Origin of the sequence: Streptomyces sp. NPDC014889 (assembly GCF_043081205.1) — a bacterium.
Classification (GTDB): Bacteria; Actinomycetota; Actinomycetes; order Streptomycetales; family Streptomycetaceae; genus Streptomyces.
On sequence record NZ_JBIBWH010000011.1, the window covers coordinates 154,037 to 211,286 of the forward strand.

Sequence of the window (57,250 nt, forward strand, 5' to 3'; positions counted from 1 at the left end):
GTTCCGTTCCGGGGCCGCCGGGCAGTTGTCCGAGCCGGCCTTCAGGCCGTGCAGAGGCCTTTCGGCTTCCGGGCGGGCGGGATCTGGGCGGCGGTGGGTTCGTAGGCTGCCGTCACGGCACGCGTGTGTGCGTGGCGTTGCGGGGCGGCCCGGGGTGGGCGCCGGTGGTCCAGCGTTCCGCTCCTTGGCCGTCGGTCAGTCGTCCGAGCCTTTCTCAAGGGCTCGGAGGAGCCTTTCGGCTTCCGGGCGCCGGGGTGACATCTCGTCGTCCTCGTAGGCCGCCAGTACGGCACGTGCGTGAGCCGTGGCCTCCGCGGTGTGGCCCAGGTCGGCTGCCAGCCGGCCCGCGGCGAGTTCCGCTCCGGTGCGGTCGTGCAGGGCGGCCGGACCCAGCTCGGCGAAGGAGGCGATCGCCTGCTCCAGCCGGGACAGGGCCTCCTCGGCCGCCGCGCCGTCCGCGAGAAGGTCGCCGAACTGCCGGTGGGTCTGCCCGAGTTCGGCGACGAGCCGCTGCCGCGCCGCCGCGTCGTCGTCCACCGCGGCCAGCGCCGCCTCGCACTCGGTGACCGCGGCCCCCATCAGCTCCCGCGCCGCGTCCAGGCCGCCGGCCTCGGTGCCCGACGCCAGCCACGCGCGTGCGCGCAGGGCGCGGACCAGGCCGTGCACGTCGCCCAGGGAGCGCCACAGGTCGCCCGCGCGCGTGTACGCACGGTCCGCCTCCTCGTGCAGCCCGGCCCGGCTCAGCGACTCGGCGGCCAGATGGGCGAGGGTCGCGTGGTCCTGCTGCTCGGGCCAGTGCCGGGCGATCTCGGCGGCCTGGAGCCGGCGTTCGGCCGCCGCACGGTGCTCCCCGAGCTCGCTCAGACAGTCGCCGAGCCACCACTGCGTCTGCACGACGGCCCCGTCTCCGTGCGTGTCCGCGGACAGGTCCGGCAGCGCGGACTCCAGCACCTCGGCGGCCTCCGCCCACCGCCCCAGCCGCAGCAGCAGACCGCCGAGCTGCTGCCGGGCCCAGGCCCCGAGCGCCGGTCCCCCGCCCGCCTCGTCGGCCCAGTGCGCCGCCTCCAGAGCGTGCTCCGCCGCCTCCTCGGCCCGGTCGAGACCGCCGAGCACCTCCGCGAGCTGAAGGTGCAGCTGTGCCCGCCCCGGCGCCTCCAGATACGCCCCGCCGTGCTCCAGGGCCGCCCGCAGCGCCCGCTCGGCGCCCTCCGGGTCGCCCAGATGGTGCGCGAGCGCCGCCAGCCGGGCCTCGTACTCCACCGCGAACCACGGCACACCCGCCTCGGCGTACTCGGCCGCGGCCCGCTCGAACAGCTCCGCGGCGCCCCGCAGGTCCCCGGCGCGCGCGGCGACCTCGGCGAGCATCGCCCGCGCCTCGGCCGCCCGGGCCGCGAGCCGCACATCGTCCCCGGTGTGCCCCTCCACGAGGGCCAGGACCTCCCGCACGGCCTCCCCGGCGGCGGACAGCGCCCCCGGGTCCACGGGCCCCTCGGCCTCGTACACCGGCCGTATCAGGATCCGTGCCCGGCCCATCACCACGGACGCCGTCTGCCGTACTCCGGTGCGCTTCTCCGCGTACAGCGCGCGGACCCGCTGGTAGGGCTCGGCGACCGCGGCGAGCGCCCCCTCCACGTCCCCGGTCAGCGCCCTCGTGTACGCGGCACGCGAGCGTGCGGCCAGCGCCTCGCCCGGATCGCCCGCACGCGCGTACAACTCGGCGGCCCGCTCGAACAGGGCGGCACCCTCCGGGCCCCGGCCCATCGCCTCGTGGTCGGCGATCTCGGCCCGGTCCCGGGCCGCCAGCCCGACGCCCTCCGCGGCCCGCGCGACCGCCGCCCACGCCTCCACGGCGTACGGGCGCAGGGTGTCCGACAGCCGCCGCGCCTCGGCGATCAGCTCGGGCAGGGCGGCCCCCTCGGGCGCGACCGCGGCCGGCGTCTCGACGGGGACCCGTGCGGCGGGAGCCGCAGCGGCACCGGCGGTCCGCCGAGCCGTGCGCACGCCCAGCGGCAGCCGGTCCAGCAGCGGGCGCTGCGCCATGCGCGCGCGTGCCCGCTCGCCGACCCGGTCCGTGCCGTTGCGCTCGTCGAAGCGTGCCGCCAGGGCGGACGCGTCCGCGCGCGCGTGCTCGGCGAGTTCGCCGGCCGTCCACGCGCGCCCCGCGGGACCCGGCACCGTCTGCCCGTCCCGTCCCAGCTCGGCCAGCCGGTCCATGAGCAGGGCCGTCACCGCCAGGAAGTCCAGCCTGCTGAGCGGGTTCCCGTCGTCCGTGAAGTACGCCGGCCGCTCGGCCAGCAGCTCCAGGGCCCGCGCCTCGTTGCCGGTCAGCGCGCAGAACTCCACGTGGGCGGCGTAGGCGCTCCGCATGCTCTCCATCGGCCGCACCAGCCTCAGGCCCCGCAGATGGTGGGCGCGCGCCTCGTCGAGGCGGCCGAGCCGCAGCAGCGGCAGCAGCGAGGAGGCGAGGACGCCGTGCGGCTCGTGGGCGCAGGAGAACTCGCCGTCCAGCACCGGCCGCCACAGCTCGACCGCCTCCGCGTCCCGGCCGCACTCGGCCTGCCACCGGCCCTGGCCGTGCAGTTCGCAGGCGTGGCAGTCGGCCATGCGGTCCCGGTCGGCGGCCAGCCACGCCGCGTACGCGCGCTCCGCCCGAGGGAGGTCCCCGATGTGCCGGGCGACACTGAACTCGGCGCTGCGCACGGCCCGTTCGGAGTGGCCAGCGAGCCGGTAGCGGTGCTCCATCTCGCCGAGCCACTTCTCGATCGAGGCCAGCGGGATGTGCGGCTGGCCCAGCATGCCCGCCGACATCCACTTGAAGACCCAGTGCAGCGAGTGGGTCTCGTACTCGTCGAAGTCCTCGGGGCGTTCGTCCCACATGCGCAGCAGCCGCGCGAACGGGACGAACATCCTGTCCTTCTCGGAGCTGTAGTTGTAGACCTTGAGCTGGTGTCCGAGCGCCTCGATCACGGCGAGCGGGATGTTCAGCCGCTCGGCCTCGGCGAGCAGCAGCTCCGCGCGCGCGTTGCGGGCCGGGCCCTCCGGCCGCTCGCCGTTGGCCGCCAACTCCCGGCGCAGCGAGTCGAAGTCGCTGATCCCACTCATCGGTGGCCGTCCCCCGTCGTGCCGGTGCCGCTGTGCGTGGCCCACTCCAGCAGGCCGATGAACGCCCGGTTCAGCAGCGCCGAATCCGCCGGCCGCAGCGGGCGCCGCGCCATCAGCAGCGCCTGCCCGTACAGCGACTCGGTCGCGGTGCCGATCAGCTCCGGGTCGCCGAGCGAACCGATGCGGCGGATCAGCGGGTTGAGGTGGTTGAGCACCAGACGCGCGCGCGGGGCGCCGCCCCGCAGCGAGCCGAGGATGCCCGCCCACAGGTCGTCCGCCTGCTCCTCGGCCTCGGCGCGCGCCTGCTCGTGCCGGGCCGCCCGGTCGTCCAGGTGCAGCGCGGGCACGGACAGCGGGTGGAAGGCGCGCAGCACGACGTCGCAGCCCAGCGGGTCGAGCCGGTCCCGCGCGGCGGCCAGGAATCCCGACAGGGCCAGCTCCTCGGCCGGGTCGACGGAGTCCAGGTGCGCGGTCACGGTGTCCGCGTCCAGCTCGGCGACCACCGTCCCCGGGCGCACCGACGGCAGCGCCTCGACCAGCTCGCTGTCGTAGGTGTAGCCGCCGTTGACGACGCCGACGCCCTGCGCGGACGCGATCGGCGCGACCTGCCGGTACTCCTCGACCGTGCGGGTGAAGTGGACGACGGGGTGCCGCTGCGCGAACTCCTCCAGGGACAGCCGCCCGTCGGTCGTCTCGAAGGGCAGCCACGGCAGCATCGTGCGCAGCATCTCCGCGTCGTGCCGGGCCAGCGACTTCACGCCCAGGAAGTGCACCGACAGGAACGCCTCCAGGCGTTCCGGATCGCCGGCCGCGAGAGAGGTCAGCCAGGACCGTATCCGCTCCCCGAGCGCCTCACGCACGGCGGCCAGCGTCTCGTCCTCGTAGAGCGACTCCCGCGAGGCGGTGGGCCGCAGACTGTCCGTGTCGAGGACGCAGCGCACGAAGAACGCCCAGTCGGGCAGCAGCTGTTCGGCCCGCTCGGTCAGCAGCATGCCCTTCAGGTGCACGCGGTGACCCGCCCGCTGCGCCGGGCTGACCGCCGACGGCAGCACGTACGCCACCCCGCGGATCCCGGCCAGCGGCACGTCCAGCCCGATGGTGTCCAGGGGAGTGAACCCGAACGCCTCGTGGCAGTGCCGGGCCAGCGCGACCCGGCGGGCCGCGGGGGAGGGGTACGCCCGGTCCCAGGGTGCCGGCAGGTCGGTGACCGCCTCCTCGCCCACCCGGACGTCGTACGGCAGCAGCGACCCGAAGTCCCGTGCCAGCGCGAGGACTCGCCGCTCGGTGAGCCATTCGCCCGCCCCGGCGCGTGCCTGGAGGTGGACGGTCGTGCCGGGTTCGGGGCGGGCGGAGTCCGGCAGGGTCCGCACGGTGTACGAGCCGTCGTCGCGCGCCGTCCACTCCACGGGAGGCGCCTCGGGCGTCCGGGCGCTGCGGCTGACCACCCGGATCCGCTCGGCCACCACGAAGCAGGCCAGCAGGCCGATGCCGAACTGGCCGAGGAAGTCCGAGCGCGCCTCTCCCAGGCCCTCGGCCCGCTTGGAGCTGCGCCCGATGGTGGCCAGCAGTTCGTGCACGTCGGACTCGGTGAGGCCGACGCCGGTGTCCTCCATGCGGAGGGTGCCGCCGTCCGCGTACAGCCGTACGCGCGCCGGGGCGCCCGGCTCCTCCGCGCGCCGGGCGGTGATGGCGTCCACGGCGTTCTGGAGCAGTTCGCGCAGGTAGACCTTGGGGCTGGAGTACAGGTGATGGGAGAGCAGGTCCACCAGTCCCCGCAGATCGACCTGGAACATATGGGCCGGGCGGGGCTCTGGGGACGATTGTGCTGACTGGGATGCCTGTGCTGACTGTGAGGTCTGGAAGTCCATCGTCGCAGCGCCGGTGGGGGGACTTCGGGTCGGCGCGGGGTAGGGCGGCACCTGTGAGGCGGCTGCCGCGTGGATGGCCGGAGCGCGTCATCCTAGAGCCCGGACGGCCCGGCTGACCAGGGGTTTCGCGCCAGGTTTACGGCATTGTCGGTGCCGTGGTGTGCAATGGATCCCGTGCCCGCACTGCAAGAACCACTGAAACAGCCACTGAAGTCAGTGCTCGGCCCCGCCACCGCGAAGGTGATGGCCGAGCACCTCGGCCTGCACACGGTCGGCGACCTCCTGCACCACTACCCGCGCAGGTACGAGGAGCGCGGCCAGCTCACCCACCTCGCCGACCTGCCCATGGACGAGCACGTCACCGTGGTCGCCCAGGTCGCCGACGCCCGCCTGCACACCTTCGCCTCCGCCCGCGCGCCGCGCGGCAAGGGCCAGCGCCTGGAGGTGACGATCACGGACGGCAGCGGCCGGCTCCAACTGGTCTTCTTCGGCAACGGCGTGCACAAGCCCCACAAGGAACTCCTGCCGGGCACACGCGCGATGTTCGCGGGCAAGGTCTCGGTCTTCAACCGGCGGCTGCAACTGGCCCACCCGGCGTACGAGTTGCTGAAGGGCGAGGACGGAGAGGCGGTCGAGAGCTGGGCCGGCGCCCTCATCCCGCTGTACCCGGCCACCGCCAAGCTGGAGTCCTGGAAGATCGGCAAGGCCGTCCAGACCGTCCTGCCCAGCGCCCAGGAGGCGCTCGACCCGCTGCCCGAGTCGCTGCGCGCGGGCCGCGGGCTGGTCACCCTCCCCGAGGCCCTGCTCAAGGTCCACCGCCCGCACAGCAAGGCGGACATCGCCGACGCGCACGCCCGCCTGAAGTGGGACGAGGCCTTCGTCCTCCAGGTCGCCCTCGCCCGCCGCCGCCACGCGGACGGCCAACTTCCCGCCGTCGCCCGCGTGCCCGCCCCGGACGGACTCCTCGCGGCCTTCGACGACCGCCTCCCCTTCACCCTCACCGAGGGGCAGCGGAAGGTCTCCCGCGAGATCTTCGCCGACCTCGCCACCGAGCACCCGATGCACCGCCTGCTCCAGGGAGAGGTCGGCAGCGGCAAGACGCTCGTCGCCCTGCGCGCCATGCTCGCCGTCGTCGACGCCGGCGGGCAGGCCGCGATGCTCGCGCCCACCGAGGTGCTGGCCCAGCAGCACCACCGGTCGATCACCGAGATGATGGGGGAACTGGCGGAGGGAGGCATGCTGGGCGGCGCCGAGCAGGCCACCAAGGTGGTGCTGCTCACCGGCTCCATGGGCGCCGCGGCCCGCCGGCGGGCCCTGCTCGACCTGGCCACCGGCGAGGCGGGCATCGTCATCGGCACGCACGCGCTGATCGAGGACAAGGTCCGGTTCGACGACCTGGGGCTCGTCGTGGTGGACGAGCAGCACCGTTTCGGCGTCGAGCAGCGCGACGCCCTGCGCGGCAAGGGGCACTCCCAGGGGGAGAAGCGGACCCCGCACCTGCTGGTCATGACCGCCACGCCCATTCCGCGCACGGTCGCGATGACCGTCTTCGGCGATCTGGAGACCTCCGTCCTCGACCAGCTCCCCGCGGGCCGCTCGCCCATCGCCAGCCATGTCGTACCGGCCGCCGACAAACCGCACTTCCTGGCGAGGGCCTGGGAGCGGGTGCGCGAGGAGGTGGCGAAGGGCCACCAGGCGTACGTGGTCTGCCCGCGCATCGGGGACGAGGAGGAGGGTCCGCAGAAGGCCGCCGCGAAGAAGTCCGCCGAGGACGAGGCGGAGAAGCGCCCGCCGCTCGCCGTGCTGGACATCGCCGGCCGGCTCGCCGAGGGCCCGCTGCACGGCCTGCGGGTCGAGGTGCTGCACGGCCGTATGCAGCCCGACGACAAGGACGCGGTCATGCGCCGCTTCGCCGCCGGCGAGACCGACGTCCTGGTCGCCACCACGGTCATCGAGGTCGGTGTGAACGTGCCGAACGCCACGGCGATGGTGATCATGGACGCCGACCGCTTCGGCGTCTCCCAACTGCACCAGTTGCGCGGTCGCGTCGGCCGTGGCGCGGCGCCCGGCCTGTGCCTGCTGGTCACCGAGATGCCGGAGGCGAGCGCCGCCCGGCAGCGGCTGAACGCGGTGGCCTCCACCCTGGACGGCTTCGAGCTCTCCCGCATCGACCTCGAACAGCGCCGCGAGGGCGACGTCCTCGGCCAGGCCCAGTCCGGCGCCCGCTCCAGCCTGCGGGTGCTCGCCGTCATCGACGACGAGGAGATCATCGCCGAGGCCCGCGAGGAGGCCGCCGCGGTGGTGGCCGCCGATCCCGAGCTGGAGCGCCTGCCCGGGCTGCGCACGGCGCTGGACGCCTTGCTGGACGAGGAGCGGGAGCAGTACCTGGAGAAGGGCTGACAGACTGGGACCGGCCGCATCCGAGCCGCCACCGCCACGGCCGCCACCGACCAGGCCGTCACCGACAAGCAAGGACCCAGACATGACCCGCGTGATCGCCGGCCGGGCCGGCGGACGCCGTCTCGCCGTACCGCCGGGCAGCGGAACCCGCCCCACCTCGGACCGGGCGCGCGAAGGACTGTTCTCCACCTGGCAGTCGTTGCTCGGCGGCCCGCTGGACGGCGAGCGCGTCCTGGACCTGTACGCCGGCTCGGGCGCCGTCGGCCTGGAGGCGCTGTCCCGGGGCGCCGGGCACATCCTGCTCGTGGAGGCCGACCAGCGAGCGGTCCGCACCGTCCGGGAGAACGTGAAGGCGCTCGGCCTCCCCGGCGCCGAGGTACGGGCGGGCAAAGCGGAACAGATCGTCCACACCCCGCCCCCCGCGGAGCCCTACGACATCGTCTTCCTCGACCCGCCGTACGCGGTCTCCGACGACGATCTTCGCGAGATCCTGCTCACACTCCGCACCCAGGGCTGGCTCACGGCGGACGCCCTCGTCACCGTGGAGCGCAGCACCAGGGGCGGGGAATTCACGTGGCCGCGAGGGTTCGACGCGATCCGGGCCCGTCGCTACGGCGAGGGGACGTTTTGGTACGGTCGCGCCGCCTCTACGTGCGAAGACGCACGATGACCGGACCGGAGAGCGAGGGATCTCAAGTGCGCCGCGCCGTCTGCCCCGGGTCGTTCGACCCCATCACCAACGGACACCTGGACATTATCGCCCGCGCCTCCCGTCTCTACGACGAGGTCTACGTCGCGGTGATGATCAACCAGTCGAAGAAGGGCCTGTTCGAGATCGACGAGCGGATCGACCTCATCCGGCAGGTCACCGCCGAGTATGGCAACGTCCGCGTCGAGGCCTTCCACGGTCTCCTCGTCGACTTCTGCAAGCAGCGCGACATCCCGGCCATCGTCAAGGGCCTGCGCGCGGTCAGCGACTTCGACTACGAACTGCAGATGGCCCAGATGAACAACGGCCTCTCCGGGGTCGAGACGCTGTTCGTGCCGACCAACCCCACCTACAGCTTCCTGTCGTCCTCCCTGGTCAAGGAGGTCGCTGCCTGGGGCGGCGACGTCTCCCACCTGGTGCCGCCACAGGTCCTCGAAGCGCTCACCGGGCGGCTGAAGAAGGACTGAGGCGGCTGACGGTCCGTCACCCGGTGTCCGGCGATCACCTCATGGACGTACAGTCGTCCCGTCCGTCTCCGACACATCGGTAGTCCAACACACCTGTAGAGAGTGGCGAGCACACGGTGGACGTGCAGAAGAAGCTCGACGAGATCGTGTCCACGGTCTCCGGCGCCCGGTCCATGCCCATGTCGGCCTCGTGCGTGGTCAACCGCGCCGATCTGCTCGCAATGCTCGACGAGGTGCGCCAGGCCCTGCCCGGCTCCCTCGCGCAGGCCCAGGAGCTGATCGGCGACCGCGACCAGATGGTGCAGGAGGCGCGGCGCGAGGCCGACCGGATCATCGAGACGGCACACGCCGAGCGCGGCTCGCTGATCTCCGGCACCGAGGTCGCCCGCCGCTCCCAGGCCGAGGCGGACCGGATCCTCGGCGAGGCCCGGCAGGAGGCCGAGGAGGTCCGCGCCGAGGCCGACGAATACGTCGACTCCAAGCTCGCCAACTTCGAGGTCGTCCTCACCAAGACCCTCGGCTCGGTCGGCCGCGGCCGCGAGAAGCTGCTCGGCACCGGCCCCGGCCTCGACGAGGACGGCTACGAGGACGAGGACGCCCCCGAGCGCAGCCACGACCCGGAGACCCTGCGCCGCAACGCCGACGCGTACGTCGACGCCAAGCTCGGCGCCTTCGAGGCGGTCCTCGCCAAGACCCTGGAGGCCGTCGGCCGCGGCCGCCAGAAGCTGCACGGCCGCATCGCCACCGACGACCTCGGCGCCCTCGCCGACGACACCACCACCGTCCAGCACTCCAGCGACGCCGACTACCTCGCCGACCTCGCGGCCCTGGCCGACGCCCCGGCCGCCCCGCCGACCCCGGCGGCACGGGCGGCCCCGCCCGCCGAGCAGCCCGCCCCGCCGCAGTACGAGCCGCAGCCGGCCTACGGCTACCAGCAGCCCGGGCAGCCCGATCCGTACGGCGGCTACCAGCAGGGTTACGGCCGGCAGGACCAGTACGGCTACCAGCAGCCCGATCCGTACGCCGCCACCGGCTACGCCCCGGCGGAAGGCGCCGCCTTCCAGGCCTACGACGCCCAGCAGCCGGCCGGCTACGACCCGAACCAGGCCCAGCAGGGGCAGCAGGACCCCCACGGCTACGCACAGCCACAGGCCCACGCCCTCGACGAGACCAGCCTCTTCGACACCGGCATGATCAGCGCCGAGCAGCTGCGCGCCTACGAACAGGGCCGCGGACTCTAGTGCCGCGACAGGCAACGTTTGCCCCGTCGCGACGCCCGGCACGCTCCCCCAAGAGCAGGGGGGACCCCCAGAGCACGCACCGGACGCCGCTCCTTGACGGGCAAACGTCACCTGCCGCGGCACTAGTCGGCGGCCGGCCAGGCCGCCGATTGGGCCGAGAGCGAAAGGTCAAGTATCCTGGCCCTTCGGTCGCGCATACGTCCGCGATCCGCGCTGCCCGGAACACCACCGGGCCAGCGTCCCCCCGAGTTCGGAAACCGAAAGCAGGAATGGCTCAGAACGCCCGCCTCGACCACCGTGACCCTCTCGTGTTCGACACGCACGAACTGGGGCGGCGGCCCGGCGCGCTGCAGCGCCTGACCCGCACGGTCCCCGCCCCCAAGGACCTCGGTCTCCAGGGTGTCGTCGGAGTGCCGGAAGGCGCCCCGGTGGAGCTCGAACTCCGGCTCGAGTCGGTCATGGAAGGGGTGCTCGTCACAGGCACCGCCCGTGCACAGGCCGAGGGGGAGTGCGTAAGGTGTCTGGAGCCGCTCGAGCTCGATCTCGAAGCGGACTTCCAGGAGCTGTTCTCGTACCCTGACGCCGACGAGCGGGGCCGCGTGTCCGCGGAGCCCGACGCCGACGCCGAGGACGACGAGGACAGGCTCTTCCTCGAGGACGGACTCTTCGGCCTCGAACCTCTGCTGCGCGATGCGGTGGTGCTCGCACTGCCGATGCAGCCGGTGTGCCAGGAAGACTGTTCCGGGCTGTGCTCCGAGTGCGGTGCGCGGCTCCTGGACGACCCGGACCACCACCATGACGCCGTCGACATCCGTTGGGCGGCTTTGCAGGGACTCGCCGACACCATGAAGGACGGCGAGAAGGACGAGATGAGCGGCGGCGCGCCTCGATCGGCACGCCCCGACGAGAAGCAGGAGAAGTAGCCGTGGCTGTTCCGAAGCGGAAGATGTCGCGCAGCAACACGCGCCACCGCCGGTCGCAGTGGAAGGCTGCGGTCCCCACCCTGGTTGCGTGCGAGCGCTGCCACGAGCCCAAGCAGCAGCACATCGCGTGCCCGTCGTGCGGCACCTACAACAAGCGCCAGGTCCTCGAGGTCTGAGCGGCTGGTGAGAGGCACTGTGTCCACTGCCAAGAAGGCGGAAGGCGCCGAAGCGGGCAATCACCGCCGACGCGGAGCCGCTCCGTCGGACAACACGGCCTCGTCCCACACGCTTCTGGAAGGGCGGCTCGGCTACCAGCTCGAGTCCGCCCTTCTGGTGCGCGCGCTGACCCACCGTTCCTACGCGTACGAGAACGGCGGTCTGCCGACGAACGAGCGGCTGGAGTTCCTCGGTGACTCCGTCCTCGGCCTGGTCGTCACGGACACGCTGTACCGCACCCACCCCGACCTGCCCGAAGGCCAACTGGCCAAGCTGCGGGCCGCGGTGGTCAACTCGCGTGCGCTGGCGGAGGTCGGGCGCGGCCTCGACCTGGGCGCCTTCATCCGGCTCGGCCGCGGTGAAGAGGGCACGGGCGGCCGGGACAAGGCGTCCATCCTCGCCGACACCCTGGAAGCGGTGATCGGCGCGGTCTACCTCGACCAGGGCCTCGACGCGGCCTCCGAACTGGTGCACCGCCTGTTCGACCCGCTGATCGAGAAGTCCTCCAACCTCGGAGCCGGCCTGGACTGGAAGACCAGCCTCCAGGAGCTGACCGCGACCGAGGGGCTCGGCGTGCCCGAGTACCTGGTCACGGAGACCGGCCCCGACCATGAGAAGACCTTCACTGCTGCCGCCCGCGTCGGAGGCGTCTCGTACGGCACCGGCACCGGCCGCAGCAAGAAGGAGGCGGAGCAGCAGGCCGCGGAGTCCGCGTGGCGGGCCATCCGGGCCGCGGCGGACGAGCGCGCCAAGACGGTGGGGTCCACCGACGACGCCGGTGACGCGCCGGCCTCCGCCTGAGAACAGGGAAACCGAGCGCGGCCGCCCGGCGGTCCTCCGCCCACGGGCCGCGCCCAGCAGAACGCGACCGAGCGCCCGTCCCCGCCCCGGGGCGGGCGCTCGGCCCGTGACGGCCACAGCGGCCGCGACGTGTGAACGGGGGAGTCATGCCCGAGCTGCCCGAGGTCGAGGTCGTACGGCGCGGACTGGAACGCTGGGTGGCGCACCGCAGCGTCGCCGGCGTCGAGGTGCTGCACCCGCGTGCCGTACGCCGCCACCCGGCCGGCGCCGAGGACTTCGCGCACCGCGTCCAGGGCCACCGGCTCGGCCTCCCCGGCCGCCGGGGCAAGTACCTCTGGCTGCCCCTGGAGGACAGCGGTCAGGCGATCCTGGCCCACCTCGGCATGAGCGGCCAGCTCCTGGTCCAGCCGGTCGGCGCGCCCACCGAGAAGCACCTGCGCATCCGGGTCCGCTTCGCCGACGCGCCGGCATCGGGCGCCTCCGCGGCGGGGGCCACCGAACTCCGCTTCGTCGACCAGCGCACCTTCGGCGGTCTGTCACTGCACGACACCACCCCCGACGGGCTGCCCGACGTCATCGCGCACATCGCCCGCGACCCCCTCGACCCGCTGTTCGACGACGAGGCCTTCCACCAGGCCCTGCGCCGCAAGCGGACCACCATCAAACGGGCCCTGCTCGACCAGTCCCTGATCAGCGGCGTCGGCAACATCTACGCGGACGAGGCCCTGTGGCGCTCCCGCGTCCACTACGAACGCCCCACCGCGGCCTTCACCCGCCCCCGCACGGCCGAACTCCTCACCCACGTCCGGGAGGTGATGAACGAGGCCCTCGCCGTCGGCGGCACCAGCTTCGACAGCCTCTACGTCAACGTCAACGGGGAGTCCGGCTACTTCGACCGCTCCCTGGACGCCTACGGCCGCGAGGGCCTGCCCTGCCGCCGCTGCGCGACCCCGCTGCGCCGCCGCCCGTGGATGAACCGCTCCAGCTACTACTGCCCGACGTGTCAGCGGGCGCCGCGCACGGCGTCGTAGCGCTCGCGTGCCGCCAGGACCTCGTCCATGCGCCCCTCCACGCAGTGGATGAGGGCCAGCAGGCGTTCGGCGACCTCGCGGCCCAGCGCCGTGAGCTCGTAGTCCACCCGCGGCGGATTGGTCGGCTGGGCCTCGCGGTGCACCAGGCCGTCCCGCTCCAGCGCCTGGAGGGTCTGGGACAGCATCTTCTCGCTCACGCCGTCGACCCGGCGCCGCAGCTCGTTGAAACGGAGCGAACCCTCGTACAGGGCGCCCAGCGCCAGCCCGCCCCAGCGTCCCGTGACATGCTCCAGCGTGCCGCGCGAGGGACAGGCCCTGGCGAACACGCTGTACGGGAGGTCCTGGGCCGGCGGAGTGCTCATGCCGTTGAGCGTACTCGCGCACAGCGCTGACCATCAGGTGGCGCTAACCACAAGTCAGCGCCACCTGACGATCCGCCGGTCGGGTCCCGCCGGCGCCTGTCGCGGTGCTAGTACCCGAAGTCCTGCGTCCACCACGGACCGCCGGAGCCGAAGTGCACGCCGACGCCCAGGGTCTTGAAGTCGCAGTTCAGTATGTTGGCGCGGTGGCCGGGGCTGTTCATCCAGGCGTCCATCACCGCCTCCGCGTCGGCCTGCCCGCGGGCTATGTTCTCGCCGCCGAGGCTGGTGATGCCGAGCTTCGCCGCCCGGTCCCACGGCGAGGCGCCGCTGGGGTCGGTGTGGTCGAAGAAGTTCTCCGCGGCCATGGCCTCGCTGAAGTCCTGGGCGAGGCCGGCGAGCGTGCTGCTCGCCGTCAGCGCGCTGCACCCCACCTTCGCCCGCTCCTCGTTGACGAGCCTGAGCACCTCGGCCTCGACGGCCGCCTGCGTGGGGGCGGCGGTCGGGGCCTGCGTCTTCGCCGGGGCCTCGGAGGCGGTCTCGGCCGGTGTGGTCTCCGGCTTCTCCGGGGCCGTGGTCGGCTTGGCCTCCGGTGCCTTCGTGGGCGTGGCCGACGATTCCGCGTCCGGTGTGGAGGCCGGGGCCGACTCGGCGGCGGACCGCTGCGGTGGCACGGGCCGGTCCGCGCCGCGGCTGGTCGTGGAGCCGCCGGCCTGACCGCCCGCGTCGGCGCTGCCCGAGGTGCCGCCCAGCGGGCCCTCGCTGTTCGTCGGCGAGCCCGCCGCCTGCACCTTGTCCGCGCCGCCGCCCGGGCCGCCCAGCTTGTAGTTCTCCAGGCCCGGCACCGCGCCGGTGGCGACCGCGACGGTGCCGAGGGCGACCGCGGCGGAGACCCCGAGCAGGCCCGTGCGGACCGGCGTCGCGGCCTTCTTCTTCCGGCGGTGTCCCCGCTCCCGCGGTCCGTCCGCCGGGCTGAAGCCGTCGGCCGGGAAGATCACGGTGGTCGTGGCGTGGGCGGAGCCGTCGACCGTGTCGAAGAGGTACTCCGGGGTGGTCGCGCGGGCGTCGGTGTACAGATCCGGGTTCAGATAGGGCGCGATGCCCAGGCGGCCGTCGTCGTCCTGCGGGCGGCTGTCCCACGGACCGCGATCGTGTTCGTACTCGTACTCGTACGAACCGTGCGTCCGACTGTCCCCCGTGGCGCGGCCCGTGGCGGCGCGGCCGGCGTCCGAACGTCGGTGGCGTCCCATGTGCTGGCCTTCCTCGTCTCTCTCGGCCGACGCGCGCCCTGAGCCGACGCGGTCAACCCAACTCACTCGATCGAGTGAGTTTCAGATGAGATTCATTGGATCGGGACGGTACCGCATGGCACGAGGGGCGGAGGTGCCCAGAGAGACATTGGCCGGTTAGGTTGCACCCATGAGCGAGGATGTTCGACTGGTCGCCTGGGTCCGCGGACAGGTCCAGGGAGTGGGTTTCCGCTGGTTCACCCGGGCCAGGGCGCTGGAGATCGGAGGCCTGAGCGGTTTCGCCCTCAACCTGGGAGACGGGCGCGTGCAAGTGGTCGCCGAGGGCGCCCGAGAGGGGTGCCAGAAGCTCCTGGACTGGTTGCAGGGCGGCGACACGCCCGGACGCGTCGACGGTGTCACCGAGATGTGGGACACACCTCGCGGCGGCTACGACGGGTTCGCGATCCGCTGACCGTGTGACGCGGTGGGGCCCGGACGACAGCGGCGGCATCTGCCACGGGCACCTGCCCGAAGGGAAAAGGAGCAGGTGGTTGCCAAGAAACGCGCGGCATGGCAGGCTCCGCACAGCAGGATGATCCGCACGCCCCGAAGGGCCCGCAGGAGTCGCAGCGCCACCAGGTTTCCGGTCGCGCGCCCCCGGGACACCCATGGATACGGGGTGTGATCGTGTTGACCGTCAAACTTTTTGGTGAGACGCTGAAAGCCCGCGCACCTCAGCTGTTTGGCATGGATGAACGGCACCACAACTCAGGCAGTGCCAAGCACCACGGGTGCGAATCCCTCACGACCCACACCGCTTCGGTCGGTCACTCAGTGTGGAGGACCATCCATCATGGCAAAGGCGCTTCTCGGTTACGTCGGTGGCTCCGACCCTCGACTCCTCGCCGAGATGCGACGGCTCCAGCAGCGCGTCCAGGACCTGGAATCCGAGCTTGTGCGGATCCAGGCGGAGAACGACGCCCTGACGGCTGCCGCTTCTCACGACAGGATCATGGAGCGCGTCGACGCACACCAGGCGGAGCCTGCGCTCACCTGATCACTGCATCGCACAACGACACAGGGGTTGGGCTGCCCGTCAACCGCTCACTTGTCAGAGTTGCAAGGGACGCTTCGGCGTCCCTTCGTTCTTTCCCCCGCCCTTCTTGCCCCGCCTTCGTTGCCCCCGCGCATCCTTTCACCGTCTTTAACATTTGGTGTGCCCTGCATATTCAACGGTGAAACCGCGCGGTTGCGGGGGTTCGTGGAGTGGGGTAGCGGCTGCCGGTAAAGTCCGGCTGCGTGCACCTCAAGGCCCTGACCCTCCGAGGGTTCAAGTCGTTCGCCTCGGCGACCACGCTCCGGTTCGAACCGGGGATCACGTGCGTCGTCGGGCCGAACGGCTCGGGCAAGTCCAACGTCGTGGACGCGCTCAGCTGGGTCATGGGCGAACAGGGCGCCAAATCGCTGCGCGGCGGCAAGATGGAGGACGTCATCTTCGCGGGCACCACCGGGCGCCCGCCGCTCGGCCGCGCCGAGGTGTCCCTGACCATCGACAACTCCGACGGGGTCCTGCCCATCGAGTACACCGAGGTCACCATCACGCGGATCATGTTCCGCAACGGTGGCAGCGAGTACCAGATCAACGGCGACACCTGCCGGCTGCTCGACATCCAGGAACTGCTGTCCGACTCCGGCATCGGCCGCGAGATGCACGTCATCGTCGGCCAGGGCCAGCTCGACTCCGTCCTGCACGCCGACCCCATGGGCCGCCGGGCCTTCATCGAGGAGGCCGCGGGCGTCCTCAAGCACCGCAGGCGCAAGGAGAAGGCGCTCAGGAAACTGGACGCGATGCAGGCCAACCTCGCCCGCGTGCAGGACCTCACCGACGAACTGCGCCGCCAGCTCAAGCCCCTGGGCCGGCAGGCGGCGGTCGCGCGCAGGGCCGCGGTCATCCAGGCGGACCTGAGGGACGCCCGCCTGCGGCTCCTGGCCGACGACCTCGTCGGCCTGCGCGAGGCCCTGAAGACCGAGATCGCCGACGAGGCGGCCCTGAAGGAACGCAAGGAAGCCGCCGAGCAGGAGCTGAGGAAGGCCCTCCAGCGCGAGGCCCTCCTCGAGGACGAGGTGCGCCGGCTCGTCCCGCGCCTCCAGCGCGCCCAGCAGACCTGGTACGAACTGTCCCAGCTCGCCGAACGCGTACGCGGCACGATCTCGCTCGCCGACGCGCGCGTGCACAGCGCCACCTCCGTGCCCCCCGAGGAGCGGCACGGCCGCGACCCCGAGGAACTGGAACGCGAGGCCGAGCGCGTCCGTGAACAGGAGGCCGGCCTTGAGGCGGCCCTCGAGGCGGCCCAGCGCGCCCTGGACGACACCGTCGCCCACCGCGCCGAGCTGGAGCGGGAACTGGCCGTCGAGGAGCGGCGCCTGAAGGACGCGGCCCGCGCCATCGCCGACCGCCGTGAGGGCCTGGCCCGGCTGGGCGGCCAGGTGAACGCGGCCCGTTCGCGCGCCGCCTCCGCCCGGGCCGAGATCGAGCGGCTGGCCGCCGCCAGGGACGAGGCCCAGGAACGGGCCGTCCACGCGCAGGAGGAGTACGAGGCGCTCAAGGCCGAGGTCGACGGCCTCGACGCGGGCGACGAGGAGCTGGCCGGGCGGCACGCGGCGGCGAAGACGGCGCTCACCGAGGCGGAGGCCGCCCTCAGCACGGCCCGCGAGGCGGTCACCGCCGCCGAACGCAAGCGGGCGGCGACCCAGGCCCGGCACGACGCCCTCGCCCTGGGCCTGCGCCGCAAGGACGGCACGGGCGCCCTGCTCGACGCCAAGGACCGCCTCACCGGCCTGCTGGGCCCCGCCGCCGAACTCCTGACGGTCACTCCCGGCTACGAGACCCCCCTGGCCACCGCCTTCGGCACCGCCGCCGACGCCCTGGCCGTGACCACCCCCACCGCGGCGGCCGACGCCCTCCGCCTGCTGCGCAAACAGGACGCGGGCCGGGCCGCACTGCTCCTCGCGGGCCCCTCACCGGAAGCCACCGAGGCCCCACCCGACCAGGACCAGCCCTTCGCCGCCGCGTTCGTGCGCGGACCCGCCGAGCTGATGCCCGCCGTGCGGTGGCTGCTGCGGGGAATCGTCGTGGTGGGGACGCTGGAGGACGCGGAGGACCTGGTGCTCGCCCGGCCGGAGCTGACCGCGGTGACCGCCGAGGGCGATCTGCTAGGGGCGTACTTCGCCCAGGGCGGCTCCGCGGGGGCGCCCAGTCTGCTGGAGGTACAGGCCTCCGTGGACGAGGCCGCCGCCGAGCTGGAGCAGCTCGCCGTGCGGTGCGAGGAGCTGACCGCGGACCAGGAACGGGCCGCCGAGCGGCGCCGCCGGTGCGCGGCCCTGGTCGAGGAACTGGGGGAGCGGCGGCGGACCGCCGACCGGGAGAAGTCGGCCGTCGCCCAGCAACTCGGCGGGCTCGCCGGGCAGGCGCGCGGCGCCGCTGGGGAGGCCGAGCGCTCCGCGGCCGCCGCCGCCCGCGCCCAGGAGGCCCTCGACAACGCCCTCCAAGAAGTGGAGGAACTCGCCGAGCGGCTCGCCGTGGCCGAGGAGATGCCGATCGAGGAGGAGCCCGACACCTCCGCACGCGACCGGCTCGCCGCCGACGGCGCCAACGCCCGCCAGACCGAGATGGAGGCCCGCCTCCAGGTCCGTACGCACGAGGAACGGGTCAAGGGGCTGGCCGGCAGGGCCGACTCGCTGGACCGGGCCGCCCGCGTCGAACGCGAGGCACGCGCGCGTGCCGAGCAGCGGCGCGCCCGGCTGCGCCACGAGGCGGACGTCGCCTCTGCGGTCGCCTCCGGCGCCCGGCAACTGCTCGCGCACGTCGAGGTCTCCGTGGCCCGCGCCGAGGAGGAGCGGTCCGCCGCCGAGGCCGCCAAGGCCCGCCGCGAGCAGGAGCTGACCGCCGCCCGCACCGATGGCCGTGAGCTCAAGGCCGAACTCGACAAGCTGACCGACTCGGTCCACCGGGGCGAGGTGCTCGGCGCCGAGAAGCGGCTGCGCATCGAGCAGCTCGAGACCAGGGCGCTGGAGGAACTCGGGGTCGAACCGGCGGGCCTGATGGAGGAGTACGGCCCCCACCAGCCCGTACCGCCCTCGCCCCCCGCCGAGGGCGAGCAGCTCCCGGAGGACCCGCAGCACCCCCGCAACCTGCCCCGGCCGTATGTGCGGACCGAGCAGGAGAAGCGGCTGAAGGCCGCCGAGCGCGCCTACCAGCAGCTCGGCAAGGTCAACCCGCTCGCCCTGGAGGAGTTCGCGGCGCTGGAGGAACGCCACCAGTTCCTCAGCGAACAGCTGGAGGACCTCAAGAAGACCCGCGCCGACCTGCTGCAGGTCGTCAAGGAGGTCGACGAGCGCGTCGAGCAGGTCTTCACCGAGGCCTACCGGGACACAGCCCGCGAGTTCGAGGGTGTCTTCGGCCGGCTCTTCCCGGGCGGCGAGGGCCGGCTCGTGCTGACCGACCCCGACAACATGCTCACCACGGGCGTGGACGTCGAGGCACGCCCGCCGGGCAAGAAGGTCAAGCGGCTGTCCCTGCTCTCCGGCGGCGAGCGGTCGCTGACCGCCGTGGCGCTGCTCGTCTCGATCTTCAAAGCCCGTCCGAGCCCCTTCTACGTCATGGACGAGGTCGAGGCCGCCCTCGACGACACCAACCTCCAGAGGCTGATCCGGATCATGCAGGAGCTCCAGGAGGCCTCCCAGCTGATCGTGATCACGCACCAGAAGCGCACGATGGAGGTCGCCGACGCGCTCTACGGCGTCTCCATGCAGGGCGACGGTGTGTCGAAGGTCATCAGCCAGCGCCTGCGGTAGCGACCCGGCGCGTTTGTGCGGTGGCGGGGAGCCCGCGTGCGTTCGCCACTTCGGGGTAGTCGGACCATGTCCGCAGCTTGACTACAACATTTGAATCGAAGTCCCGATGCAGTGGGTGGTGAGGCTTAACCCAGAGCGAAGTTGACTTCGATAAATGAAGGCATAGTCTCTCACTCGTTGTTCTTGTCTTCAGGTCTCATCGCCTGAAGGGGCTGACCCCACTCCGGCAGCGCTGCCGGAGTGCCCGAGGAGTACACGTGACCGCAACGCAGGCCCCAGGCCCCGGAGCCCGGACGGCTCACCCCGAACATCTCGGGCACGTCATCTTCATCGCCGCGGCCGCCGCCATGGGCGGCTTCCTGTTCGGGTACGACAGCTCCGTCATCAACGGCGCCGTCGAGGCCATCCGGAGCCGCTACGGCATCGGCTCCGCGGAGCTGGCCCAGGTCATCGCCATCGCCCTGATCGGCTGCGCGATCGGCGCCGCCACCGCGGGCCGTATCGCCGACCGCATCGGCCGCATCCGCTGCATGCAGATCGCCGCGACCCTGTTCACCTTCAGCGCCGTCGGCTCAGCCCTGCCGTTCGCCCTGTGGGACCTCGCCTTCTGGCGGATCGTAGGCGGCTTCGCCATCGGCATGGCCTCCGTCATCGGCCCCGCCTACATCGCCGAGGTCGCCCCGCCCGCCTACCGGGGCCGCCTCGGCTCCTTCCAGCAGGCCGCGATCGTCGTCGGCATCGCCGTCTCCCAGCTGGTGAACTGGGGGCTGCTCAACGCCGCCGGCGGCAACCAGCGCGGCCGGCTGCTGGGCCTGGAGGCCTGGCAGGTCATGCTCGGCGTGATGGTCGTCCCGGCAGTCCTGTACGGACTGCTCTCCTTCGCCATCCCCGAGTCCCCGCGCTTCCTGCTCTCCGTGGGCCGCCGTGACAGGGCCCGCCGGATCCTCGCCGAGGTCGAGGGCGACCACATCGACCTCGACGCCCGCGTGGCCGAGATCGAGAACGCCATGAAGCGGGAGCACAAGTCCACCTTCAAGGACCTGCTCGGCAGCAGCTTCCTCTTCAAGCGGATCGTCTGGATCGGCATCGGCCTGTCCGCCTTCCAGCAGTTCGTCGGCATCAACGTCGCCTTCTACTACTCGGCGACGCTGTGGCAGTCGGTCGGCGTCAACCCGACGGAGTCGTTCCTCTACTCGTTCACGACGTCGATCATCAACATCGTCGGCACCGTGATCGCGATGATCTTCGTGGACCGCATCGGCCGCAAGCCGCTCGCGCTCATCGGCTCGGCCGGCATGGTCGTCGGCCTCGCGTTGGAGGCCTGGGCGTTCTCGTACCCCCTGGTCGGCGGCAAGCTGCCGGCCACCCAGGGCTGGGTCGCCCTGATCGCGGCCCACGTCTTCGTCCTCTTCTTCGCGCTGTCCTGGGGTGTCGTCGTCTGGGTCCTGCTCGGCGAGATGTTCCCGAACAGGATCCGCGCCGCCGCCCTGGGTGTGGCCGCCTCCGCGCAGTGGATCGCCAACTGGGCCATCACCGCGAGCTTCCCGTCGCTGGCCGACTGGAACCTCTCCTGGACCTACGTCATCTACGCGGCCTTCGCCGCGCTCTCCATCCCGTTCGTCCTGAAGTTCGTCAAGGAGACGAAGGGCAAGACGCTGGAGGAGATGGGGTAACCACCCCGCACTACCGCCTCCCGCTGTCCCGGCTCGCGCCCCGAGCCGGGGCAGTACGCGCTCTCGGGCGTACGTTCCCCGCCCTGTGGGCCGGGCGGCCGCCGGGCCCGGAAATCAAGGAAACGCGGCCCCCTCCGCACTACCCCTGACCGCCCAGTCAGTCACGCATACTGGACAGGTTATGGAAACCATCATCCTTGCTGTAGTCATCGCCGTGGTGGTGCTCGGCGCGCTCGGCGGGCTCATCGTCGGCAGCCGGCGGAGGAAGCCGCCGCCCCCGCCGCCGCCCTCGGCGCCCGACATCACCGCCCCTCCGGCCGAGCCACACGTCGGCGAGGAGGCCGAGACGCCGCGGGAGGAGCCGCGGCGGACGATCGAGGAGGTGGATCTGCCCGACGGCTCGGCTCCCGTCGCCGTCGAGGAGCCGCCCGTCGAGGAGCTTCCGGCACCCCCGATCGAGGTGCCCGAGCCCACCGCCGGCCGTCTGGTGCGGCTGCGCGCCCGCCTCTCCCGCTCGCAGAACGCCCTGGGCAAGGGCCTGCTCGTCCTGCTGTCCCGCGAGAACCTCGACGAGGACACGTGGGAGGAGATCGAGGACACGCTGCTGACCGCCGACGTCGGCGTGCAGCCCACCCAGGAGCTGGTCGAGCGGCTGCGTGAGCGCGTGCGTGTGCTCGGCACCCGCACGCCCGAGGAGCTGCGCGGCCTGCTGCGCCAGGAGCTGCTCACGCTGATCGGCCCCGAGATGGACCGGACGGTGAAGACCGAGCCGGCCACCAGCAAGCCGGGCATCGTGATGGTCGTCGGCGTCAACGGCACCGGCAAGACCACGACGACCGGCAAGCTCGCCCGCGTCCTGGTCGCCGACGGCCGCAGCGTGGTGCTGGGCGCCGCCGACACCTTCCGCGCGGCAGCCGCCGACCAGCTCCAGACCTGGGGCGAGCGGGTCGGCGCCTACACCGTGCGCGGACCGGAGGCCGGCGACCCCGCCTCCGTCGCCTTCGACGCGGTGAAGGAGGGCAAGGAGATGGGCGCCGACGTGGTGCTCATCGACACCGCCGGCCGCCTGCACACCAAGACCGGTCTCATGGACGAGCTCGGCAAGGTCAAGCGGGTCGTGGAGAAGCACGCGCCGCTGGACGAGGTGCTGCTCGTGCTCGACGCGACCACCGGGCAGAACGGCCTGGTCCAGGCCCGTGTGTTCGCCGAGGTCGTCGACATCACCGGCATCGCGCTCACCAAGCTGGACGGCACGGCCAAGGGCGGCATCGTGGTCGCCGTCCAGCGCGAGCTGGGCGTGCCGGTCAAGCTGGTCGGCCTCGGCGAGGGCCCGGACGACCTGGCCCCCTTCGAACCGGAGGCCTTCGTCGACGCCCTCATCGGCGACTGACCCCCACCCTCCCCAGCGCCCGCCCCGTCCACCGGGGCGGGCGCTTCCGTTTCCACGTTGCCCCGGCGGGGCCCGAACCCGTGGGGGTCATGGGGCCGACTCCGCAGGGCGGCCGTGCTCCGTGAGCGTGCCGCCGCGGACGCTGGTACCTGGCGGGCCCCAACACAAGAACGCTCCCGCCCGACGGACCGCACCCCGGCCTTGCCCATCGGGCGGTGCCCCGGCCTTCACTGTGGGGCGCGCCCCGGCCCTCGCCCGGCGGGCCGTACTCCGGCCCCGGCTGGTGAGGTGCGCCCCGGCCCCCGTTCGTCGACGGAGGCCGTCGGCGCCGTCAGCGGGGGGTGCATCCGGGGGTCTTGCTCGTGGACCGTGGCCCGCGTCGGCGGGCCACGCTCCGGCTCACGCCGCGAGCCCGAGCCCCGGTCCTCGCTCGGCGAATCGAACTCCGGCCCTTGCCGGAAGGTCGTGCCCCGGTCCGCGCCCGGGGGGCCGTACTCCGGTCCGCGCCCAGACAACCGCACCACGGCACCCGCCCGCCGACGGAGGCCGTCGGCGCCGCCCACGGGTTGAATCGGAAGGTCCTTGCCGACGGATCGCGATCTGGGCCCGGCCCAGAGGCGAAGCCCCGCCCGGTTCGCCGGCGACGTCGCCGGTGCCGTCGGCGGGGCTCAACCCGAGGGTTCCCGGTCGACGGGACGCGCCCTGGTCCCCGCCCGCGTGGCGAACCCCGCCGGTGGCGTCGGCGGGCTGAACCGAGGGCCCGCGGACCGCGCCCCGCCCTCGCGGGGCCGCCCCCGGCCTCGCTCGCCGACGCGTGTCCCCGGAGTTGCCGGTCGGACCCCGTTCGGCTATGCCCGGGACCGGTGGGCCACGTAGGCCAGGGTGCCGAGGAGGAGGCGGGCCTGTGGCGGCTTGGCCGTGTCCAGGGCGGGCGGGCGGAGCCAGCGGACCGGGCCGCGGCCGCCGCGGTCGGAGGGCGGGGCCGTGAGGAACGTGCCGGGGCCGAGGCCGCGCAGATCGAGGGCACCGGGATCGTCCCAGCCCAGGCGGTACAGCAGGGCGGGCAGCTCGGTGGCGGCTCCCGGGGCGACGAAGAACTGGGCCCGGCCGTCCGGCGTGGCGGTCACCGGGCCGAGGGGCAGGCCCATGCGCTCCAGCCGGGCCAGGGCGCTGCGCCCGGCCGGCTCGGCGACCTCGATGACGTCGAACGCGCGGCCGACGGCCAGCATCACCGCGGCCCCCGGCAGCTCCCGCCATGCCCGGGTCGCCTCGTCGAGCGTGGCCCCGGCCGGGATCCCGGGCGCGAAGTCCAGGGGGTGGGCGCCCGGAGCCGGGCAGTCCGTGCGGCCGCAGGAACAGGCCCCGCCGACGGCCCGCGCGCCCCGCACCACGTCCCAGCCCCACAGCCCGGTGTACTCGGCCACCGCCGTGCACTCCGATGAGCGGTACGACCGGCCGCGCCGCCGCGTGCCGGTGCGGATCTCGCGCATGCCGCCGATCGTGAAGCCCATGCCCCCTCCAACGGTTCCACCACCCCGATGGTTACGAGGCGGATGTCTTTCGTCACTCTCGGTTTCCGCACCTCCCCGGTCGTGCCGGGTTCCTGCCGCGTGCGGAAGCGCCACGGGTGGTGCGCCGGACAGCGCGCGCCCTCATGTGCACCGCTCCACTCGCCCGCCGCTGGCCTATGTCAAGTGAATCGCGCCCGGGGCACGACGGGTTCATTCGAAGGGGTGGCGAATGGTGGCGTTTCAGCGATCCCCGTGGCTGAGCGGGTGATCGTAGGATTACTGTGAGTGTGCGAGGCCTGGGGGCACATGCACTCGTGGGTATGCCGGAGGCAACTCGGCAGTCGGTTCGAAGGGTGAGAATCGGCGGACGAAAGGCCTTGTTGACCGGCATTCTGATAGGGCTTGGCGCACCAAGCGACAAGTGGTCTCAGGGATGGGGGCGTTCCAGTGAGCGGCAACGGCGGAAGCGGGACGAGCGCTGCGAGCGCGGACAAGCGCCCGAACGAGCTGCTCGCCTCGTGGTTCGTGCGCAGCGGCTGGTCCAAGGGTGAGCTGGCCCGCCAGGTCAACCGCCGTGCCCGCCAGCTGGGCGCCAACCACATCTCCACCGACACCTCGCGCGTCAGGCGGTGGCTGGACGGCGAGAACCCGCGCGAGCCGATCCCCAGGATCCTCTCGGAGCTCTTCTCCGAGCGTTTCGGCTGTGTCGTCGCCGTGGAGGACCTCGGTCTGCGCACCGCGCGCCCGACGCCCTCCGCCACCGGTGTCGACCTGCCCTGGACGGGCCCGCAGACCGTGGCCCTGCTCAGCGAGTTCTCGCGCAGCGACCTGATGCTGGCGCGGCGCGGCTTCCTCGGAACGTCGCTGGCGCTGTCCGCGGGCCCGTCCCTCATCGAACCGCTCCAGCGCTGGCTCGTGCCCGTGCCCCAGTCACCCCTCGCGGAGCCCGATCCGCAGGCCGCCTCCCGCCGCCCCGGACGGCTCTCCCGGCCCGAGCTGGAGCTGCTGGAGACCACCACCGTGATGTTCCGGCAGTGGGACGCCCAGTGCGGCGGCGGCCTGCGCCGCAAGGCCGTCGTCGGCCAGTTGCACGAGGTGACGGACCTCCTCCAGGAGCCCCAGCCCGAACCCACCGGCCGCCGGCTGTTCAAGGTCGCCGCCGAACTCGCCGAACTGGCCGGCTGGATGAGCTACGACGTGGGACTCCAGCCCACCGCCCAGAAGTACTTCGTCCTCGCCCTGCACGCCGCCAAGGAAGCCGGCGACAAGCCGCTCGGCTCCTACGTCCTGTCCAGCATGAGCCGCCAGATGATCCACCTCGGTCGCCCCGAGGACGCCCTGGAGCTCATCCACCTCGCGCAGTACGGCAGCCGCGACTGCGCGAGCCCGCGCACCCAGTCCATGCTGTACGCGCTGGAGGCCCGCGCCTACGCCAACATGGGCCAGCCCGGCAAGTGCAAGCGCGCCGTGCGCATGGCGGAGGACTCCTTCGGCGACGCCGAGGACTGGGACGAGCCCGACCCCGACTGGATCCGCTTCTTCTCCGAGGCCGAGCTGTACGGCGAGAACTCCCACTCCTTCCGCGACCTCGCCTACGTCGCCGGCCGCAGCCCCACCTACGCCTCCCTGGCGGAGCCGCTGATGCAGAAGGCGGTGGAGCGGTTCGCCGAGGACCGCGAACACCAGCGGTCGTACGCCCTGAACCTCATCGGCATGGCCACGGTCCACCTGCTCCAGCGCGAGCCCGAGCAGAGCACCGAGTACGCGAGGCAGGCCATGAGGGTGGCCAAGAAGGTCCGCTCCGAGCGCGTGAACACCCGTATCCGCAAGACCGTCGACAACGCGGTCCGCGCCTACGGGGGCCTCGCCGAGGTCATCGACCTGACCGAACAGCTCGCCTTCGAACTGCCCGAGACCGCCGAGGCCGTCTGACAGCGCCTCCCCGGACCCCGGCCGCGGCCGGCCCTCCCGAACTGCCCGACTCGGCTCCCCCATGCCTGGTCATCGGAAGGCCGCCCGCGGCCGGCCTGTTTCTCCGTACGCGCTTCACGGCACGTCATCACGCGCTTCACCGCCACGTAACACGGCTGACCTCTTCGTCACCCCGACGAAACAACGAGAGGCGTCCGCCGAAACCGCGCTCGGCCAGTCTCGTGACACGGTCGGCCGGTCACCCCCTCGCCGACCGGACCGCGCAAGGCTTCGCCCGGCCGCCCGCACGGGGCCGTGCCGACCGACGAGGAGACGCCGATGGCACCAGCCGCCATCCTGCTGGCGGCGGACGCGCCCAAACTGTCGTCCGCCAACACCGGCTTCATGCTCATCTGTTCCGCCCTGGTGATGTTGATGACCCCCGGTCTGGCCTTCTTCTACGGAGGCATGGTCCGGGTCAAGAGCACGCTGAACATGCTGATGATGAGCTTCATCAGCCTCGGAGTCGTCACCCTCCTGTGGGTGCTCTACGGCTTCTCGATGGCCTTCGGCACCGACCGGGGCTCCCTCATCGGCTGGACCTCCGACTTCGTCGGCCTCAGCGGCATCGGGAAGACCGAGCTGTGGCCCGGATACACCATCCCGGTCTTCGTCTTCGCCGTCTTCCAGCTCATGTTCGCGATCATCACCCCCGCCCTGATCAGCGGAGCCCTCGCCGACCGGGTCAGGTTCAGCGCCTGGACGCTGTTCCTGGTGCTGTGGGTCACGGTCGTGTACTTCCCGGTCGCCCACTGGGTCTGGGGCGCCGGCGGCTGGGCCAACAAACTCGGCGTGATCGACTTCGCGGGCGGCACCGCCGTCCACATCAACGCCGGAGCGGCGGCACTCGGCGTGATCCTCGTCATCGGCAAGCGCATCGGATTCAAGAAGGACCCGATGCGCCCGCACAGCCTCCCGCTGGTCATGCTCGGCGCGGGTCTGCTGTGGTTCGGCTGGTTCGGCTTCAACGCCGGCTCCTGGCTCGGCAACGACGACGGCGTCGGCCCGCTGATGTTCGTCAACACCCAGGTCGCCACCGGCGCCGCCATGCTCGCCTGGCTCGCCTACGAGAAGATCCGGCACGGCGCGTTCACCACCCTCGGAGCCGCCTCGGGCGCGGTCGCCGGACTGGTCGCGATCACCCCGTCCGGCGGCGCGGTCTCCCCGCTCGGCGCGATGGCCGTGGGCGCAGTCGCCGGAGTCCTGTGCGCCATGGCGGTCGGCCTGAAGTACCGGTTCGGCTACGACGACTCCCTCGACGTGGTCGGCGTCCACATGGTCGGCGGCGTCGTCGGCTCCCTGCTGATCGGCTTCTTCGCCAGCGGCAGGGGCCAGTCCGCCGTCCGGGGCCTGTTCTACGGCGGCGGCCCGGAGCAGTTCTGGAAGCAGTGCGCCGGAGTCTTCGCCGTCCTCGCCTACTCCCTGATCGCCTCCGCGGTCCTCGCCTTCCTCCTGGACCGGACCATCGGCATGCGGGTCACCGAGGACCAGGAGGTCTCCGGCATCGACCAGGCCGAGCACGCCGAGACCGCGTACGACCTCACCGGCGCGGGCGGCGGAGCCGTCGCCGCCGTCACCGCCCCGGCCCTGGCCGCCGCGCAGATCAAGAAGGCCGCCACGCAGAGCAGGAAGGTGGACGCATGAAGCTCATCACCGCCGTGGTCAAGCCCCACCGGTTCGACGAGATCAAGGAGGCCCTCCAGTCGTTCGGCGTCAACGGCCTCACCGTCACCGAGGCGAGCGGCTACGGACGGCAGCGCGGCCACACCGAGGTCTACCGGGGCGCCGAGTACACCGTCGACCTGGTGCCCAAGATCCGCATCGAGGTGCTGGCCGAGGACGACGAGGCCGAGCAGTTGATCGAGGTCGTCGTGAAGGCCGCCCGCACGGGCAAGATCGGCGACGGCAAGGTCTGGTCCGTGCCGGTCGAGACGGCGGTCCGGGTCCGCACCGGCGAGCGCGGCCCGGACGCGCTCTGACGGCCGCAGGACAGGAGCCGCCGATGACGCGCGCGGACGTGCGGGGCGAAGCGGAGAAGGGCTACGCGGCGGCCCGGCTGCGCCTCCTCACCGAGGGGGCGTGCACCGGGCCACCGCGCCGAGCCGCGCTCGCCGGACTGACCGACCACTGGCTCGCGGAGCTGTTCACCGCGGCGGCCGGGGGGCTCCGGGGCATCGCTCTCGTCGCCGTGGGCGGCTACGGGCGCGGAGAGCTGTCGCCCCGCAGCGACCTGGACCTGCTGCTCCTGCACCAGGGCGGCGGCACCGAGGAGATCGCCGCCCTCGCCGACCGCCTCTGGTACCCCGTGTGGGACCTCGGCATCTCCCTCGACCACGCGGTCCGCACCCCGGCCGAGGCCCGCGCGGCGGCGCGCGAGGACCTCAGGGTCCAGCTCGGTCTGCTGGACGCCCGGCACCTGGCCGGCGACCTCGGACTGACCACCGCACTGCGCACCGCGATCCTCGCCGACTGGCGCAACCAGGCGCCAGGACGCCTGCCCGCGCTCCGCGAACTGTGCGCCGAACGCGCCGAGCGGCAGGGCGAGTTGAGGTACCTCCTGGAACCCGATCTGAAGGAGGCCCGCGGTGGTCTGCGGGACGCCACCGCCCTGCGCGCCGTCGCCGCCTCCTGGCTCGCGGACGCCCCGCGCGAGGGCCTCGCCGACGCCCGCCGCCGGCTGCTCGACGTGCGCGACGTCCTGCATCTGACGACCGGCCGCGCCACCGACCGGCTCGCGCTGCAGGACCAGGACCAGGTCGCCGCGGAACTGGGCCTGCCCGACGCCGACGCGCTCCTGCGCCAGGTGTACGAGGCGGCACGCGTCCTCTCGTACGCCGGTGACGTCACCTGGCGGGAAGTGGGGCGCGTGCTCCGGGCGCGCGCCGTGCGGCCGAGACTGCGCGCCCTGCTCGGCGGCGGACGGCAGATCGCGGAGCGCACCCCGCTCGCCGAAGGCGTGGTGGAACAGGACGGCGAGGTCGGGCTCGCCCGCACCGCGCGTCCCGAACACGACCCCGTGCTGCCGTTGCGCGCCGCTGCCGCCGCCGCACAGGCAGGCCTGCCGCTCTCCCCGCGCGCCGTACGGCACCTCGCGGCCACCGCGTGCCCCCTGCCCACGCCCTGGCCCGCCGAGGCCCGCGAACAGCTCGTCACCCTGCTCGGCTCCGGCCGCCCCACCGTGCAGATCTGGGAGGCACTGGAGGCGGAAGGGCTGATCACCCGGTTCCTGCCCGACTGGGAGCGGGTGCGCTGCCGCCCGCAGCGCAACGCCGTCCACCGCTGGACGGTCGACCGCCATCTGATCGAGACCGCCGTACGCGCCTGTGCCCTCACCCGCCGGGTCGGCCGCCCCGACCTGCTCCTGGTCGCCGCGCTGCTGCACGACATCGGCAAGGGACGGCCCGGCGACCACTGCGCGGCCGGGGAACCCGTCGCCGCGGCCGTGGCCCGGCGCATCGGCTTCGGCCCGGCGGACACCCGGGTGCTCGCCACCCTCGTACGCCACCACCTGCTGCTCGTCCGGACCGCCACCCGGCGCGACCTGGACGACCCGGCCACCGTCCGCGCCGTCGCCGAGGCGGTCGGCACCCAGAGCACCCTCGAACTGCTGCACGCGCTCACCGAGGCGGACGCGCTGGCCACCGGGCCCGCCGCCTGGTCGTCCTGGCGTGGCTCCCTCGTCGCCGACCTGGTCGGACGGGTCCGCGCGGTCCTCGCCGGGGACATCCCCGACGAGCCCGGGCCCACCGCGCCCACCGCCGAGCAGGAACGTCTCGCCATCGAGGCCTTCCGCACCGGCGGACCGGCCCTGGCCCTGCGGGCGCGGACCGAGCCGCCCGTCGAGGAGCACCCGGGGGAGCCCGAGCCGCTCGGCGTCGAGCTCCTGATCGCCGTCGCCGGCCAGCCCGGCGTCCTGCCGGCGGTCGCCGGAGTACTGGCCACCCACCGGCTCACCGTCCGCGCGGCCGAGCTGCGGCCCCTGGACCTGCCGGCCGGCGTCGGGGGCGGCTCCGTGCTCCTGCTGGACTGGCGCGTCGCCGCCGAGTACGGCGCCCTGCCGCAGGCCGTCCGGCTGCGCGCCGACCTCGTCCGGGCCCTGGACGGCTCCCTCGACATCGCGGGCCGCCTCGCCGAACGGGACGCCGCCCACCCGCGTCGCCACGGCACGGCCGCACCCCCGCCCCGGGTCACGATCGCCCCGGCCGCCTCCCGCCACGCCACCGTGATCGAGGTCCGCGCCCAGGACGCGCCGGGGCTGCTGTTCCGGATCGGACGGGCGCTGGAGGACGCGGGGGTACGGGTGCGCAGTGCGCACGTGTCGACGCTCGGCGCCAACGCGGTGGACGCCTTCTACGTCCTGAGCGACAAGAGCGTCCCGCTGTCGGCCGGGGAAGCGGCCTCCACGGCCCGCGAACTGGAAGCGGCGTTGCAGGCGTGACCTCCGTGACCTCACGGTCGTGTGAGGGTGTCCGCTCGCCGTAATCAGCGGGCAGGGACGATTTGCTTGCCGAGCCGGATACCCTGGAAGGCGCTCAGACTGCCGACCCCGACCCCGAGGACCGACGCCGCCGTGTTCGATACTCTCTCCGACCGCCTCAGCGCGACCTTCAAAAACCTCCGCGGAAAAGGCAGGCTGAGCGAAGCGGACATCGACGCCACGGCGCGCGAGATCCGCATCGCGCTGCTCGAAGCCGACGTCGCCCTGCCGGTCGTGCGTTCGTTCATCAAGAACGTCAAGGAACGCGCCCTCGGCGCCGAGGTCTCGAAGGCGCTGAACCCCGCCCAGCAGGTCCTCAAGATCGTCAACGACGAGCTGGTGACCATCCTCGGCGGGGAGACCCGCCGTCTGCGCTTCGCCAAGCAGCCGCCCACCGTGATCATGCTGGCAGGTCTCCAGGGCGCCGGTAAGACCACCCTCGCGGGCAAGCTCGGCAAGTGGCTCAAGGAGCAGGGCCACTCCCCGCTGCTCGTCGCCTGTGACCTCCAGCGCCCGAACGCCGTCAACCAGCTCAGCGTCGTCGCCGAGCGCGCCGGCGTCGCCGTGTACGCGCCCGAGCCGGGCAACGGCGTGGGCGACCCGGTCAAGGTCGCCAAGGACTCGATCGAGCACGCGCGGACCCAGGTCCACGACATCGTGATCGTGGACACGGCCGGCCGTCTCGGCATCGACCAGGAGATGATGCAGCAGGCGGCGGACATCAGGGACGTCGTCGGCCCCGACGAGATCCTGTTCGTCGTCGACGCGATGATCGGTCAGGACGCCGTCAACACCGCCGAGGCCTTCCGCGACGGCGTCGGCTTCGACGGCGTGGTGCTGTCCAAGCTCGACGGTGACGCCCGCGGTGGCGCGGCCCTGTCGATCCGGCAGATCACCGGCAAGCCGATCATGTTCGCGTCCAACGGTGAGAAGCTCGACGACTTCGACGCCTTCCACCCGGACCGGATGGCCTCCCGCATCCTCGACATGGGTGACCTGCTCACCCTGATCGAGCAGGCGGAGAAGACGTTCAGCCAGGAAGAGGCCGAGAAGATGGCCTCCAAGCTGGCGTCCAAGAAGGGCCAGGACTTCACCCTGGACGACTTCCTGGCCCAGATGGAGCAGGTCAGGAAGATGGGCAGCATCAGCAAGCTGCTCGGCATGCTGCCCGGCATGGGCCAGATCAAGGACCAGATCAACAACATCGACGAGCGGGACGTCGACCGCACGGCCGCGATCATCAAGTCGATGACCCCGGGCGAGCGCCAGGACCCGACCGTCATCAACGGCTCGCGCCGCGCCCGTATCGCCAAGGGTTCCGGCGTCGAGGTCAGCGCGGTGAAGAACCTGGTCGAGCGGTTCTTCGAGGCGCGCAAGATGATGTCCCGCATGGCCCAGGGCGGCGGGATGCCCGGCATGCCGGGGATCCCGGGCATGGGCGGCGGTCCCGGCCGGAGCAAGAAGCAGCCGAAGAAGGCCAAGGGCAAGCAGCGCTCCGGCAACCCGATGAAGCGCAAGCAGCGGGAGCAGGAGGAGGCGGCCCGCCGCGCCGCCGCCCAGTCCGGCGGTGCCCTGGGGCTGCCGCAGCAGGGCGGTCAGGACTTCGAGCTTCCGGACGAGTTCAAGAAGTTCATGGGCTGAGCCCACCCCGAGCGCCGTACGGGACGCGCGTGTCACCCGTACGGCGTCTGGACAACGCCGAGGGCGCCCTTCCGCGGAGGGGCGCCCTCAGCGCGTGCCGGGGTACGCCATGTGTCGTAACGTCCAGATATGAGCAATGCCGCGCCGCCGCGCAATGGCTCTGACCAGCCGTGGCGTACCGAGGGCACGCCGGACGAGCCGCCCGGGCGGCCCGGTGGCAGGCGAACGCGCGGCAGGTGGTGGGGGCTGCTCGTCACCGCGGTGATCGTCTTCCTGGTGGCCTACGGCGGACTGAGCTACTACAACCAGGGCCACGAGCCGACGATCTCGTACACCGAGTTCAGCAGACAGCTCGGTGCGGGCAACGTCGGCACGATCTACTCCAAGGGCGACGCGATCCAGGGCCGGCTCAGGAGTGCCCGGGCCAATCCGCAGGGCGGGGGTACGTACACCAAGTTCAAGACCCAGCGCCCGGCCTTCGCGGACGACAGGCTCTGGCAGAGCCTGAGCAGCCACCATGTGACGGTGACCGCGCAGCCGGTCGTGCAGGAGCGCGGCCTGCTGCCGAACCTGCTGCTCTCGCTGGCGCCGATCGTGGTGCTGGCGGCGCTGTGGATCTTCTTCGCGCGGCGGATCGGCTCGGGTCTGGGCGGGGCGGGCGGTCTGCTGGGGCGCAAGACGCCGCCCAGGCCGGTCGAACTCCAGCCGGGCACCCAGCGCACCACGTTCGCGGACGTGGCGGGCATCGACGAGGTCAAGGGCGAGCTGGACGACGTCGTCGACTTCCTGGAGCATCCGGACGCCTATCGCCACATGGGCGCGAAGATGCCGCGCGGGGTACTGCTCACGGGGCCGCCGGGCACGGGCAAGACGTTGCTCGCGCGGGCCGTGGCCGGTGAGGCCGGTGTGCCGTTCTTCTCGGCGTCGGCGTCCGAGTTCATCGAGATGATCGTGGGGGTGGGCGCCTCCCGGGTGCGCGAGCTGTTCGCGGAGGCCCGCAAGGTGGCGCCGTCGATCGTGTTCATCGACGAGATCGACACCATCGGCCGGGCCCGGGGCGGCGGCGCCTCGATGGGCGGGCACGACGAGCGCGAGCAGACGCTGAACCAGATCCTGACGGAGATGGACGGCTTCTCCGGTTCGGAGGGCGTCATCGTGCTCGCCGCCACGAACCGCGCCGACGTGCTGGACCCCGCGCTGACCAGGCCGGGCCGTTTCGACCGGGTGGTGAGCGTCTCGCCGCCGGACCGGGGCGGCCGTGAGGCGATCCTGCGGATCCACACCCGGCACATCCCGCTCGCCCCGGACGTGGACCTCGCCCGGGTGGCGCGTACGACTCCGGGCATGACCGGTGCGGAACTGGCCAACCTCGCCAACGAGGCCGCCCTGCTCGCGGTCAAGCGGCGGCAGGAGCGGGTGACGCGGACCGACTTCTCGGAGGCGCTGGAGAAGGTCCAGCTCGGCGCCGAACGCGCGCTGGTGATGCCCGAGGAGGAGCGCAGGCGCACCGCCTACCACGAGAGCGGGCACGCCCTGCTGGGCATGCTCCAGCCCGGCGCCGACCCCGTTCGCAAGATCACCATCGTGCCGCGCGGGAGGGCGCTCGGGGTGACGCTGTCGACGCCGGAGTCCGACAAGTACGCGTACACCGAGGAGTACCTGCGGGGCCGCATCATCGGCGCGCTGGGCGGCATGGCGGCGGAACACGTCGTCTACGGGGTGGTCACGACCGGCTCCGAGCACGACCTCGAACAGGTCACCGCGATCGCGCGCGGGATGGTGGCCCGCTGGGGCATGAGCGAGCACCTGGGCCGTCTCTCCGCGCTGCCGGACGACGCCCAGCAGGCCTACGGGCTCGCCGCCGCCCCGCAGACCCTGGACGCCATCGACAGCGAGATGCGGCGCATCGTCGACGAGTGCTACGAGGAGGCGTGCCGCAAGCTGCGTGATCACCGGGAGCAGCTGGACGCGCTGGCGCAGGCGCTGCTGGAGAACGAGACGCTGGAGGAGGCCGACGCCTACCGGGTCGCCGGGGTCGCCCGGCTGCGCAAGGAGGCGGAGGCCGACGGCGGCGTCCGGTGAGGCTCGTCCGGCGAGGTTCAGGGCGTGCGTGCGATCAGGTACCGGAAGACGTTGGGCATCCACACGGTGCCGTCCGGCCGCTGGTGCGCGTGCAGCGCCTCGGTGAGTTCCTTGTCGACCTGGTTTTGGTCGGTGGCGGCGACGGCCGCGTCGAACAGCCCCGTGGACAGCAGTCCGCGCACCGCGCTGTCGAGATCGGCGTACCCGAACGGGCAGGCGACGCGGCCGGAGCCGTCGGGCCGCAGGCCGGCGCGCTGGGCCACCTCCTCCAGGTCGTCGCGCAGGGCGGGACGCCAACTTCCGGGGCTGCGCAGCGGATCGGCGAGCTTGGTGGCCACCCGCAGCACGGACGAGGTCGCGCAGCGCTCCGGCGGTCCCCAGCCGGCCAGGACCACGGGCGCCCCCTTCTCGGCGAGCGGTGTCGCGGCGGCGAGCAGGCCGGCCAGGCCCTCCGAGTCGCCCGCGAGGCAGCCGATCGGCTCGAAGGCGGTCACGAGGGTGTACGGGACGCCGCCGGGGTCGGCGGCGTCCCTCGGTGATCCGTCGACGATCCGTGCGGCCGTACGCGTGCGCGTGTCCCACGGCTCCGGCAGCAGCCGCTGCCGGGCGAGGGCGAGCCGCTCCGGGCGGGAGCGGTCGACGCCGGTGACCGTCGCGCCCCTCGCCGCGGCCAGGAGCAGGGCGAGCCCGGAGCCGCAGCCGAGGGCCAGCAGCCGGGTGCCGGAGCCCACTTCCAGTCGCGTGTAGACGGCCTCGTGGAGCGGGACCAGCATCCGCTCCTGGATCTCGGACCAGTCGCGCGCGCGTGCGCGTGGCTCCGCGCCGGGTTCGGTTGCCGTGTGCCGTAAGTGCTGCCGCATGAGCGCAGGTGTCATGGATGGGCGCCCCTATCCGCCGAGTGCTGCCGTTGTGCCCGGTTCCGTGGCCCCCGTGCAGTGCGCTCCCACTTCCCCCATGCCAGGTAACTCCGAGCCCTCCCTCGCGTCCAGGGGTCGCGGGGCTCCGCTTGCGTCCTGGGGCGGTACGGGCCGGGATTTCACGTCCCGGCAACCTGGGCCCGGGATCGACGTGGCCGGAAGTCGGCTGTCCCGTGGCCCGGTGGCCGGCGCCGGGCGCGCACCCGGTAACGTCGGGGCTCCGACCGGTTGGGGCTCTTTGGCCCGGGAAGCGGCCGAAACGCCTCTTGCGCGTGGCGCGATCCCGTCCCCCCGGCGTGCGGGAAAGGCGTACGCGCCGGTGCGTACTCCCCTTGCGCACCACCTTGGGGGGAGCTGTGCGGCTTCTCCGCAGATCAGCGCACCCGCCCTCGTCAGGACGCATCAGTGACGACTGACGGGTACGTGCAAATTATTTGGGATGCCCCGGAATAGGAACACAGGGGCCCTCCGGCTCGTTGTCATTACGTGAGCACGACACCACCTGTTCTCGCCGCAGAGCTGGCGCAGGCGTGGGCCGACATTCAGCGGTACCACCCCGAGCTGCCGGACCTTGCCGCGCCCGAGTCCCTGATCGGGGAGTCCTCGTCCGCATGCGGACACGAACTCTCCTTCGAGCGACTGCTTCACGAGGCAGTCCATGGCGTAGCCGCCGCGCGCGGCGTACGCGACACGTCCCGTGCCGGCCGCTACCACAACCGCAGGTTCCTCGCGATCTCCGAGGAGCTGGGCCTCGACCACCCCGAGGAGCCGCATCCGAGCAGCGGCTTCTCGCTGGTCACGCTCAGTCCCGAGGCGAAGCGGCGCTACCGTCCGACGATCGAGCGGCTCCAGCGTGCGCTGAAGGCGCACTCGGCCGCCACCTCCACCGACACCGGCCGCAGCTTCCGCGGACCGGCCGCCCGGCACGGCTCCTCCGGCGGCGGGGTCAGGGTCAAGGCGGTCTGCGACTGCGGTCGCAATGTGCGGGTCGTCCCCTCGGTCCTGGCCCAGGCCCCGATCATGTGCGGCGGCTGCGGCAAGCCGTTCAGGATCCCGGAGCCGGTGGGCGCGGCGGCCGGCTGACCGGCCGGCCGCGTCCCGGCATCTCGTGGGTGCCGGACGAGCGGCGGGACGTGCGCGGGGCGCCGCCGTGCAGGGCGGCGCCCCCGCCGGAAAGTGGGCAGGCGCCCGCATTCCACGGCACCCGGAACGCCGGGTGCCGTTCAGTCGTGCCCGGAAGCGGCCCCGCACCCTCCGCGCGGAAAGCGGCCCATCGGGTGTGGCACAATGGCTAGCTGTACTCGACAGCCGCACAGGACCCCTCTCTCCTCCGGCTGACGCGTCCGTCGGGCACTCGGGTACCGCAACCCCACGCGGCGTCTCCGCCGTGCCCAACCACGTCAAATCCAGGAGAACCCACTCCCGTGGCAGTCAAGATCAAGCTGAAGCGTCTGGGCAAGATCCGTTCGCCTCACTACCGCATCGTCGTCGCCGACTCCCGTACCCGCCGTGACGGCCGGGCCATCGAGGAGATCGGTCTGTACCACCCGGTGCAGAACCCCTCGCGCATCGAGGTCAACGCCGAGCGTGTGGCGTACTGGCTCTCCGTCGGCGCCCAGCCGACCGAGCCCGTGCTCGCCATCCTGAAGAAGACCGGCGACTGGCAGAAGTTCAAGGGCGAGCCCGCCCCCGCGCCGCTGCTGCAGCCGGCCGAGAAGGCCACCCGCCCGTCGTTCGAGGCCCTCGGTGGTGACGACGAGAACAAGGGTGAGGCCATCACCCAGAAGAAGAAGGCTGAGAAGAAGGACGAGGCCGGCGCCGAGTCTTCTTCGGCTGAGTCGACCGAGGCCTGAGCAGCATGCTCGAGGAGGCGCTTGAGCACCTCGTGAAGGGCATCGTCGACAACCCCGACGATGTGCAGGTCGCCTCGCGCGACCTGCGCCGCGGGCGCGTGCTCGAGGTCCGGGTCCACCCGGACGACCTCGGCAAGGTGATCGGCCGCAACGGCCGCACCGCGCGTGCCCTGCGCACCGTCGTGGGCGCCATCGGCGGCCGCGGAGTCCGTGTCGACCTCGTCGACGTGGACCACGTCCGCTGACGCTTTTCGCAACCGGCTCGGGCCGGGGAGGGCCGCTGGGCCGTCCCCGGCCCGTAGTCGTATGAGCCGCCCGGCGGCTCGCGTTCTGACGTTTCGACAGGAGATCTTCCACGTGCAGCTGGTAGTCGCACGGATCGGCCGCGCCCACGGCATCAAGGGCGAGGTCACCGTGGAGGTACGTACCGACGAGCCCGAACTGCGGCTCGCTCCCGGCGCCGTCCTGGCCACCGACCCGGCGTCCGCCGGCCCGCTGACCATCGAGACGGGCCGCGTCCACAGCGGCCGCCTCCTGCTGCGCTTCGAGGGCGTGCGCGACCGCACCGCCGCCGAGGCCCTGCGCAACATCCTCCTGATCGCCGAGGTCGACCCCGAGGAACTGCCCGAGGAAGAGGACGAGTACTACGACCACCAGCTGATCGACCTCGACGTCGTCCTCACGGACGGCACGGAGATCGGCCGGATCACCGAGATCTCCCATCTGCCCTCCCAGGACCTGCTGATCGTCGAGCGTCCGGACGGCACCGAGGTGATGATCCCCTTCGTCGGGGAGATCGTCACCGAGATCGACCTGGAGGAGCAGCGGGCCGTCGTCGACCCGCCGCCCGGCCTCATCGACGACCGCTCCGAGCCCGACGAGGACGCCGGCGCGCCCGGCGCCCCCTCCCGCACGCACGCGGAGACTGCAAAGAACGCGGAGGACGAGTCCTGATGCGGCTCGACGTCGTCACGATCTTCCCCGAGTACCTGGAACCCCTGAACGTCTCCCTCGTCGGCAAGGCACGCGCGCGTGGACAGCTGAACGTGCACGTCCACGATCTGCGCGGCTGGACGTACGACCGCCACCACACGATCGACGACACGCCCTACGGCGGCGGTCCGGGCATGGTCATGAAGACCGAGCCCTGGGGCGACGCCCTGGACACCGTCCTCGCCGACGGCTACGAGGCCGGCTCCCACGCGCCCGCGCTCATCGTCCCGACGCCCAGCGGCCGCCCGTTCACCCAGGAACTCGCCGTGGAGCTCTCCGAGCGCCCCTGGCTGATCTTCACACCGGCCCGCTACGAGGGCATCGACCGCCGGGTGATGGACGAGTACGCCACCCGCATGCCCGTGTACGAGGTCTCCATCGGCGACTACGTCCTGGCCGGCGGCGAAGCGGCCGTACTGGTCGTCACCGAGGCCGTGGCGCGGCTGCTGCCCGGCGTCCTCGGCAACGCCGAGTCGCACCGCGACGACTCCTTCGCGCCCGGCACCATGGCCAACCTCCTGGAGGGCCCCGTCTACACCAAGCCGCCGCTCTGGCGCGGCCAGGGCATCCCCGAGGTGCTGCTCAGCGGCCACCACGGGAAGATCGCCCGCTGGCGGCGCGACGAGGCGCTGCGGCGTACGACGGCCCACCGGCCCGACCTCATCGAGCGCTGCGACCCGAAGGTCTTCGACAAGAAGGACCGCGAGATGCTGTCCATCCTGGGCTGGGCGCCGGACCCCGGGGGCGGGACGCACGGCCGATTTTGGCGCAGGACCGACGACGTGGAAGAATAGGCCGCTGCTGTGCGCCGTCCGGCGTGCGCCCCTGCCACAGGGGGACACGACGCCCGTTCCGACCCGCGCGGCACCCATCCCGTAGATCTAGTTCCCGTTGATGACCTGTGGCATCAGCGAAGAAAGCAGACGAAATGTCTCACCTGCTCGACTCCGTCGACGCCGCGTCGCTGCGCGAGGACGTCCCGGCCTTCCGCCCGGGCGACACCGTCAACGTCCACGTCCGCGTCATCGAGGGCAACCGCTCCCGTGTCCAGCAGTTCAAGGGCGTGGTGATCCGTCGCCAGGGCTCCGGCGTGCGCGAGACCTTCACGGTCCGCAAGGTCTCCTTCTCCGTCGGCGTCGAGCGCACCTTCCCGGTGCACACCCCGATCGTGGAGAAGATCGAGCTCGTCACCAGGGGCGACGTGCGCCGCGCCAAGCTGTACTACCTGCGTGAGCTGCGCGGCAAGGCCGCGAAGATCAAGGAGAAGCGCGACAACTGAGCGCCTCCCGGAGTTCATGGCGGGGCCGGATAACATTCGGCCCCGATGGACACCGAAGCACAGCAGACGGAGCGCGACCGCTCCTCCCGCCCTTGTGACGCGGAACCCGGGAAGACCCCGGGGACGCGGGGGCCGGAGGAACGGTCGCGTTTCGCGTTGATCTCGTGGATCACCGAGTGGCTTCCCGGCGCGAGGATCACCCTGACCGCGCTGAGCTGCCTGGTCCTCCTGCTGCTCCTCAACACGTTCGTGATCCAGCCGTTCGAGATTCCGAGCGGATCCATGGAGCCGGGATTGAGGATCGGGGACCGCGTTGCCGTAAACAAGTTGGCGTACCGTTTCGGAGCCGTGCCGCGGCGCGGCGATGTCGTCGTGTTCGACGGCACCGGGTACTTCGGGGACGGCGACTACATCAAACGCGTTGTGGGTGTAGGCGGAGACCATGTGGTCTGCTGTGACAAGGAGGGCAGAATCCAGGTGAACGGCCGGTCGGCCGACGAGTCGGCGTTCCTCTACCCCGGTGACAGCCCGTCCATCGTGCCCTTCGACGTCGTCGTGCCCGAGGGCACCCTGTTCGTCCTCGGCGACCACCGCGGCGACTCCAGTGACTCGCGCGACCATCTGGGCTCGCCGGGCGGCGGCATGATCCCGGTCGGCGAGGTGATCGGCCGGGCCGACTGGATCGTCTGGCCCTTCGGCCACCGGACCCACCTGCACCGCCCGGACGCGTACGCGCGCGTGCCCGCCGCCGGCCCAGCGGACGGCACCCATGGGTAGCCGCGGCCGACCGCGCGGCGTCTCCGCCAACGCCGCCGACAACCTGCTCCCCACCGGGGCACGGCGCGCCGCGAGTCAGGCCGGCGGCCGCACCCGCGCCGAGCGGCGCAAGCTGCAGCGCAAGGTCAAGCGGCGGCGCAGGCGCTCCGCGGTCCGGGAGATACCGCTCCTCGTCGGCGTCGCCGTGCTGATAGCCCTGGTGCTGAAGACCTTCCTCGTGCAGGCCTTCGTGATCCCGTCCGGTTCCATGGAGCAGACGATCCGGATCGGCGACCGGGTCCTGGTCGACAAGTTCACCCCGTGGTTCGGCGCCAAGCCGCAGCGCGGGGACGTCGTCGTCTTCCACGACCCGGGCGGCTGGCTGGCCGGCGAGCAGACCGCCCACAAGGACGACCCGGTGGGCGTCAAGCAGGTCAAGCAGGGCCTGACCTTCATCGGCCTGCTGCCCTCCGACGACGAGAAGGACCTCATCAAGCGGGTCGTCGGCGTAGGCGGTGACCACGTCAAGTGCTGCGACACGCAGGGCAGGATGACCGTCAACGGCGTTCCCCTGAGCGAGGGGGACTACCTCCACCCGGGCAACGCACCCTCCAACACCCAGTTCGACATCACCGTCCCCCCGGGCCGGCTGTGGGTGATGGGCGACCACCGGGACAACTCCGCCGACTCGCGGGCCCACCAGGACACCCCGTACGGTGGCACCGTCGCGGAGAAGTCCGTGGTGGGGCGTGCCATGGTCATCGGCTGGCCCGTCGGCCACTGGACCATGCTGAGGGAGCCGAAAACCTTTTCGTCGGTGCCCGACGCGGCGGCGGCATCGACCGCTGCTCCCCGGCTGTCGCATAGGGTTGCCCCAGACGATCCGAACGGATCGGTTCGACTCCCGAGCCCTGCGGAACTCCCGCTCGTTATGGGAGTGGTGGGCCTGCGCCGCGCATGGGGCAGGCGGCGGCACGGAGTGAGGAGTTGGCGTGGGGGATGTGGCGGTCGGCGCACGGTCCGGACACGACGGCGAGGAGCACCGCGGACACCCCGAGGGAGCGGCGGACCCCGCTGCGCGCAGCGCCGTGGCCTCCGGGAGTGAGAGCGAAGCAGCCGAGGACGGCACGGTGACGGAGTACAACGACGGCGGTGACCAGGGGAGCGGGGGCGCCTCCGAGCAGAAGAAGCCCCGCTCCTTCTGGAAGGAGCTGCCCATCCTGATCGGTATCGCGCTGGTACTGGCGCTGCTGATCAAGACCTTCCTCGTGCAGGCGTTCTCGATTCCCTCGGACTCGATGCAGAACACTCTTCAGCGGGGCGACCGCGTCCTGGTCGACAAGCTGACGCCGTGGTTCGGCTCCGAGCCCGAGCGCGGCGAGGTCGTCGTCTTCCACGACCCGGACGACTGGCTGGCGGGCGAGCCGGCGGCCAGCCCGAACGCGCTGCAGACGGTGCTCAGCTGGATCGGCCTGATGCCGTCCGCGGAGGAGAAGGACCTCATCAAGCGCGTCGTCGGTGTCGGCGGCGACACCGTCGAGTGCAAGAACACCGGCCCGCTGCTGGTCAACGGCAAGCCGCTGGAGGAGCAGTCGTACGTCTACGCGGGCAACACGCCGTGCAGCGTCGACGACCAGGGCGGCCAGTTCAAGGTGCACGTGCCCAAGGGCTTCATCTGGGTCATGGGCGACCACCGGCAGAACTCCCGGGACTCGCGCTACAACCAGAGCGACGCGAACCACGGCATGGTCCCGGTCAAGGACGTCGTAGGCCGTGCCATCGTCAAGGCCTGGCCGATCAACCGCTGGGGCACGCTGCCCGTTCCGGACACCTTCGACCAGCAGGGCATCAACCAGCAGTCCTCGGCGGCGGGCGCCCTGTCGGTGGCCCCCGAGGGCGTGGCCCTGACCGCGGTCGTGCCGGTGGCGGTGTGGCGGCGCAGGCGGGCCGCGAAGGCCGCGGCCGGCACGGGCACGCCGACGACGGCCACCGGAAGCCGCTGAGCCCCGCTCGCGGCGGCTTCCGCTCCTCCGTCCACCGTTGTGAAGCCCTTGTGGAGCGTGCGGCGGTGGCCGGGAAGGAGGGGCTGCCCCGTCCCGGTACCGACGGGTAAGGTGCGGGTCCATGGGTGGTGAGAGCACGACGCGTACGGCCCCGCGCAGCGGTGGCACAGACGGGAACCCGGTGGGTGGAAAGGCCGGACAGAGGCTGTCCGGACTTGCCGTGGCCGTGGGGCTGGTGCTGTTCCTCGCGGGGTTCGTGTGGGCGGCGGTGATCTACCGTCCGTACACCGTGCCCACCAGTTCGATGACGCCGACGATCGGCATCGGCGACCGGGTGCTGGCCCAGCGGGTCGACGGCGATCAGGTGCACCGCGGCGACGTGGTCGTCTTCCACGACAAGAACTGGGTGCAGAACTCCGCCGTGATCAAACGCGTGGTCGCCGTCGGCGGCGACACCGTCTCCTGCTGCGAGAAGGGCAGGCTGACCGTCAACGGCGAGCAGGTCGACGAGCCGTACCTGAAGGGCGCCGTCGCCGAGGCCGGCGGCTTCCCGACCGTGAAGGTCCCCGAGGGCCGGCTGTTCCTGCTCGGCGACGAACGCCACGGCTCCCTGGACTCCACCGCCCACCTCACGGACGCGGCCACGGGCACCGTCTCGCGCGACGCCGTGGACGCCCGGGTCGACGCCGTCGTCTGGCCCATGAAGGGTCTGCTGGAGCGCCCCAGCGGCTTCGAGGCGCTCGGTTCCCTCTCCCGGCCGGGCCCGCTGCGCACCATCACCACGATGATCGTGGCGGGCGCCGCGCTGGTCCTCGTCGGGGGAGCCTACGGCCCGATCGCGGCGCGGCTGGGCCGCTCCCGCGCCCGCACCCGGACGGAGCCGGCCGGTGCTCGCTGAGGACGCCGAGGGCGCCGAGGGCGCGGACGGCCTCCGCGGCGGACTGCGCAAGGTCGCGCGGGTGGTCCTGCTCGACCCCGAGGACCGCATCCTGCTGCTGCACGGCCACGAGCCGGACGACCCGGCCGACGACTGGTGGTTCACCCCGGGCGGCGGCCTGGAGGGCGCCGAGACGCGCGAGGAGGCCGCCCTGCGGGAACTCGCCGAGGAGACCGGCATCACCGAGGTCGAACTCGGCCCGGTGCTGTGGCGCCGGACGTGCTCGTTCCCGTTCGCGGGCCGACGCTGGAACCAGGATGAGTGGTACTACCTGGCCCGTACGGACCGGACGGCGGTCGAGGCCACGGCCCTGACGGAGCTGGAGCGGCGCAGCGTCGCCGGAGCGCGCTGGTGGACGTGTCAGGAACTGATCCGGGCACATGAGACGGTGTATCCGACCAGACTCGCCGAGCTGCTGCGCAGACTGCTCGACGAAGGTCCCCCGGCCGGGCCCGTTACCCTCGACACCGAAATCGTCTAGGGCCTCATGGGACTGGCGCACAATGGTGGGATCGCACGGCTGAAGGGGAACATGCCATGAGCGCCGAGGACCTCGAGAAGTACGAGACCGAGATGGAGCTCAAGCTCTACCGGGAGTACCGCGATGTCGTCGGTCTGTTCAAATTCGTGATCGAGACCGAGCGGCGCTTCTACCTCACCAACGACTACGAGATGCAGGTCCACTCGGTGCAGGGTGAGGTGTTCTTCGAGGTGTCGATGGCCGACGCCTGGGTGTGGGACATGTACCGGCCGGCCCGGTTCGTGAAGCAGGTACGCGTCCTTACGTTCAAGGACGTGAACATCGAGGAGCTGAACAAGAGCGATCTGGAGCTGCCGAGCGGGTGAGGGGCGGTGTCGCCCCACTCGATATCGCCCGATCGCTGTGACTCGCGTGAGTGACGGCGTTGTCCACAACCGGTGAGTAGCCCACCAAGATCCACTCCGGCGGGGCGGATGCGTGACCGTGGGCGCCGGAGGTGGTGCCGACATGAACGCACGAAGCGCGCTCGGCAGGTACGGAGAGGGCCTGGCGGCCCGGCGGCTGACCGGGGCCGGCATGACGGTCCTGGAGCGCAACTGGCGCTGCGGCAGGACCGGTGAGATCGACATCGTGGCCCGGGACGGCGACGTCCTGGTCGTCTGCGAGGTGAAGACCCGCCGGGAGGGGCTCTTCGAACATCCGATGGCCGCGGTCACGCCGGAGAAGGCGGAGCGGCTGCGCGGCCTCGCGGAACGCTGGATCCAGTCCCACGGAGGGGTGCCGCCGGGAGGCGTCCGCATCGACCTGGTCGGCGTCCTGCTGCCGCGGCGCGGCGCCCCCGTGGTCGAGCACGTACGGGGGGCCGCCTGATGGGCTTCGCGCGTACGTGCTCCGTGGCCCTCGTCGGTGTCGAGGGCGTGGTCGTCGAGGTCCAGGCCGACCTGGAACCGGGCGTCGCCGCCTTCACCCTGGTGGGCCTGCCGGACAAGAGCCTGACCGAGAGCCGGGACCGGGTGCGGGCCGCGGTGGTCAACTCCGGAGGCGAATGGCCGCAGAAGAAGCTCACCGTCGGACTCAGCCCGGCCTCGGTGCCCAAGGCCGGCAGCGGTTTCGACCTGGCCGTGGCCTGTGCGGTGCTCGGCGCCGCCGAACGGATCGACCCCCGGGTGCTCGCCGACATCGTGATGATCGGGGAGCTCGGCCTGGACGGTCGGGTGCGTCCGGTCAGGGGCATCCTGCCGGCGGTGCTGGCCGCCGCCGACTCCGGGTACGAGCAGATGGTCGTGCCCGAGTGCGCCGCCGCCGAGGCCGCGCTGGTGCCCGGCGTCTCCGTCCTCGGCGTCCGCAGCCTGCGGCAGCTGATCGCGGTGCTGACCGACGAGCCCGTGCCCGAGGAGGATCCGGACGAGCAGGGACGCCCGGACCCGCTGCTTGCGGGCCTGCGCCTGCCCGGCACGGGCGCGGCCGCCGGAATGCACAGCATGGGCGCCGCCCAGCAGGACCAGGGGCACGACCTCGCCGACGTCGTCGGCCAGATCTCGGCCCGTACGGCGGTGGAGGTCGCCGCGGCCGGGGCGCACCACCTGTTCCTCGAAGGGCCGCCGGGCGCGGGCAAGACCATGCTCGCCGAGCGGCTGCCCGCCCTGCTGCCCCGCCTCGCCCGGGGGGAGTCCCTGGAGGTGACGGCGATCCACTCGGTGGCCGGACTCCTGCCGCCGGGCAGACCGCTGATCGACCTCGCCCCCTACTGCGCCCCGCACCACTCCGCCACCATGCAGGCCCTCGTCGGGGGCGGTCCGGGCGTCGCCAGGCCGGGGGCCGTGTCGCTGGCCCATCGCGGGGTGCTCTTCCTGGACGAGACCCCCGAGTTCAGCAGCCACGCGCTCGACGCCCTGCGGCAGCCCCTGGAGGCGGGTCATGTGGTGATCGCCCGCAGTGCCGGGGTGGTGCGCTACCCGGCGAAGTTCCTGATGGTGCTCGCATCCAACCCCTGCCCCTGCGGACGGTTCTCGCTGCGGGACGCCCTGTGCGAGTGCCCGCCCTCGGCGGTCCGCCGCTACCAGGCCAGACTGTCCGGGCCGCTGCTCGACCGGGTCGACCTGCGGGTCGAGGTCGACCCGGTCACCCGCTCCGAACTCGCCCGGCGCGAGGCCGGGGGCGAGACCACGGCGGCGGTGGCCGACCGGGTGCGGGCCGCCAGGGAACGCACGGCGGCCCGGCTCGCGGGCACGCCGTGGCGGACCAACAGCGAGGTGCCCGGCCGCGAGCTGCGCAGCCGCTGGCAGGCCGCGGCCGGTGCCATGGACGAGGCCGAGCGCGGCCTGGAGCGGGGTGTCCTCACCGCGCGGGGACTCGACCGTGTCCTGCGGGTCGCCTGGACGGTCGCCGACCTCGCAGGCCACGACCGGCCCGACGCGTCGGACGTCGCCCTGGCCCTGCAACTGCGCACCGGAGTGCCCCGGGGCGTGCCCATGGCCATCGGAGCACCGGTGTGAACACCGTCCCGCCCCACGACGGCGAACTGCTCGCCCGGGTCTTCCTGAGCCGGGTCCTCGAGCCCGGGGACGAGGCAGGCGGGCGGTGGCTGCGGGAGTTCGGGGCGGTGGAGGTGGCCCGGCGGCTGCGCGACGGCGCCCCGCGGCTCGCCGGGGTGTCGGACAAGCGGTGGGCGGGGCTGTGCGCCCGGGCGGCACGGGCCGAGCCCGGACGGGACCTCGCCGCGGCGCGGGAGGCCGGGGTGCGGTTCGTGCGGCCCGGGGACACCGAGTGGCCCGCCCAGCTCGACGACCTCGGCGACGCGCGGCCCACGGGACTGTGGGTGCGCGGCAGGCCCAGCCTGCGGATATGGGCGCTGCGCTCGGTCGCGGTCGTAGGTGCCCGCGCCTGCACCCAGTACGGCGCCCACATGGCCGCGGCCCTCGCCGCCGGCCTCGCGGAGCACGGCTGGGTCGTGGTCTCCGGCGGCGCCTACGGAGTCGACGGCGCCGCCCACCGCGGGGCGCTCGCCGCGGGCGGCGCCACCGTCGCCGTCCTGGCCTGCGGCGTCGACCGGCCCTATCCGCGCGGGCACACCGAGTTGATCACCAGGATCGCGCAGCAGGGTCTGGTGGTCGGCGAGTTGCCGCCCGGTGACCACCCGACCCCGAGCCGGTTCATCGTCCGCAACCGGGTGATCGCGGCGCTCACCCGGGGCACGGTGGTGGTCGAGGCCGCCCACCGCAGCGGATCGCTGGTCACCGCGCGGGCGGCGCAGCGGCTCGGACGGCACACCATGGGGGTGCCCGGCCCGGCCACCAGCGCGCTCTCCGCCGGTGTCCACGAACTCGTGCGCGGCGGGGCGGTGCTGGTCACCGATGTCGCGGAGGTCGTCGAACTCGTCGGCGACATGGGGGAGCTCGCCCCGGACCGGCGCGGTCCCGTACTCCCGCGCGACCTGCTGGAACCGGACGCCCGGCAGGTTCTGGCCGCGTTGCCGGCGTGCGGCGGGGCGACGCCGGACGAGATCGCGCGCGGGGCCCGGACGACCGTGGACGACGCGATCGCGAGACTGTACGAACTCCGGTCCCTGGGTTATGTCGAACGACATGGCGAGGGATGGAAGTTGACACGCCAGGCGCTGATCTCGGCCCGGGAGGGCCGCGAGCGGTGCTGACCGAGCGTGTTCGGCCGTCCGGGGGAGGCCCGACACCGGTGGGGATTCCCGCAGTTGGGCGTCGTGGTGGTCACTCAGGGTGACTGAAGTGGCGCGGCGGGGCGTATCGCGGAACGAATCTGCGCACGCTTCGCGGCCCGCCCTTAGCGCACCGCGACACTTCAGTCACGCTACGCTCACGTGGTTCGGACCACAGAACGACTCAGACCGGCAGATCACTCAGACGCCCGCATTCCAGGGCAGAACGACACAAGGCGACTAATGCCCCAGCACACCTCCGGGCCCGACCGGGCGGCGATCCCCCCAGCCGCCCGTGACGGTGGCAGCGTGCGGCCGCCCGCTCCTTCGACGCTCGAGGAGCTGTGGCGGTCGTACAAGGCGACGGGGGACGACCGGCTGCGGGAGCAGCTGATCCTGCACTACTCGCCGCTCGTGAAGTACGTGGCGGGCCGGGTGAGCGTCGGCCTGCCACCCAATGTGGAGCAGGCCGACTTCGTCTCCTCCGGGGTCTTCGGGCTCATCGACGCGATCGAGAAGTTCGACATCGAGCGGGAGATCAAGTTCGAGACCTACGCGATCACGCGGATCCGCGGCGCGATGATCGACGAGCTGCGGGCACTGGACTGGATCCCCCGCTCGGTGCGGCAGAAGGCGCGGAACGTGGAGCGGGCGTACGCGACCTTGGAGGCCCGGCTGCGGCGTACCCCGACGGAGGTCGAGGTGGCCGCCGAGATGGGCATCGCGGTCGACGATCTGCACGCTGTTTTCAGCCAGTTGTCGCTGGCCAACGTGGTGGCGCTGGAGGAGCTGCTCCATGTCGGCGGCGAGGGCGGCGACCGGCTGAGCCTGATGGACACGCTGGAGGACACCGCCGCCGACAATCCGGTGGAGGTGGCCGAGGACCGGGAGCTGCGCACGTTCCTGGCCCGGGCGATCAACACGCTGCCCGAGCGGGAGAAGACCGTCGTGATGCTCTACTACTACGAGGGCCTGACACTCGCCGAGATCGGCCACGTGCTCGGTGTGACCGAGAGCCGGGTCAGCCAGATCCACACCAAATCGGTGCTCCAGCTGAGGGCCAAGCTGGCCGGCTTCGGCCGCTGACCCGGGCGGAGTCACTCCCGGTCCGGGTGGCACGTCCGTAAAGTGGTTGACGTGCCAAGGATTCGAGCGGCCTCCGTGGCCGAGCACCGGTCGATGCAGCGAGCCGCCCTGCTGGACGCGGCGCGGACCCTGCTGTCCGAGGGAGGGACGGAGGCGCTGACCTTCCCGGCCCTGGCGGAGCGGACGGGGCTCGCGCGGTCGTCGGTGTACGAGTATTTCCGATCGCGGGCGGCCGTGGTCGAGGAGCTGTGCGAGGCCGACTTCCCGGTCTGGGCCGCGGAGGTCGAGGCCGCCATGGCCTGCGCCGACGGGCCGGCGGCCAAGGTCGAGGCGTATGTCCGCAAGCAGCTTGAGCTGGTCGGGGACCGGCGGCACCGGGCCGTCGTGGCGATCTCGGCGAGCGAGCTGGACGGGGGCGCCCGGGAGAAGATCCGGGCCGCCCACGGCGGACTCGTCGCCATGATCGTGGAGGCGCTGGGCGAGCTGGGCCACGAGCAGCCGCGGCTGGCGGCGATGCTGCTCCAGGGCGTCGTGGACGCGGCGGTGCGGCGCATCGAGCTGGGCGCCGCGGAGGATCCGGCCGCCATCGCCGAGGCCGCGGTCGGAATGGCCCTGCGCGGCGTCTGCGGCTGACCCTGACGACGGCGGCGTGCCGCGCCTTGTGCGCGGGACACGCTCGCCCACGGCGAGGTGTGTTCGCCCCGCCCGCCGCGGCCGGGGCGGTGGCGCCCCCCAGTACCGGCAGAAGTCTCGTCGGCCCGTTCAGGAGCCAGGGAGGGAGCAGGAGGAGGGGGTTCAGATAGGTCCTGCCGCGCAGTAGGCCCCAGTGGACGCACGAAGCCTCGCAGTGCCGGCCCGTGGCCTCCACCGTGCCGACGACGGCGCCCACCGCCACCTCGTCGCCCTGTTTCACCGACGCCGTCACCGGCTCGTACGTCGTCCGAAGCGGTGGTTCGCCGGTGCCCGTCAGCTCGATCGACACCACGCCCCTGCCGGCCACCGGGCCCGCGAAGAACACCCGCCCCGCCGCCACCGCCCGGACCGGCGCGCCCGGCGGCGCGGCCAGGTCCACGCCCCGGTGCCCGGGTCCGTAGACCGTCGCCGGGGGATCCCAGCCGCGCAGCACCCCGGGGCGCACCCCGACCGGCCACACCCGGCCCACGGCCGGTACCGGGGCCTCACCTTCCCCGGATTCGGCCCCGGAGCCGGACCCCGGACCGGAGCCGGGAGCGGACCCCGGACCGGAGCCGGGACCGGACCCGGGATCGGCCGGCGCGGCAGGACCGTCACCCGTCCAGGCCGTCCACACCACCGAACCCGCCGGTGCCGTCGAGGCCGCGAGCGCCACCAGCGCCACCGAGGTCACCAGCACCACCGAGGCCGCCATCACCGCCGTCCACCTGGGCAGACGTCCCCGCCGGGCGCCGTCGGCCGGCCATCGCGTCGCACGCATCAGAACCATGTGCCCACCGTCCCGCACCCCGCCGCCGGCGGCCGGAGGCTGTGGACGACTCACCCGTTGTGGACAGCGGCGTCACCCGGCGCCCCGCGGGTCCCGTACACTTCTGGTGGCGACCCGGGTCACCGGGTCGACTTCGCACGCCCCGACACCCGGACCGGAGACGGCCGGTGTCAGCGCCCCTCGGTCCCTCGTGGCACGGCGCACCAGGGCGTCAGGCGCGGAAGCCATCCGGCATCCGCGGCACAACCGAGAAACTCAAGGAGTACGGCCATGGCCGTCGTCACGATGCGGGAGCTGCTGGAGAGCGGCGTCCACTTCGGTCACCAGACCCGCCGTTGGAACCCGAAGATGAAGCGCTTCATCTTCACCGAGCGCAACGGCATCTACATCATCGACCTGCTCCAGTCGCTGTCGTACATCGACCGCGCCTACGAGTTCGTCAAGGAGACCGTCGCCCACGGCGGCACGGTCATGTTCGTCGGCACGAAGAAGCAGGCGCAGGAGGCCATCGCCGAGCAGGCCACCCGCGTCGGCATGCCCTTCGTCAACCAGCGCTGGCTGGGCGGCATGCTCACCAACTTCTCGACCGTCTACAAGCGCCTGCAGCGCCTGAAGGAGCTCGAGCAGATCGACTTCGAGGACGTCGCGGCCTCCGGTCTGACCAAGAAGGAGCTCCTGGTCCTCTCCCGCGAGAAGGCCAAGCTGGAGAAGACCCTCGGTGGTATCCGCGAGATGCAGAAGGTGCCCAGCGCCGTCTGGATCGTGGACACCAAGAAGGAGCACATCGCGGTCGGCGAGGCCCGCAAGCTCAACATCCCGGTCGTCGCCATCCTCGACACCAACTGCGACCCCGACGAGGTCGACTACAAGATCCCGGGCAACGACGACGCGATCCGCTCCGTCACTCTGCTCACCCGTGTGATCGCCGACGCGGTCGCCGAGGGCCTCATCGCCCGCTCCGGTGTCGCCACCGAGGGCAAGGGCGAGAAGGCCGCGGGCGAGCCGCTCGCCGAGTGGGAGCGCGACCTGCTCGAGGGCGAGAAGAAGGCCGAGGAGGCCCCGGCTGCGGAGGCTCCCGCTGCGGAGGCCCCGGCTGCGGAGGCCCCGGCTGCGGAGGCTCCCGCCGAGGAGGCCCCGGAGGCTCCCGCCGCGGAGGCTCCTGCCGCTGCCGAGGCGCCGGCCGCCGAGGGCGAGCAGGCCTGACACTCGTCAGCGCCAGCGTTGACGGCGGGAGCGGCGACATGAAGTCCGCTCCCGCCGTTCACCCGTAGGTCAGCACCGAGTCGGGCATCTGCATCTACATGTAGATGCAGACCCGTGCAGATCTTCGATCCTCCAGACTTCGAGAAAGATTCACAGACTCATGGCGAACTACACCGCCGCCGACGTCAAGAAGCTCCGCGAGCTCACCGGCGCCGGCATGATGGACTGCAAGAAGGCGCTGGACGAGGCCGAGGGCAACGTCGAGAAGGCCGTCGAGGCGCTCCGTATCAAGGGCCAGAAGGGCGTCGCCAAGCGCGAGGGCCGCTCCGCCGAGAACGGCGCCGTGGTCTCGATCATCGCCGACGACAACTCCTCCGGTGTCCTCGTCGAGCTGAAGTGCGAGACGGACTTCGTCGCCAAGGGCGAGAAGTTCCAGGCCGCCGCGCGCGCGATCGCCGAGCACGTCGCCAAGTCCTCCCCGGCCGACCTCGAGGCCCTGCTCGCCTCCGAGATCGAGGCCGGCAAGACCGTGCAGGCGTTCGTGGACGAGGCCAACGCCAACCTCGGCGAGAAGATCGTCCTGGACCGCTTCGCGCAGTTCTCGGACGGCTTCGTGACCGCGTACATGCACCGCACGATGCCCGACCTGCCCCCGCAGATCGGCGTTCTCGTCGAGCTTGACAAGCCGAACGCCGACGTTGCCAAGGGCGTCGCGCAGCACATCGCCGCCTTCGCGCCGAAGTACCTCGCCAAGGAGGACGTGCCGGCCGACGTCGTCGAGTCCGAGCGCCGTATCGCCGAGGAGACCACCCGCGCCGAGGGCAAGCCCGAGGCCGCGATCGCCAAGATCGTCGAGGGTCGTCTGAACGGCTTCTTCAAGGACGCGACGCTGCTCGGCCAGCCCTACGCCCTGGACAACAAGAAGTCGGTCCAGAAGGTCCTGGACGAGGCCGGTGTCACCCTGAAGCGCTTCACGCGCATCAAGGTCGGCATCTGAGTCCACGGTCCGTACCGCGACGGACCCCCGACCCCGATAGGGTCGACAGCAGTCGTCCACATCGCTCGCGTGTGCAGCCACACACGCGCGCGTGACGGACGGCAGCAGATCTGACGAGGAGGCCATTGCCGCTGCATGGGATGCGAAACACGCCCCACCGGCAATGGCCTTCTTCGCATGTGCACCACGTAACAGAGGCGGGATCTCATGACCACCAAGGCCCAGAAGAGCGACGACGGCAAAGTACCCGGCCGGTTTCTGCTGAAGCTGTCCGGAGAGGCCTTCTCCGGCGGCGGGGGCCTGGGCGTCGACCCGGACGTGGTGCACGCCATCGCCCGTGAGATCGCGGCCGTCGTACGCGACGGCGCACAGATCGCGGTCGTGATCGGCGGCGGCAACTTCTTCCGCGGTGCCGAACTCCAGCAGCGCGGCATGGACCGCGCCCGCTCGGACTACATGGGCATGCTCGGCACCGTGATGAACTGCCTCGCCCTGCAGGACTTCCTGGAGAAGGAAGGCATCGACAGCCGGGTCCAGACCGCCATCACCATGGGCCAGGTCGCCGAGCCGTACATCCCGCTGCGCGCCGTGCGCCACCTGGAGAAGGGCCGCGTGGTCATCTTCGGCGCCGGTATGGGCATGCCGTACTTCTCCACCGACACCACCGCCGCCCAGCGCGCCCTCGAGATCGACGCCGAGGCGCTGCTCATGGGCAAGAACGGCGTGGACGGGGTTTACGACTCCGACCCGAAGGCCAACCCGGACGCCGTGAAGTTCGACTCCCTCGGCTACGGCGAGGTCATCACGCGGGACCTGAAGGTCGCAGACGCCACGGCGATCACGCTGTGCCGGGACAACAAGCTCGCGATCGTCGTCTTCGAGCTCCTGAAGGAGGGCAATATCGCCCGCGCCGTCAAGGGTGAGAAGATCGGCACGCTTGTGGGTGACCAAGGCAGCCGGGACTGACCGGCGGACCCCGTACCGGGGGTCGCCGGAAAGAGACCTGTCCGGGCGACGGACGGGACGGACTCCGGCCGGAGGATGGACAATGTCCTGCCGGTCGGGAACCGTGCAGGAAGAAGACGCGACGAAGCCGGCCGCCGGTCCCGACAGGGAAACCGCAGCCGGGCCTACTCAAGACACGCAGGAGCAAGTGGTGATCGAAGAGACCCTCCTCGAGGCCGAGGAGAAGATGGAGAAGGCCGTCGTGGTCGCCAAGGAGGACTTCGCCGCGATCCGCACCGGCCGTGCGCACCCGGCGATGTTCAACAAGATCGTGGCCGACTACTACGGCGCGCCGACGCCGATCAACCAGCTGGCCTCGTTCTCCGTGCCGGAGCCGCGCATGGCCGTGGTGACCCCGTTCGACAAGAGCGCGCTGCGCAACATCGAGCAGGCGATCCGCGACTCCGACCTGGGCGTCAACCCGAGCAACGACGGCAACATCATCCGCGTGGTGTTCCCCGAGCTCACCGAGGAGCGCCGCCGCGACTACATCAAGGTCGCCAAGGGCAAGGGCGAGGACGCCAAGGTGTCCATCCGCTCCGTGCGCCGCAAGGCCAAGGACGCCATCGACAAGCTGATCAAGGACGGCGAGGTCGGCGAGGACGAGGGCCGTCGTGCGGAGAAGGAGCTCGACGACACCACCGCGAAGTACGTGGCGCAGGTGGACGAGCTGCTGAAGCACAAGGAAGCGGAGCTGCTCGAAGTCTGATGGACGACACTTCCTGGGGAGCGCCGCGGCAGGCCGGGTACCGGGGGCCCGCGGACGGGCCACCCGCCCATCAGGGGGGACCCGTCCCGGGGGCCGCTCCGGCGGGTCCCGCGTACGATGCGCATGACGCCCAGCGGACCCGCCCCATGCCCGTCGTGCCCGACGCGCCCGCTCACGGCGGAAACCAGGATGACGACCGGGGTGCCGCCCAGCCGGGCGGCGCCTCGTTCCGCGACACGCCGCGGCAGCCGCACCACGCGCCGCAGCCGTGGCCCCACGACACGCCGCAGACACCGTCCTTCCACGGGACGGCGTCGCAGAATCCGGAGCCCATGCCCGACGCCCCGCAGCCGGCGCCCGCGCCGCAGAAGAAGAGCGCGGGCCGCGACCTGGGCGCCGCCATAGGCGTCGGCCTCGGTCTCGGCGCGGTGATCGTGGTGTCGCTGTTCGTCGTCAAGGCCGTGTTCGTGGGTGTCATCGCGATCGCGGTCGTGGTCGGCCTATGGGAACTCACCAGCCGGCTCGACGAGCGCAAGGGCATCAAGGCGCCGCTCGTGCCGCTGGCGGTCGGCGGCGCGGCCATGGTGATCGCCGGGTACGTCCGGGGCGCCGAGGGCGCCTGGGTGGCGATGGCGCTGACGGCGCTCGCGGTTCTGGTCTGGCGGATGACGGAACCGCCGGAGGGCTATCTCAAGGACGTCACGGCCGGTGTCTTCGCGGCGTTCTACGTGCCGTTCCTGGCCACGTTCGTCGCGATGATGCTGACCGCGGACGACGGTCCGCGCCGTGTGCTGACCTTCCTCGTGCTCACGGTCGTGAGCGACACGGGCGCGTACGCCGTCGGCTGGCGCTTCGGCCGGCACAAACTCGCTCCGCGCATCAGCCCGGGCAAGACCCGCGAGGGCCTGTTGGGCGCGGTGGCCTTCGCGATGGTGGCCGGCGCGCTGTGCATGCAGTTCCTGATCGACGACGGCGTCTGGTGGCAGGGCCTGCTGCTCGGCCTCGCGGTCGCGGCCACCGCCACCCTCGGCGACCTCGGCGAGTCCATGATCAAGCGGGATCTGGGCATCAAGGACATGGGCACGCTGCTCCCCGGCCACGGGGGCATCATGGACCGCCTCGACTCCCTGCTGCCCACCGCACCGGTGGCCTGGCTCCTGCTGGTCCTCTTCGTCGGCTCCGCGTGAGCCCACGTCCACCGAGCCCCCACCCCGCACGGGTGGGGGCTCGATGCCGTTCCGGTGCAATCCTGCCTTTGCGGCGGAGCTTTGCGTCGCCGCCAAAGGCAATCGTGATCAGGCCCGAGAAAGTGTATTGAGGCCGCACGAGTGATCTTCGCCTATGACACGGGTCGAATCGTAATAATTCAATCGCCGAGAACTGAAGCTGGCGTCGTCCGTAGCCGAAGGCGACGTGACACACACGCGAAAGAAGCGCACCAAGTGCGCCCGCTTGCGGCCTTGTCCCGCAAAGTGAGGAAGGTTCTCTGTGAGCCGCACAACGATCCGTAGTTCACGCATCTGGTCCGCCACGCTCGTGACGGCGGGCGCGCTTGCCGTAGCACTCAACGTGGCCCCGAGCGCGACGGCCGTCGCCGACACGATGCACAGGGCCGGCAGCGCGAACGTCGCCCTGAGCTCCGGTGACCGCGACGAGGACATGAACAAGCAGGGCACGCAGCCCACACAGCCCACGCAGCCCAGCACCACGATGCTGTCCGCGTGCTCGGCGATCGCCTCGTCCGGCCTGACCGGCCTGCTCGGGACGATCAACAGCGTGCAGTGCGTCCCGTCCGCGATCACCACCACGGGCTGAGACCGGCTCACCGGAGCCAGCGCCGGGAGGCAGGCCCAGTCCAGCCTCCCGGCATCTTCCGGATCAATCCCCGGGCGTATTCGGCAATGTGCGTATTCATGCGGTTGTGTATTTCCCGGTGAATCCTTTTCAGGCCTTAGGTGTGAACCCCGATCGGTCCGTTCGTCGCGCCCTGTACCGGTTGTCACGCTCGCTATCCCCATCCTTGGGTGATCCCGCAGGGCGCGCCGATGCCTTTCGGCTGGGCTCGTGAGACGCGACCACCGTAGGAATCTCATGGAGCAATCGCCGGCCACGCTGAACCGTCAGGCCAACACCGGCCTCGGAGCCGTTCCGGCGGTTGCCTGCATTGCGTACGCGACGCAAGCCGATACCGCCGTTGCACGGCTTGCGGCTGGTCTGGCCGTGATCGGGTTCGCTGTTTTGGCGGTGCGGGGATATCGACTCAGCGTGACATACGATCAATCGCGGCTGGTGATCCATGGCTACCTACGCACACGCGTAATCGACCGAGAGGGCATCCTGGAGATCACGGACTTCCCCGCGGTGAGGTGGACGGCTCGCGACGGACGTAAGCGATGGACCCCCCTCACGGCGTTCATGACGAGCCCGGGCGAAATCTCGGCAACCCGTCTTTACAAGGACCGTGTCATCAGGAAGCTGCGACAGTGGGCCCGGCATTAGCCACCCCAGGCGCCCTGCGGCAGCGACGACAGTCGTCCGGGCGGACAGCCGCAGGTCACCCGAGTGGATCTGCGACACTGGTACCACCATGCCCAAGCCCGGAGAACTCACCTTTGTCGCGCCGCGCGGTGCCAAGAAGCCGCCGCGGCACCTTGCCGATCTGTCGCCCGCCGAGCGCAAGGAGGCCGTCGCCGCGATCGGCGAGAAGCCGTTCCGCGCCAAGCAGCTCTCGCAGCACTACTTCGCGCGGTACGCGCACGACCCGGAGCAGTGGACCGACATCCCCGCCGGGTCCCGCGCCAAGCTCCAGGAGGCGCTGCTCCCGGAGCTGATGACGGTCGTGCGGCATCTGTCGACCGACCAGGGCACCACGCGCAAGACGCTGTGGCGGCTGTTCGACGGCACGCTCGTGGAGTCGGTGCTCATGCGCTACCCGGACCGGGTGACCATGTGCATCAGCTCGCAGGCGGGCTGCGGCATGAACTGCCCGTTCTGCGCCACGGGACAGGCCGGGCTCGACCGGAACCTGTCCACCGCCGAGATCGTGCACCAGATCGTGGACGGGATGCGCGCCCTGCGGGACGGAGAGGTCCCCGGTGGTCCCGCGCGCCTGTCGAACATCGTCTTCATGGGCATGGGCGAGCCGCTCGCCAACTACAACCGCGTCGTCGGCGCCGTCCGCGCCCTGACCGACCCCGAGCCGGACGGGCTCGGCCTGTCCCAGCGCGGGATCACCGTCTCGACGGTGGGCCTGGTGCCGGCCATCCACCGGTTCTCCGACGAGGGCTTCAAGTGCCGGCTCGCCATCTCCCTGCACGCCCCGGACGACGAACTGCGCGACACGCTCGTCCCGGTCAACACGCGGTGGAAGGTGCGGGAGGTCCTCGACGCAGGATTCGAGTACACCGCCAGGTCCGGGCGCCGGCTGTCCATCGAGTACGCGCTGATCCGGGACATCAACGACCAGGCGTGGCGCGGCGACCGGCTCGGCCGGCTGCTCAAGGGCAAGCCCGTGCACGTCAACCTCATCCCGCTGAACCCGACGCCCGGCTCGAAGTGGACCGCGTCCCGGCCCGAGGACGAGAAGGCGTTCGTCGAGGCGATCGCCGCCCACGGAGTGCCGGTGACCGTCCGGGACACCCGTGGTCAGGAGATCGACGGCGCCTGCGGTCAGCTCGCTGCCACCGAAAGGTAGCCGGACGGTGGCCGGACGGTAGGCTGAGAACCTACACATCTTCATATTCCGACAGGGGAGCGCCACAGCGCTGAGAGTGCGGCACCGGCCGCAGACCCTCTGAACCTCGCCCAGGTCATTCTGGGTAGGAAGTTCGGTCATCACTCAAGCTGTTGTGCCCTGCCCGGGTGTCCCTCGCGGATCCCGGGCAGGGCCGCGTCTCTTCCTGGCCAACCCCCAGGAGGACATCCAGTGCACACCAAGACGTTCGCCGCAGCCGC

51 protein-coding genes, 1 pseudogene and 1 riboswitch (1 of these 53 only partly in view) are annotated in these 57,250 nt (G+C 72.0%); of the genes and pseudogenes, 45 read left to right on the forward strand and 7 right to left on the reverse strand.

Annotation, left to right across the window (positions count from 1 at the left end; genetic code table 11):
* Positions 1 to 195: 195 nt before the first annotated feature.
* Both ACF09J_RS23030 and ACF09J_RS23035 read right to left on the reverse strand, forming a co-directional pair.
* Positions 196 to 3,102, reverse strand: coding sequence for a tetratricopeptide repeat protein (locus ACF09J_RS23030; RefSeq protein WP_392307309.1), 2,907 nt, complete (start codon positions 3,100 to 3,102; stop codon positions 196 to 198).
* Positions 3,099 to 4,970, reverse strand: coding sequence for an HSP90 family protein (locus tag ACF09J_RS23035; RefSeq protein ID WP_392307310.1), 1,872 nt, complete (start codon positions 4,968 to 4,970; stop codon positions 3,099 to 3,101). The genes ACF09J_RS23030 and ACF09J_RS23035 overlap by 4 nt, the downstream gene beginning before the upstream one ends.
* Before the next feature lie 165 nt (positions 4,971 to 5,135).
* On the opposite strand from ACF09J_RS23035, the gene recG reads away from it, so the two are divergent.
* The 8 genes from recG (at position 5,136) to mutM (ending at position 12,758) form a co-directional block, all read left to right on the forward strand.
* Positions 5,136 to 7,370 carry an ATP-dependent DNA helicase RecG gene (gene recG, locus ACF09J_RS23040; protein WP_392307311.1) on the forward strand — a complete coding sequence of 745 codons (2,235 nt, stop codon included), beginning with the start codon at positions 5,136 to 5,138 and terminating at the stop codon, positions 7,368 to 7,370.
* 82 nt (positions 7,371 to 7,452) lie between these two features.
* Complete coding sequence (gene rsmD / locus ACF09J_RS23045) at positions 7,453 to 8,040, forward strand: 16S rRNA (guanine(966)-N(2))-methyltransferase RsmD (protein ID WP_392307312.1); 588 nt, start codon at positions 7,453 to 7,455, stop codon at positions 8,038 to 8,040.
* A gap of 26 nt (positions 8,041 to 8,066) precedes the next feature.
* Positions 8,067 to 8,546, forward strand: coding sequence for a pantetheine-phosphate adenylyltransferase (gene coaD / locus ACF09J_RS23050; RefSeq protein ID WP_392307313.1), 480 nt, complete (start codon positions 8,067 to 8,069; stop codon positions 8,544 to 8,546).
* 116 nt (positions 8,547 to 8,662) lie between these two features.
* Complete coding sequence (locus ACF09J_RS23055; RefSeq protein ID WP_392307314.1) at positions 8,663 to 9,787, forward strand: ATP synthase F0 subunit B; 1,125 nt, start codon at positions 8,663 to 8,665, stop codon at positions 9,785 to 9,787.
* Between the two features lie 269 nt (positions 9,788 to 10,056).
* A complete protein-coding gene (locus tag ACF09J_RS23060; RefSeq protein WP_392307315.1) occupies positions 10,057 to 10,710 on the forward strand; it encodes a YceD family protein in 654 nt (217 codons plus the stop codon).
* Between the two features lie 2 nt (positions 10,711 to 10,712).
* A complete protein-coding gene (gene rpmF, locus ACF09J_RS23065) occupies positions 10,713 to 10,886 on the forward strand; it encodes a 50S ribosomal protein L32 (RefSeq protein WP_003951102.1) in 174 nt (57 codons plus the stop codon).
* A gap of 7 nt (positions 10,887 to 10,893) precedes the next feature.
* The gene (rnc, locus tag ACF09J_RS23070; RefSeq protein ID WP_392307316.1) at positions 10,894 to 11,727 is read left to right on the forward strand and encodes a ribonuclease III; all 834 of its coding nucleotides are present in this window, start codon (positions 10,894 to 10,896) and stop codon (positions 11,725 to 11,727) included.
* A gap of 146 nt (positions 11,728 to 11,873) precedes the next feature.
* Complete coding sequence (mutM, locus tag ACF09J_RS23075) at positions 11,874 to 12,758, forward strand: bifunctional DNA-formamidopyrimidine glycosylase/DNA-(apurinic or apyrimidinic site) lyase (RefSeq protein WP_392307317.1); 885 nt, start codon at positions 11,874 to 11,876, stop codon at positions 12,756 to 12,758.
* On the opposite strand, the gene ACF09J_RS23080 is transcribed toward mutM, so the two are convergent.
* Entirely contained in the window at positions 12,731 to 13,120 is a 390-nt protein-coding gene (locus tag ACF09J_RS23080; RefSeq protein ID WP_392307318.1) for a winged helix-turn-helix transcriptional regulator, read from the reverse strand. The two genes, mutM and ACF09J_RS23080, sit on opposite strands and share 28 nt — an antisense overlap.
* A 107-nt stretch (positions 13,121 to 13,227) precedes the next feature.
* Positions 13,228 to 14,367 carry a CAP domain-containing protein gene (locus ACF09J_RS23085; protein ID WP_392307319.1) on the reverse strand — a complete coding sequence of 380 codons (1,140 nt, stop codon included), beginning with the start codon at positions 14,365 to 14,367 and terminating at the stop codon, positions 13,228 to 13,230.
* 169 nt (positions 14,368 to 14,536) lie between these two features.
* Here ACF09J_RS23085 and ACF09J_RS23090 point away from each other — a divergent pair, with 169 nt between their 5' ends.
* The 5 genes from ACF09J_RS23090 to ftsY all read left to right on the forward strand — a co-directional run bounded on the left by ACF09J_RS23090 (position 14,537) and on the right by ftsY (position 22,263).
* Positions 14,537 to 14,818: an acylphosphatase gene (locus ACF09J_RS23090; protein ID WP_392307320.1), complete on the forward strand. Its 282-nt coding sequence runs from the start codon at positions 14,537 to 14,539 to the stop codon at positions 14,816 to 14,818.
* A gap of 381 nt (positions 14,819 to 15,199) precedes the next feature.
* A complete protein-coding gene (locus ACF09J_RS23095) occupies positions 15,200 to 15,403 on the forward strand; it encodes a hypothetical protein (RefSeq protein WP_009190853.1) in 204 nt (67 codons plus the stop codon).
* A gap of 242 nt (positions 15,404 to 15,645) precedes the next feature.
* Positions 15,646 to 19,200 (forward strand): chromosome segregation protein SMC, encoded by a 3,555-nt coding sequence (smc, locus tag ACF09J_RS23100; RefSeq protein WP_392307321.1) that lies wholly within the window; start codon positions 15,646 to 15,648, stop codon positions 19,198 to 19,200.
* 257 nt (positions 19,201 to 19,457) lie between these two features.
* On the forward strand, positions 19,458 to 20,873 hold the full coding sequence (locus ACF09J_RS23105; protein WP_392307322.1) for a sugar porter family MFS transporter: 1,416 nt from the start codon (positions 19,458 to 19,460) through the stop codon (positions 20,871 to 20,873).
* 181 nt (positions 20,874 to 21,054) lie between these two features.
* A complete protein-coding gene (gene ftsY / locus ACF09J_RS23110) occupies positions 21,055 to 22,263 on the forward strand; it encodes a signal recognition particle-docking protein FtsY (RefSeq protein ID WP_392307323.1) in 1,209 nt (402 codons plus the stop codon).
* A gap of 848 nt (positions 22,264 to 23,111) precedes the next feature.
* On the opposite strand, the gene ACF09J_RS23115 is transcribed toward ftsY, so the two are convergent.
* Positions 23,112 to 23,774: a bifunctional DNA primase/polymerase gene (locus ACF09J_RS23115; protein ID WP_392307324.1), complete on the reverse strand. Its 663-nt coding sequence runs from the start codon at positions 23,772 to 23,774 to the stop codon at positions 23,112 to 23,114.
* Between the two features lie 447 nt (positions 23,775 to 24,221).
* On the opposite strand from ACF09J_RS23115, the gene ACF09J_RS23120 reads away from it, so the two are divergent.
* From ACF09J_RS23120 to ftsH, 6 genes are all read left to right on the forward strand, one after another.
* Positions 24,222 to 25,706, forward strand: coding sequence for a hypothetical protein (locus tag ACF09J_RS23120; RefSeq protein ID WP_392307325.1), 1,485 nt, complete (start codon positions 24,222 to 24,224; stop codon positions 25,704 to 25,706).
* 318 nt (positions 25,707 to 26,024) lie between these two features.
* A complete protein-coding gene (locus tag ACF09J_RS23125) occupies positions 26,025 to 27,389 on the forward strand; it encodes an ammonium transporter (protein WP_392307326.1) in 1,365 nt (454 codons plus the stop codon).
* Positions 27,386 to 27,724, forward strand: a complete 339-nt coding sequence (locus tag ACF09J_RS23130; protein ID WP_392307327.1) for a P-II family nitrogen regulator — start codon at positions 27,386 to 27,388, stop codon at positions 27,722 to 27,724. Before ACF09J_RS23125 ends, ACF09J_RS23130 begins: the two co-directional genes overlap by 4 nt.
* A gap of 23 nt (positions 27,725 to 27,747) precedes the next feature.
* Positions 27,748 to 30,183: a [protein-PII] uridylyltransferase gene (locus ACF09J_RS23135; RefSeq protein WP_392307328.1), complete on the forward strand. Its 2,436-nt coding sequence runs from the start codon at positions 27,748 to 27,750 to the stop codon at positions 30,181 to 30,183.
* Between the two features lie 132 nt (positions 30,184 to 30,315).
* Positions 30,316 to 31,863 carry a signal recognition particle protein gene (gene ffh / locus ACF09J_RS23140; protein ID WP_392307329.1) on the forward strand — a complete coding sequence of 516 codons (1,548 nt, stop codon included), beginning with the start codon at positions 30,316 to 30,318 and terminating at the stop codon, positions 31,861 to 31,863.
* Between the two features lie 129 nt (positions 31,864 to 31,992).
* A complete protein-coding gene (gene ftsH, locus ACF09J_RS23145) occupies positions 31,993 to 33,945 on the forward strand; it encodes an ATP-dependent zinc metalloprotease FtsH (RefSeq protein ID WP_392307330.1) in 1,953 nt (650 codons plus the stop codon).
* A 17-nt stretch (positions 33,946 to 33,962) separates the two neighbouring features.
* On the opposite strand, the gene ACF09J_RS23150 is transcribed toward ftsH, so the two are convergent.
* Positions 33,963 to 34,820, reverse strand: coding sequence for a class I SAM-dependent methyltransferase (locus ACF09J_RS23150; RefSeq protein ID WP_392307331.1), 858 nt, complete (start codon positions 34,818 to 34,820; stop codon positions 33,963 to 33,965).
* 528 nt (positions 34,821 to 35,348) lie between these two features.
* Here ACF09J_RS23150 and ACF09J_RS23155 point away from each other — a divergent pair.
* From ACF09J_RS23155 to ACF09J_RS23235, 17 genes are all read left to right on the forward strand, one after another.
* Positions 35,349 to 35,945 carry a hypothetical protein gene (locus ACF09J_RS23155; RefSeq protein WP_100571734.1) on the forward strand — a complete coding sequence of 199 codons (597 nt, stop codon included), beginning with the start codon at positions 35,349 to 35,351 and terminating at the stop codon, positions 35,943 to 35,945.
* 341 nt (positions 35,946 to 36,286) lie between these two features.
* Positions 36,287 to 36,715, forward strand: a complete 429-nt coding sequence (gene rpsP / locus ACF09J_RS23160; RefSeq protein ID WP_100571733.1) for a 30S ribosomal protein S16 — start codon at positions 36,287 to 36,289, stop codon at positions 36,713 to 36,715.
* 5 nt (positions 36,716 to 36,720) lie between these two features.
* Positions 36,721 to 36,960 (forward strand): RNA-binding protein, encoded by a 240-nt coding sequence (locus ACF09J_RS23165; RefSeq protein WP_005479813.1) that lies wholly within the window; start codon positions 36,721 to 36,723, stop codon positions 36,958 to 36,960.
* 112 nt (positions 36,961 to 37,072) lie between these two features.
* Positions 37,073 to 37,669, forward strand: coding sequence for a ribosome maturation factor RimM (gene rimM / locus ACF09J_RS23170; RefSeq protein ID WP_392307332.1), 597 nt, complete (start codon positions 37,073 to 37,075; stop codon positions 37,667 to 37,669).
* Positions 37,669 to 38,502 (forward strand): tRNA (guanosine(37)-N1)-methyltransferase TrmD, encoded by an 834-nt coding sequence (gene trmD, locus ACF09J_RS23175; RefSeq protein ID WP_392307333.1) that lies wholly within the window; start codon positions 37,669 to 37,671, stop codon positions 38,500 to 38,502. The genes rimM and trmD overlap by 1 nt, the downstream gene beginning before the upstream one ends.
* Positions 38,503 to 38,636: 134 nt before the next feature.
* On the forward strand, positions 38,637 to 38,987 hold the full coding sequence (gene rplS / locus ACF09J_RS23180) for a 50S ribosomal protein L19 (RefSeq protein WP_392307334.1): 351 nt from the start codon (positions 38,637 to 38,639) through the stop codon (positions 38,985 to 38,987).
* Positions 38,988 to 39,032: 45 nt separating this feature from the next.
* Positions 39,033 to 39,764: a signal peptidase I gene (lepB, locus tag ACF09J_RS23185; RefSeq protein ID WP_392307335.1), complete on the forward strand. Its 732-nt coding sequence runs from the start codon at positions 39,033 to 39,035 to the stop codon at positions 39,762 to 39,764.
* On the forward strand, positions 39,757 to 40,848 hold the full coding sequence (gene lepB / locus ACF09J_RS23190) for a signal peptidase I (RefSeq protein ID WP_392307336.1): 1,092 nt from the start codon (positions 39,757 to 39,759) through the stop codon (positions 40,846 to 40,848). Before lepB (ACF09J_RS23185) ends, lepB (ACF09J_RS23190) begins: the two co-directional genes overlap by 8 nt.
* A complete protein-coding gene (gene lepB / locus ACF09J_RS23195; protein ID WP_392307337.1) occupies positions 40,736 to 41,746 on the forward strand; it encodes a signal peptidase I in 1,011 nt (336 codons plus the stop codon). The genes lepB (ACF09J_RS23190) and lepB (ACF09J_RS23195) overlap by 113 nt, the downstream gene beginning before the upstream one ends.
* A gap of 121 nt (positions 41,747 to 41,867) precedes the next feature.
* Positions 41,868 to 42,644 carry a signal peptidase I gene (gene lepB / locus ACF09J_RS23200; RefSeq protein ID WP_392307338.1) on the forward strand — a complete coding sequence of 259 codons (777 nt, stop codon included), beginning with the start codon at positions 41,868 to 41,870 and terminating at the stop codon, positions 42,642 to 42,644.
* A complete protein-coding gene (locus ACF09J_RS23205) occupies positions 42,634 to 43,164 on the forward strand; it encodes an NUDIX hydrolase (protein WP_392307339.1) in 531 nt (176 codons plus the stop codon). The genes lepB (ACF09J_RS23200) and ACF09J_RS23205 overlap by 11 nt, the downstream gene beginning before the upstream one ends.
* A 56-nt stretch (positions 43,165 to 43,220) precedes the next feature.
* Positions 43,221 to 43,529, forward strand: coding sequence for a DUF2469 domain-containing protein (locus ACF09J_RS23210; protein WP_018102380.1), 309 nt, complete (start codon positions 43,221 to 43,223; stop codon positions 43,527 to 43,529).
* Positions 43,530 to 43,671: 142 nt separating this feature from the next.
* Positions 43,672 to 44,034, forward strand: coding sequence for a YraN family protein (locus ACF09J_RS23215; RefSeq protein WP_392307340.1), 363 nt, complete (start codon positions 43,672 to 43,674; stop codon positions 44,032 to 44,034).
* Positions 44,034 to 45,659: a YifB family Mg chelatase-like AAA ATPase gene (locus ACF09J_RS23220; RefSeq protein WP_392307341.1), complete on the forward strand. Its 1,626-nt coding sequence runs from the start codon at positions 44,034 to 44,036 to the stop codon at positions 45,657 to 45,659. The genes ACF09J_RS23215 and ACF09J_RS23220 overlap by 1 nt, the downstream gene beginning before the upstream one ends.
* The gene (gene dprA, locus ACF09J_RS23225; RefSeq protein ID WP_392307342.1) at positions 45,656 to 46,816 is read left to right on the forward strand and encodes a DNA-processing protein DprA; all 1,161 of its coding nucleotides are present in this window, start codon (positions 45,656 to 45,658) and stop codon (positions 46,814 to 46,816) included. Before ACF09J_RS23220 ends, dprA begins: the two co-directional genes overlap by 4 nt.
* Before the next feature lie 261 nt (positions 46,817 to 47,077).
* On the forward strand, positions 47,078 to 47,920 hold the full coding sequence (whiG, locus tag ACF09J_RS23230; RefSeq protein WP_392307343.1) for an RNA polymerase sigma factor WhiG: 843 nt from the start codon (positions 47,078 to 47,080) through the stop codon (positions 47,918 to 47,920).
* A gap of 75 nt (positions 47,921 to 47,995) precedes the next feature.
* The gene (locus ACF09J_RS23235; RefSeq protein WP_392307430.1) at positions 47,996 to 48,553 is read left to right on the forward strand and encodes a TetR/AcrR family transcriptional regulator; all 558 of its coding nucleotides are present in this window, start codon (positions 47,996 to 47,998) and stop codon (positions 48,551 to 48,553) included.
* Positions 48,554 to 48,770: 217 nt separating this feature from the next.
* Here ACF09J_RS23235 and ACF09J_RS23240 read toward each other — a convergent pair.
* A pseudogene (locus tag ACF09J_RS23240) lies at positions 48,771 to 49,382 on the reverse strand (peptidoglycan DD-metalloendopeptidase family protein); the annotation flags it as partial.
* Positions 49,383 to 49,652: 270 nt separating this feature from the next.
* On the opposite strand from ACF09J_RS23240, the gene rpsB reads away from it, so the two are divergent.
* The 9 genes from rpsB to ACF09J_RS23285 form a co-directional block, all read left to right on the forward strand.
* Positions 49,653 to 50,585, forward strand: a complete 933-nt coding sequence (rpsB, locus tag ACF09J_RS23245; protein WP_392307344.1) for a 30S ribosomal protein S2 — start codon at positions 49,653 to 49,655, stop codon at positions 50,583 to 50,585.
* Positions 50,586 to 50,745: 160 nt separating this feature from the next.
* Positions 50,746 to 51,582 carry a translation elongation factor Ts gene (gene tsf, locus ACF09J_RS23250; protein WP_392307345.1) on the forward strand — a complete coding sequence of 279 codons (837 nt, stop codon included), beginning with the start codon at positions 50,746 to 50,748 and terminating at the stop codon, positions 51,580 to 51,582.
* A gap of 207 nt (positions 51,583 to 51,789) precedes the next feature.
* Positions 51,790 to 52,548 carry a UMP kinase gene (pyrH, locus tag ACF09J_RS23255; protein ID WP_358734677.1) on the forward strand — a complete coding sequence of 253 codons (759 nt, stop codon included), beginning with the start codon at positions 51,790 to 51,792 and terminating at the stop codon, positions 52,546 to 52,548.
* Between the two features lie 190 nt (positions 52,549 to 52,738).
* Positions 52,739 to 53,296 (forward strand): ribosome recycling factor, encoded by a 558-nt coding sequence (gene frr / locus ACF09J_RS23260; RefSeq protein ID WP_145867003.1) that lies wholly within the window; start codon positions 52,739 to 52,741, stop codon positions 53,294 to 53,296.
* A complete protein-coding gene (locus ACF09J_RS23265) occupies positions 53,296 to 54,483 on the forward strand; it encodes a phosphatidate cytidylyltransferase (RefSeq protein ID WP_392307346.1) in 1,188 nt (395 codons plus the stop codon). The genes frr and ACF09J_RS23265 overlap by 1 nt, the downstream gene beginning before the upstream one ends.
* A gap of 301 nt (positions 54,484 to 54,784) precedes the next feature.
* A complete protein-coding gene (locus tag ACF09J_RS23270) occupies positions 54,785 to 55,111 on the forward strand; it encodes a hypothetical protein (RefSeq protein ID WP_392307347.1) in 327 nt (108 codons plus the stop codon).
* 276 nt (positions 55,112 to 55,387) lie between these two features.
* A complete protein-coding gene (locus ACF09J_RS23275; protein WP_392307348.1) occupies positions 55,388 to 55,795 on the forward strand; it encodes a hypothetical protein in 408 nt (135 codons plus the stop codon).
* 88 nt (positions 55,796 to 55,883) lie between these two features.
* Positions 55,884 to 56,990, forward strand: coding sequence for a 23S rRNA (adenine(2503)-C(2))-methyltransferase RlmN (gene rlmN, locus ACF09J_RS23280; protein ID WP_392307349.1), 1,107 nt, complete (start codon positions 55,884 to 55,886; stop codon positions 56,988 to 56,990).
* A gap of 43 nt (positions 56,991 to 57,033) precedes the next feature.
* Positions 57,034 to 57,139, forward strand: a riboswitch (TPP riboswitch).
* Between the two features lie 82 nt (positions 57,140 to 57,221).
* Positions 57,222 to 57,250 carry the beginning of a thiamine ABC transporter substrate binding subunit gene (locus tag ACF09J_RS23285; RefSeq protein ID WP_392307350.1) on the forward strand. The gene runs 1,048 nt beyond the window's last position, so only the first 29 of its 1,077 coding nucleotides appear in the window; the start codon lies at positions 57,222 to 57,224; its stop codon lies beyond the right edge, outside the window.

Coding starts and splice junctions, on each gene's coding strand:
- ACF09J_RS23215 (WP_392307340.1), top strand. CDS start 43,672: ATGAACGCACGAAGCGCGCTCGGCAGGTACGGAGAGGGCCTGGCGGCC.
- ftsH (WP_392307330.1), top strand. CDS start 31,993: ATGAGCAATGCCGCGCCGCCGCGCAATGGCTCTGACCAGCCGTGGCGT.
- ACF09J_RS23275 (WP_392307348.1), top strand. CDS start 55,388: ATGGAGCAATCGCCGGCCACGCTGAACCGTCAGGCCAACACCGGCCTC.
- ACF09J_RS23060 (WP_392307315.1), top strand. CDS start 10,057: ATGGCTCAGAACGCCCGCCTCGACCACCGTGACCCTCTCGTGTTCGAC.
- lepB (WP_392307338.1), top strand. CDS start 41,868: ATGGGTGGTGAGAGCACGACGCGTACGGCCCCGCGCAGCGGTGGCACA.
- recG (WP_392307311.1), top strand. CDS start 5,136: ATGGATCCCGTGCCCGCACTGCAAGAACCACTGAAACAGCCACTGAAG.
- rsmD (WP_392307312.1), top strand. CDS start 7,453: ATGACCCGCGTGATCGCCGGCCGGGCCGGCGGACGCCGTCTCGCCGTA.
- ACF09J_RS23080 (WP_392307318.1), bottom strand. CDS start 13,120: ATGAGCACTCCGCCGGCCCAGGACCTCCCGTACAGCGTGTTCGCCAGG.
- ACF09J_RS23095 (WP_009190853.1), top strand. CDS start 15,200: ATGGCAAAGGCGCTTCTCGGTTACGTCGGTGGCTCCGACCCTCGACTC.
- whiG (WP_392307343.1), top strand. CDS start 47,078: ATGCCCCAGCACACCTCCGGGCCCGACCGGGCGGCGATCCCCCCAGCC.
- rplS (WP_392307334.1), top strand. CDS start 38,637: ATGTCTCACCTGCTCGACTCCGTCGACGCCGCGTCGCTGCGCGAGGAC.
- lepB (WP_392307336.1), top strand. CDS start 39,757: ATGGGTAGCCGCGGCCGACCGCGCGGCGTCTCCGCCAACGCCGCCGAC.
- pyrH (WP_358734677.1), top strand. CDS start 51,790: ATGACCACCAAGGCCCAGAAGAGCGACGACGGCAAAGTACCCGGCCGG.
- lepB (WP_392307335.1), top strand. CDS start 39,033: ATGGACACCGAAGCACAGCAGACGGAGCGCGACCGCTCCTCCCGCCCT.
- ACF09J_RS23150 (WP_392307331.1), bottom strand. CDS start 34,820: ATGACACCTGCGCTCATGCGGCAGCACTTACGGCACACGGCAACCGAA.
- ACF09J_RS23265 (WP_392307346.1), top strand. CDS start 53,296: ATGGACGACACTTCCTGGGGAGCGCCGCGGCAGGCCGGGTACCGGGGG.
- trmD (WP_392307333.1), top strand. CDS start 37,669: ATGCGGCTCGACGTCGTCACGATCTTCCCCGAGTACCTGGAACCCCTG.
- ACF09J_RS23135 (WP_392307328.1), top strand. CDS start 27,748: ATGACGCGCGCGGACGTGCGGGGCGAAGCGGAGAAGGGCTACGCGGCG.
- rlmN (WP_392307349.1), top strand. CDS start 55,884: ATGCCCAAGCCCGGAGAACTCACCTTTGTCGCGCCGCGCGGTGCCAAG.
- ACF09J_RS23085 (WP_392307319.1), bottom strand. CDS start 14,367: ATGGGACGCCACCGACGTTCGGACGCCGGCCGCGCCGCCACGGGCCGC.
- ACF09J_RS23165 (WP_005479813.1), top strand. CDS start 36,721: ATGCTCGAGGAGGCGCTTGAGCACCTCGTGAAGGGCATCGTCGACAAC.
- ACF09J_RS23130 (WP_392307327.1), top strand. CDS start 27,386: ATGAAGCTCATCACCGCCGTGGTCAAGCCCCACCGGTTCGACGAGATC.
- rpsB (WP_392307344.1), top strand. CDS start 49,653: ATGGCCGTCGTCACGATGCGGGAGCTGCTGGAGAGCGGCGTCCACTTC.
- tsf (WP_392307345.1), top strand. CDS start 50,746: ATGGCGAACTACACCGCCGCCGACGTCAAGAAGCTCCGCGAGCTCACC.
- mutM (WP_392307317.1), top strand. CDS start 11,874: ATGCCCGAGCTGCCCGAGGTCGAGGTCGTACGGCGCGGACTGGAACGC.
- ACF09J_RS23030 (WP_392307309.1), bottom strand. CDS start 3,102: ATGAGTGGGATCAGCGACTTCGACTCGCTGCGCCGGGAGTTGGCGGCC.
- ACF09J_RS23035 (WP_392307310.1), bottom strand. CDS start 4,970: ATGGACTTCCAGACCTCACAGTCAGCACAGGCATCCCAGTCAGCACAA.
- ftsY (WP_392307323.1), top strand. CDS start 21,055: ATGGAAACCATCATCCTTGCTGTAGTCATCGCCGTGGTGGTGCTCGGC.
- ACF09J_RS23115 (WP_392307324.1), bottom strand. CDS start 23,774: ATGGGCTTCACGATCGGCGGCATGCGCGAGATCCGCACCGGCACGCGG.
- ACF09J_RS23090 (WP_392307320.1), top strand. CDS start 14,537: ATGAGCGAGGATGTTCGACTGGTCGCCTGGGTCCGCGGACAGGTCCAG.
- ACF09J_RS23210 (WP_018102380.1), top strand. CDS start 43,221: ATGAGCGCCGAGGACCTCGAGAAGTACGAGACCGAGATGGAGCTCAAG.
- ACF09J_RS23125 (WP_392307326.1), top strand. CDS start 26,025: ATGGCACCAGCCGCCATCCTGCTGGCGGCGGACGCGCCCAAACTGTCG.
- ACF09J_RS23220 (WP_392307341.1), top strand. CDS start 44,034: ATGGGCTTCGCGCGTACGTGCTCCGTGGCCCTCGTCGGTGTCGAGGGC.